The 57,671-nt window shown below is 62.1% G+C and carries 50 protein-coding genes and 1 pseudogene (1 of these 51 running past the window's edge); 35 read left to right on the top strand and 16 right to left on the bottom strand.

The annotated features are described in order from the left end of the window. The first annotated feature begins 158 nt into the window (after nt 1-158). Nucleotides 159-365 carry a cold-shock protein gene (locus OKW30_RS22420; protein ID WP_007180614.1) on the top strand — a complete coding sequence of 69 codons (207 nt, stop codon included), beginning with the start codon at nt 159-161 and terminating at the stop codon, nt 363-365. 182 nt (nt 366-547) lie between these two features. Here the strand turns inward: OKW30_RS22420 and icd are convergent, their stop codons facing one another. Then, nucleotides 548-1,804 carry an NADP-dependent isocitrate dehydrogenase gene (gene icd / locus OKW30_RS22415; RefSeq protein ID WP_429347593.1) on the bottom strand — a complete coding sequence of 419 codons (1,257 nt, stop codon included), beginning with the start codon at nt 1,802-1,804 and terminating at the stop codon, nt 548-550. Nucleotides 1,805-2,065: 261 nt separating this feature from the next. On the opposite strand from icd, the gene OKW30_RS22410 reads away from it, so the two are divergent. From OKW30_RS22410 to OKW30_RS22355, 12 genes are all read left to right on the top strand, one after another. Beyond that, nucleotides 2,066-2,635, top strand: coding sequence for a pseudouridine synthase (locus OKW30_RS22410; RefSeq protein WP_184072657.1), 570 nt, complete (start codon nt 2,066-2,068; stop codon nt 2,633-2,635). Nucleotides 2,636-3,130: 495 nt separating this feature from the next. Beyond that, nucleotides 3,131-3,316, top strand: a complete 186-nt coding sequence (locus OKW30_RS22405) for a hypothetical protein (protein ID WP_090801582.1) — start codon at nt 3,131-3,133, stop codon at nt 3,314-3,316. A 144-nt stretch (nt 3,317-3,460) separates the two neighbouring features. Then, nucleotides 3,461-3,976: a DUF192 domain-containing protein gene (locus OKW30_RS22400; protein WP_176078905.1), complete on the top strand. Its 516-nt coding sequence runs from the start codon at nt 3,461-3,463 to the stop codon at nt 3,974-3,976. 304 nt (nt 3,977-4,280) lie between these two features. Then, nucleotides 4,281-6,386, top strand: coding sequence for an elongation factor G (gene fusA / locus OKW30_RS22395; protein WP_429347592.1), 2,106 nt, complete (start codon nt 4,281-4,283; stop codon nt 6,384-6,386). 202 nt (nt 6,387-6,588) lie between these two features. Next, nucleotides 6,589-7,116, top strand: a complete 528-nt coding sequence (locus tag OKW30_RS22390; RefSeq protein WP_090801585.1) for a cupin domain-containing protein — start codon at nt 6,589-6,591, stop codon at nt 7,114-7,116. A 349-nt stretch (nt 7,117-7,465) separates the two neighbouring features. Further along, nucleotides 7,466-8,485, top strand: a complete 1,020-nt coding sequence (locus OKW30_RS22385; RefSeq protein WP_429347591.1) for a HoxN/HupN/NixA family nickel/cobalt transporter — start codon at nt 7,466-7,468, stop codon at nt 8,483-8,485. Nucleotides 8,486-8,873: 388 nt separating this feature from the next. Beyond that, nucleotides 8,874-10,547: an ABC transporter substrate-binding protein gene (locus OKW30_RS22380; protein ID WP_429347590.1), complete on the top strand. Its 1,674-nt coding sequence runs from the start codon at nt 8,874-8,876 to the stop codon at nt 10,545-10,547. A 41-nt stretch (nt 10,548-10,588) separates the two neighbouring features. Then, nucleotides 10,589-11,617, top strand: coding sequence for an ABC transporter permease (locus OKW30_RS22375; RefSeq protein ID WP_184072667.1), 1,029 nt, complete (start codon nt 10,589-10,591; stop codon nt 11,615-11,617). Continuing rightward, a complete protein-coding gene (locus tag OKW30_RS22370; RefSeq protein WP_429347589.1) occupies nt 11,614-12,510 on the top strand; it encodes an ABC transporter permease in 897 nt (298 codons plus the stop codon). Before OKW30_RS22375 ends, OKW30_RS22370 begins: the two co-directional genes overlap by 4 nt. Continuing rightward, entirely contained in the window at nt 12,507-14,696 is a 2,190-nt protein-coding gene (locus OKW30_RS22365) for an ABC transporter ATP-binding protein (RefSeq protein ID WP_429347588.1), read from the top strand. The genes OKW30_RS22370 and OKW30_RS22365 overlap by 4 nt, the downstream gene beginning before the upstream one ends. 420 nt (nt 14,697-15,116) lie before the next feature. Then, nucleotides 15,117-15,881, top strand: coding sequence for a hypothetical protein (locus OKW30_RS22360; RefSeq protein ID WP_429347587.1), 765 nt, complete (start codon nt 15,117-15,119; stop codon nt 15,879-15,881). A 328-nt stretch (nt 15,882-16,209) separates the two neighbouring features. After that, the gene (locus tag OKW30_RS22355) at nt 16,210-16,671 is read left to right on the top strand and encodes a Rap1a/Tai family immunity protein (RefSeq protein WP_184023091.1); all 462 of its coding nucleotides are present in this window, start codon (nt 16,210-16,212) and stop codon (nt 16,669-16,671) included. A 93-nt stretch (nt 16,672-16,764) separates the two neighbouring features. Here the strand turns inward: OKW30_RS22355 and OKW30_RS22350 are convergent, their stop codons facing one another. Beyond that, the gene (locus OKW30_RS22350; RefSeq protein WP_429347586.1) at nt 16,765-17,610 is read right to left on the bottom strand and encodes an aldo/keto reductase; all 846 of its coding nucleotides are present in this window, start codon (nt 17,608-17,610) and stop codon (nt 16,765-16,767) included. 195 nt (nt 17,611-17,805) lie between these two features. On the opposite strand from OKW30_RS22350, the gene OKW30_RS22345 reads away from it, so the two are divergent. Then, complete coding sequence (locus OKW30_RS22345; protein ID WP_013090333.1) at nt 17,806-18,552, top strand: GntR family transcriptional regulator; 747 nt, start codon at nt 17,806-17,808, stop codon at nt 18,550-18,552. A 66-nt stretch (nt 18,553-18,618) separates the two neighbouring features. On the opposite strand, the gene OKW30_RS22340 is transcribed toward OKW30_RS22345, so the two are convergent. Next, nucleotides 18,619-20,028 (bottom strand): CoA transferase, encoded by a 1,410-nt coding sequence (locus OKW30_RS22340; RefSeq protein WP_429347778.1) that lies wholly within the window; start codon nt 20,026-20,028, stop codon nt 18,619-18,621. Between the two features lie 126 nt (nt 20,029-20,154). Between OKW30_RS22340 and OKW30_RS22335 the strand changes: the two genes are divergently transcribed. Further along, complete coding sequence (locus OKW30_RS22335; RefSeq protein ID WP_429347585.1) at nt 20,155-21,396, top strand: citrate/2-methylcitrate synthase; 1,242 nt, start codon at nt 20,155-20,157, stop codon at nt 21,394-21,396. A 35-nt stretch (nt 21,397-21,431) separates the two neighbouring features. Here the strand turns inward: OKW30_RS22335 and OKW30_RS22330 are convergent, their stop codons facing one another. Beyond that, the gene (locus OKW30_RS22330; protein WP_429347584.1) at nt 21,432-21,737 is read right to left on the bottom strand and encodes a DUF2917 domain-containing protein; all 306 of its coding nucleotides are present in this window, start codon (nt 21,735-21,737) and stop codon (nt 21,432-21,434) included. A gap of 183 nt (nt 21,738-21,920) precedes the next feature. Here OKW30_RS22330 and OKW30_RS22325 point away from each other — a divergent pair, with 183 nt between their 5' ends. The 3 genes from OKW30_RS22325 to OKW30_RS22315 all read left to right on the top strand — a co-directional run bounded on the left by OKW30_RS22325 (nt 21,921) and on the right by OKW30_RS22315 (nt 26,524). After that, complete coding sequence (locus OKW30_RS22325) at nt 21,921-23,339, top strand: PLP-dependent aminotransferase family protein (RefSeq protein ID WP_429347583.1); 1,419 nt, start codon at nt 21,921-21,923, stop codon at nt 23,337-23,339. A 129-nt stretch (nt 23,340-23,468) separates the two neighbouring features. Continuing rightward, nucleotides 23,469-24,929, top strand: coding sequence for a multidrug transporter subunit MdtD (mdtD, locus tag OKW30_RS22320; RefSeq protein WP_184072681.1), 1,461 nt, complete (start codon nt 23,469-23,471; stop codon nt 24,927-24,929). A gap of 320 nt (nt 24,930-25,249) precedes the next feature. Continuing rightward, a complete protein-coding gene (locus tag OKW30_RS22315) occupies nt 25,250-26,524 on the top strand; it encodes an EAL domain-containing protein (protein ID WP_184023079.1) in 1,275 nt (424 codons plus the stop codon). Here the strand turns inward: OKW30_RS22315 and OKW30_RS22310 are convergent. Next, a complete protein-coding gene (locus OKW30_RS22310; protein WP_429347582.1) occupies nt 26,480-27,535 on the bottom strand; it encodes a sigma-70 family RNA polymerase sigma factor in 1,056 nt (351 codons plus the stop codon). The two genes, OKW30_RS22315 and OKW30_RS22310, sit on opposite strands and share 45 nt — an antisense overlap. Nucleotides 27,536-27,559: 24 nt before the next feature. Between OKW30_RS22310 and OKW30_RS22305 the strand changes: the two genes are divergently transcribed. From OKW30_RS22305 to OKW30_RS22295, 3 genes are all read left to right on the top strand, one after another. Then, nucleotides 27,560-27,706: a hypothetical protein gene (locus OKW30_RS22305; RefSeq protein WP_429347581.1), complete on the top strand. Its 147-nt coding sequence runs from the start codon at nt 27,560-27,562 to the stop codon at nt 27,704-27,706. A 90-nt stretch (nt 27,707-27,796) separates the two neighbouring features. After that, complete coding sequence (gene clpP / locus OKW30_RS22300; protein ID WP_018421618.1) at nt 27,797-28,444, top strand: ATP-dependent Clp endopeptidase proteolytic subunit ClpP; 648 nt, start codon at nt 27,797-27,799, stop codon at nt 28,442-28,444. Between the two features lie 164 nt (nt 28,445-28,608). After that, on the top strand, nt 28,609-30,159 hold the full coding sequence (locus tag OKW30_RS22295) for an NYN domain-containing protein (protein ID WP_429347580.1): 1,551 nt from the start codon (nt 28,609-28,611) through the stop codon (nt 30,157-30,159). A 121-nt stretch (nt 30,160-30,280) separates the two neighbouring features. Here the strand turns inward: OKW30_RS22295 and OKW30_RS22290 are convergent, their stop codons facing one another. Then, nucleotides 30,281-30,832 carry a glycine zipper family protein gene (locus OKW30_RS22290; protein ID WP_429347579.1) on the bottom strand — a complete coding sequence of 184 codons (552 nt, stop codon included), beginning with the start codon at nt 30,830-30,832 and terminating at the stop codon, nt 30,281-30,283. Between the two features lie 159 nt (nt 30,833-30,991). Between OKW30_RS22290 and OKW30_RS22285 the strand changes: the two genes are divergently transcribed. Beyond that, nucleotides 30,992-31,168 (top strand): hypothetical protein, encoded by a 177-nt coding sequence (locus tag OKW30_RS22285; RefSeq protein ID WP_429347578.1) that lies wholly within the window; start codon nt 30,992-30,994, stop codon nt 31,166-31,168. 920 nt (nt 31,169-32,088) lie between these two features. Here the strand turns inward: OKW30_RS22285 and OKW30_RS22280 are convergent. Then, nucleotides 32,089-33,396, bottom strand: a complete 1,308-nt coding sequence (locus OKW30_RS22280) for an MFS transporter (RefSeq protein ID WP_187631378.1) — start codon at nt 33,394-33,396, stop codon at nt 32,089-32,091. A gap of 308 nt (nt 33,397-33,704) precedes the next feature. Further along, entirely contained in the window at nt 33,705-34,448 is a 744-nt protein-coding gene (locus OKW30_RS22275; RefSeq protein WP_429347577.1) for a GntR family transcriptional regulator, read from the bottom strand. Between the two features lie 143 nt (nt 34,449-34,591). Between OKW30_RS22275 and OKW30_RS22270 the strand changes: the two genes are divergently transcribed. The 4 genes from OKW30_RS22270 to OKW30_RS22255 are packed head-to-tail and all read left to right on the top strand — an operon-like array spanning nt 34,592 to nt 40,801. Next, on the top strand, nt 34,592-35,896 hold the full coding sequence (locus tag OKW30_RS22270; protein WP_429347576.1) for an MFS transporter: 1,305 nt from the start codon (nt 34,592-34,594) through the stop codon (nt 35,894-35,896). After that, the gene (locus tag OKW30_RS22265) at nt 35,893-36,780 is read left to right on the top strand and encodes an amidohydrolase family protein (RefSeq protein ID WP_429347575.1); all 888 of its coding nucleotides are present in this window, start codon (nt 35,893-35,895) and stop codon (nt 36,778-36,780) included. Before OKW30_RS22270 ends, OKW30_RS22265 begins: the two co-directional genes overlap by 4 nt. Nucleotides 36,781-36,787: 7 nt before the next feature. After that, nucleotides 36,788-38,074: an ATP citrate lyase citrate-binding domain-containing protein gene (locus tag OKW30_RS22260; RefSeq protein ID WP_429347574.1), complete on the top strand. Its 1,287-nt coding sequence runs from the start codon at nt 36,788-36,790 to the stop codon at nt 38,072-38,074. Between the two features lie 27 nt (nt 38,075-38,101). Beyond that, nucleotides 38,102-40,801: a CoA-binding protein gene (locus tag OKW30_RS22255; RefSeq protein ID WP_187631383.1), complete on the top strand. Its 2,700-nt coding sequence runs from the start codon at nt 38,102-38,104 to the stop codon at nt 40,799-40,801. A 154-nt stretch (nt 40,802-40,955) separates the two neighbouring features. Here OKW30_RS22255 and OKW30_RS22250 read toward each other — a convergent pair whose 3' ends face one another. From OKW30_RS22250 to OKW30_RS22240, 3 genes are all read right to left on the bottom strand, one after another. Further along, on the bottom strand, nt 40,956-41,237 hold the full coding sequence (locus OKW30_RS22250; RefSeq protein WP_429347573.1) for a hypothetical protein: 282 nt from the start codon (nt 41,235-41,237) through the stop codon (nt 40,956-40,958). Between the two features lie 8 nt (nt 41,238-41,245). After that, the gene (locus tag OKW30_RS22245) at nt 41,246-42,193 is read right to left on the bottom strand and encodes a Tim44 domain-containing protein (protein WP_429347777.1); all 948 of its coding nucleotides are present in this window, start codon (nt 42,191-42,193) and stop codon (nt 41,246-41,248) included. Between the two features lie 82 nt (nt 42,194-42,275). Then, entirely contained in the window at nt 42,276-42,767 is a 492-nt protein-coding gene (locus OKW30_RS22240; protein WP_429346513.1) for a CBS domain-containing protein, read from the bottom strand. Between the two features lie 146 nt (nt 42,768-42,913). Between OKW30_RS22240 and nhaR the strand changes: the two genes are divergently transcribed. Further along, nucleotides 42,914-43,810: a transcriptional activator NhaR gene (gene nhaR / locus OKW30_RS22235; RefSeq protein WP_184072707.1), complete on the top strand. Its 897-nt coding sequence runs from the start codon at nt 42,914-42,916 to the stop codon at nt 43,808-43,810. 799 nt (nt 43,811-44,609) lie between these two features. On the opposite strand, the gene OKW30_RS22230 is transcribed toward nhaR, so the two are convergent. Together OKW30_RS22230 and OKW30_RS22225 are read right to left on the bottom strand one after the other, a co-directional pair. Beyond that, nucleotides 44,610-44,927, bottom strand: coding sequence for a zf-TFIIB domain-containing protein (locus tag OKW30_RS22230; RefSeq protein ID WP_429347572.1), 318 nt, complete (start codon nt 44,925-44,927; stop codon nt 44,610-44,612). A gap of 98 nt (nt 44,928-45,025) precedes the next feature. Further along, complete coding sequence (locus OKW30_RS22225; protein ID WP_429347571.1) at nt 45,026-45,856, bottom strand: TerC family protein; 831 nt, start codon at nt 45,854-45,856, stop codon at nt 45,026-45,028. A gap of 143 nt (nt 45,857-45,999) precedes the next feature. Here OKW30_RS22225 and OKW30_RS22220 point away from each other — a divergent pair, with 143 nt between their 5' ends. The 6 genes and pseudogenes from OKW30_RS22220 (at nt 46,000) to OKW30_RS22195 (ending at nt 51,319) form a co-directional block, all read left to right on the top strand. Continuing rightward, a complete protein-coding gene (locus OKW30_RS22220; RefSeq protein WP_429332186.1) occupies nt 46,000-46,884 on the top strand; it encodes a LysR family transcriptional regulator in 885 nt (294 codons plus the stop codon). A 122-nt stretch (nt 46,885-47,006) separates the two neighbouring features. After that, nucleotides 47,007-47,348, top strand: coding sequence for a hypothetical protein (locus OKW30_RS22215; RefSeq protein WP_018419930.1), 342 nt, complete (start codon nt 47,007-47,009; stop codon nt 47,346-47,348). 155 nt (nt 47,349-47,503) lie between these two features. Next, nucleotides 47,504-48,374, top strand: a pseudogene (gene htpX / locus OKW30_RS22210) (protease HtpX). 169 nt (nt 48,375-48,543) lie between these two features. Further along, nucleotides 48,544-49,620 carry an AI-2E family transporter gene (locus tag OKW30_RS22205; RefSeq protein WP_184025568.1) on the top strand — a complete coding sequence of 359 codons (1,077 nt, stop codon included), beginning with the start codon at nt 48,544-48,546 and terminating at the stop codon, nt 49,618-49,620. 86 nt (nt 49,621-49,706) lie between these two features. Then, nucleotides 49,707-49,829, top strand: a complete 123-nt coding sequence (locus OKW30_RS22200; protein WP_409258999.1) for a YkvA family protein — start codon at nt 49,707-49,709, stop codon at nt 49,827-49,829. 329 nt (nt 49,830-50,158) lie between these two features. Continuing rightward, the gene (locus OKW30_RS22195; protein ID WP_429347570.1) at nt 50,159-51,319 is read left to right on the top strand and encodes an IS30 family transposase; all 1,161 of its coding nucleotides are present in this window, start codon (nt 50,159-50,161) and stop codon (nt 51,317-51,319) included. Between the two features lie 1,313 nt (nt 51,320-52,632). Here the strand turns inward: OKW30_RS22195 and OKW30_RS22190 are convergent. From OKW30_RS22190 to OKW30_RS22180, 3 genes are read right to left on the bottom strand one after another with little or no spacing between them, the layout of a single operon-like run. Further along, on the bottom strand, nt 52,633-53,646 hold the full coding sequence (locus OKW30_RS22190; protein ID WP_429289522.1) for a tyrosine-type recombinase/integrase: 1,014 nt from the start codon (nt 53,644-53,646) through the stop codon (nt 52,633-52,635). Beyond that, nucleotides 53,639-54,613 carry a tyrosine-type recombinase/integrase gene (locus OKW30_RS22185; RefSeq protein WP_429289521.1) on the bottom strand — a complete coding sequence of 325 codons (975 nt, stop codon included), beginning with the start codon at nt 54,611-54,613 and terminating at the stop codon, nt 53,639-53,641. Before OKW30_RS22185 ends, OKW30_RS22190 begins: the two co-directional genes overlap by 8 nt. After that, nucleotides 54,610-55,563 carry a tyrosine-type recombinase/integrase gene (locus tag OKW30_RS22180; protein ID WP_429347569.1) on the bottom strand — a complete coding sequence of 318 codons (954 nt, stop codon included), beginning with the start codon at nt 55,561-55,563 and terminating at the stop codon, nt 54,610-54,612. Before OKW30_RS22180 ends, OKW30_RS22185 begins: the two co-directional genes overlap by 4 nt. Before the next feature lie 1,122 nt (nt 55,564-56,685). Between OKW30_RS22180 and OKW30_RS22175 the strand changes: the two genes are divergently transcribed. Both OKW30_RS22175 and OKW30_RS22170 read left to right on the top strand, forming a co-directional pair. Then, a complete protein-coding gene (locus OKW30_RS22175; RefSeq protein WP_262421490.1) occupies nt 56,686-57,117 on the top strand; it encodes a hypothetical protein in 432 nt (143 codons plus the stop codon). Between the two features lie 318 nt (nt 57,118-57,435). Continuing rightward, nucleotides 57,436-57,671: the 5' portion of a GreA/GreB family elongation factor gene (locus tag OKW30_RS22170; RefSeq protein WP_260336724.1), read on the top strand. The gene runs 211 nt beyond the window's last position; only the first 236 of its 447 coding nucleotides appear in the window; it begins with the start codon at nt 57,436-57,438; its stop codon lies off the right edge, out of view.

Genomic DNA, 57,671 nt, shown 5'->3' with positions numbered 1-57,671 from the left:
GAATAAAGAGCCCCAACAATCAAGCTGGCACTTTTTTCACCAAGCCATAATTTCGAAAAAATGCCGATGGTGAGCTTGTGAGGAGGGAACGACTGCCTCGCGTGGTCGTGGCTTTTCGAGGGCTCGTGGTAGTGACATGAGTTACAGGGGAAGTTGGAATGGCAACTGGTACGGTCAAATGGTTTAACGACGCAAAGGGTTTCGGATTCATCACGCCCGACGAGGGCGGCGAGGATCTGTTTGCACACTTCTCGGCCATCCAGATGAATGGCTTCAAGACGCTGAAGGAAGGCCAGAAGGTCACCTTCGAAGTCGTGCAAGGCCCGAAAGGTAAACAGGCATCGAACATTCAGGCGCCAGCCTGAAGCGTTTCGACACCCGTCCTTTTTGAAACCCGGCTCCGCGCCGGGTTTCTTTTTTGCGGCAGCTTTCTATTGCAACGGATTTTCCGGCCGGAAAGCCGCGCGAAAATTCCGGGTAAAAAAATACCCCGGCCGTTTGCTGGCGCCGGGGTTTTTATGCGAACCGCATAATCCCGGCGCGTCAATTACATATTTTCGATCATCACTTGCCCAAATGCCGAGCACGACACCTGGGTCGCGCCTTCCATCAGGCGGGCAAAATCGTAAGTAACGCGCTTTTGCAGGATCGATTTTTCCATCGAGCTGATTATCAGATCCGCCGCCTCGAACCAGCCCAGGTGGCGCAGCATCATTTCCGCTGACAGGATTTCCGAGCCGGGATTCACGTAATCCTTGCCCGCGTATTTCGGCGCCGTGCCGTGCGTCGCTTCGAACATCGCAACCGAATCCGACAGGTTCGCGCCCGGCGCGATTCCAATTCCGCCGACCTGCGCGGCGAGCGCGTCCGAGATGTAGTCGCCGTTCAGGTTCAGCGTGGCGATCACGTCGTATTCGGCCGGGCGCAGCAGGATCTGCTGCAGGAACGCGTCGGCAATCACGTCCTTCACGACGAGATCGCCGCCGGTCTTCGGATTCCTGACTTTCATCCAGGGGCCGCCGTCGATCAGTTCCGCGTTGAACTCCTTCTGCGCGAGCGCGTAGCCGTAGTCGCGAAACGCGCCTTCGGTGTACTTCATGATGTTGCCCTTGTGCACCAGCGTGACCGAGCGGCGTTCATTGTCGATCGCGTACTGGATCGCCTTGCGCACCAGACGCTCGGTACCTTCGCGCGACACCGGCTTGATGCCGATACCCGACGAATCCGGAAAGCGGATCTTCTTCACGCCCATTTCTTCGCGCAAGAACTTGATGATCTTCTTCGCCTGTTCGGATTCAGCCGGCCATTCGATGCCCGCGTAGATGTCTTCCGAGTTCTCGCGGAAGATCACCATGTTGGTCTTCTCGGGCTCGCGCACCGGCGAGGGCACGCCCTTCAAATATCGCACCGGGCGCAGGCACACATAGAGGTCCAGTTCCTGGCGCAACGCGACGTTCAGCGAGCGGATGCCGCCCCCGACTGGCGTGGTGAGCGGCCCCTTGATCGACACGATGTATTCCTTGACCGCCTGCAGCGTTTCGTCCGGCAGCCATACGTCCGGGCCGTACACCCGGGTCGCCTTCTCGCCCGCGTAGATTTCCATCCAGTGGATTTTCTTCTTGCCGCCGTACGCCTTTTCGACCGCCGCATCCACGACCTTGAGCATGACCGGCGTGATGTCCAGACCGGTGCCGTCGCCTTCGATGTACGGGATGATCGGCTCGTCGGAAACGTTGAGCGAGAAGTCGGCGTTGACGGTGATCTTATCGCCACCTGTCGGAATCTTGATGTGCTGATACGGCATGATCGGACTCCAGTGAAAGCTGTGCAAAAGCTGATGGGAGACTGCGAAAGAGACGCCCTCGCCGCGCAATGCCGAACCGCCGCGAGCGGCCTGGCCGCTATTCTAGCCCACGTCCCACGCGCGACGCGGCCGCCCCTCGCTCCGGGTTTTCCAACATAGACGGCCTCTCGAACGCGCCACGCTCCTCTATAAGATAGAAGAATCTGCGTCCCGGTTTATGCATTATCATCGCGCCGTATCGCTCTGCCGTATCGCTCTCCTATGCGCCTTCTCGCCCTCAACAAGCCGTTCGGCACCATCTGTCAATTTTCGCCACACGAGACGCGGACGTCGCTTGCCGACTGGGTCAGGCTACCCGGCGTCTATCCGGCCGGCCGGCTCGACTCCGATAGCGAAGGCCTGCTGCTGCTCACCGACGACGGCGCGCTGCAGGCGCGCATCGCCGAGCCGCGTCACAAGCTCGTCAAACGCTATTGGGCGCAAGTCGAAGGCGCGCTCGACGACGCCGCGTTGAAAAAGCTCGCGCGCGGCGTCGATCTCGGCGACTACGTGACACGCCCATGTCAGGCGAGCTATGTTGAACCGTCCAGCTCGCTGTGGGCGCGCACGCCGCCGATCCGCTATCGCGCCGCGATCCCGACCACATGGATCGAGCTGTCGATCACCGAAGGCAAGAACCGTCAGGTGCGTCGCATGACGGCGGCGGTGGGTTTTCCGACGCTGCGTCTCGTGCGCGTCGGCATCGGTGCGCTTGACATTTTTTCACTCGGACTGCAACCTGGACAGAGCACGGAGTTGCGAACGAACGCGCCATGGGATGGCGTCGCCTGAACATGGTTTGACGATTGTTCGTTCATCGCCGCAACACCGCGTGCCGAACTCACGCACGCACGAATCAGCCTGCACGTGCTCACTCCAAACCCGTTTCACGGCTGTGACAATCAAGCTAACTCGTTGTAGCAGCACGCAAAATAATGCGTGAAACGCAGGCCCGAAATGCGTGAAACAAGTGGGCTCGCCGCGAGCCTGCGCCACGCGGTTTGATCGCGTGTCATCACGATCAAAATATCCGCGCAATTCGCGTCAACCGCCGTACAACTCCACGCGTTATCCGACGCAGATGCCGCCGAAGCTATCCGGCATTCAGCCTTAAAGACATTTGCATACGCCGTTTTCGCGGCGAGTACGAAAGTCCGAACGCTAGCAGACGCGTCGAAAAATTTGTTCGATGCGGCTGTCAACCGAAAGGTGGATGGCACGTTTAACGACATGACTCTACATATGCCGGGTCATTTGGTTAATTAACTCAAGCTGAGGATTCACAAAATGAACAAACTGATCGCCGCTCTGGTCGCTGGCCTCTTCGCAACGGCAGCATTCGCACAAGCATCGGCACCGGAAGCAGCTCCGGCAGCTCCGGCAGCAGCTTCGTCGGCAAAGAAGACCACCAAGCACGCTCACAAGAAGTCGCACAAGAAGGCAGCAGCGGCCGCTTCGGCAGCTTCGGAGTAAGTTGCTTGTAAAAACGCAGTAAAGAACTAGCTTCATTGCCGTTCTTACGGCGTTGTAAGGCAGATCACCGCAAGGCGATCTGCCTTTTTGTTTTTGACGCGCTCGCGTAACATGCGCGAGTCAATTTCAGCAAGGAGTCTTGCCGTGCGATTTTCCATGCGCTCGTCGATGGCGCGTTTCGCCATTGCCGTAGCACTGCCGCTCGCGGCGCTGTCGTTCGTCGTCACCACGGCTCCCGCCCAGGCGCAGCAGATGCCGCCGGGCGCCAAGCAGCCGAGCGAGTTTCCGCGCGTCAAGCTGACCGCTGGCATGTTCGTGATCGACGCGGCCGTCGCCGCCAACGACGCGGACCGCGAACAGGGCTTGATGTATCGCACGAAGCTAGCGCCGAACGAAGGGATGCTGTTCGTGTTCAACGAGAACGCGGGCCACTGCTTCTGGATGAAGAACACGCTGATCCCGCTGTCGATCGCATTCATGCGCGCCGACGGCACGATCACCGACATCGACGAAATGCAGGCCGAGACCACCAACAACCACTGCCCGACGCACAACGGCGTGTTCGCGCTGGAAATGCCCAAGGGCTGGTTCTCGGCGAAGGGCATCAAGCCGGGCATGCAGGTCCAGGGCTTACCGCCGGTGCCGGGTATCACGCAGTAAGACCTCACCGCCGGGCCGCGTGTCCGTGCAGCCCCGTAAATGGCCCCGGAGCGGGGGCACCGTCCCGCCCGCTGTCCCGCGAAAAGCCGGCGTCTCAACCCGAGGCGCCGGCTTTTTTTCGCCCGCTCAGCCCCGCGCCACCAGCCTTCGCGCCGGCTGGCAGGATTCATGCAAAAGACCAATCGACGCGCTATCCTTGTAATCTCGATAAGGTAACGCCAGATAAAGCACCACTCAGACTCCCCGGGCGGCCCACGCGGTCGCCCGACATGCGTTTCAGGCGCGCCATTACAAGGAGATTCACGTGCCCCGCAAGACTCCCATCGAGCGCTACCGGAATATCGGCATCAGCGCTCACATCGATGCCGGCAAAACCACCACCACCGAACGGATCCTGTTCTACACCGGCGTGACCCACAAGATCGGCGAGGTTCACGACGGTGCGGCGACGATGGACTGGATGGAACAGGAGCAGGAGCGCGGCATCACGATCACGTCGGCGGCCACGACCGCGTTCTGGAAAGGCATGGCCGGCAACTATCCCGAGCATCGGATCAACATCATCGACACCCCCGGGCACGTCGACTTCACGATCGAAGTCGAGCGCTCGATGCGCGTGCTCGACGGCGCCTGCATGGTGTACGACTCGGTCGGCGGCGTGCAGCCGCAATCGGAAACCGTGTGGCGCCAGGCGAACAAGTACAAGGTGCCGCGCATCGCGTTCGTCAACAAGATGGACCGCGTCGGCGCGGACTTCTTCCGCGTGCAGCGGCAGATCGGCGATCGTCTGAAGGGGGTCGCCGTGCCGATCCAGATTCCGGTCGGCGCGGAAGAGCACTTCCAGGGCGTGGTCGACCTCGTCAAGATGAAGGCGATCTACTGGGACGACGACAGCCAGGGCATCAAGTTCGAGTACCGCGACATCCCGGCTGAACTCGCGGCCACCGCGAAGGAATGGCACGACAAGATGGTCGAGGCCGCGGCCGAGGCGAACGAGGAACTGCTCGAGAAGTACCTCGGCGGCGAACCGCTGAGCGAAGCCGAAATCAAGCACGGCATCCGCGCGCGCACGATCGCCAACGAGATCGTGCCGATGTTGTGCGGCAGCGCGTTCAAGAACAAGGGCGTGCAGGCGATGCTCGACGCGGTGATCGACTATCTGCCGTCGCCGGTCGACGTGCCCGCGATTACCGGTCACGACGAGCACGACAAGGAAATCGAGCGTCATCCCAACGACGACGATCCGTTCTCGGCGCTCGCCTTCAAGATCATGACCGACCCGTTCGTCGGTCAGTTGATCTTCTTCCGCGTGTACTCGGGCGTCGTCAACTCGGGCGACACGGTCTACAACGCGGTCAAGGAAAAGAAGGAACGCCTCGGCCGGATCCTGCAGATGCACGCGAACGAGCGCAAGGAAATCAAGGAGGTCTACGCGGGCGACATCGCCGCGGCCGTCGGCCTGAAGGAAGCGACCACCGGCGACACGCTCTGCGATCCTGATCATGTGATCATCCTTGAAAAGATGATCTTCCCGGACCCGGTGATCTCGCAGGCCGTCGAACCGAAGACCAAGGCCGACCAGGAAAAGATGGGCATCGCGCTGAACCGTCTCGCGCAGGAAGACCCGTCGTTCCGCGTGCAGACCGATGAGGAATCCGGACAGACGATCATCTCCGGCATGGGCGAGCTGCACCTCGAAATTCTGGTCGACCGGATGAAGCGCGAGTTCGGCGTGGAAGCGACCGTCGGCAAGCCGCAGGTCGCGTATCGCGAAACCGTGCGCAACAAGGTCGAGGACGTCGAAGGCAAGTTCGTCAAGCAGTCGGGCGGCCGCGGTCAGTATGGCCACGCGGTGATTACGCTGGAGCCGTCCGAGCAGGGCAAGGGCTACGAATTCGTAGACGCGATCAAGGGCGGCGTGATTCCGCGCGAATTCATCCCCGCGGTCGACAAGGGCATCGTGGAAACGCTGAAAGCCGGCGTGCTCGCGGGCTATCCGGTCGTCGATGTGAAGGTCACGCTGACTTTCGGTTCGTACCACGACGTCGACTCGAACGAAAACGCGTTCCGCATGGCCGGCTCGATAGCGTTCAAGGAAGCGATGCGCAAGGCGAAGCCCATCCTGCTCGAACCGATGATGGCCGTGGAGGTGGAAACGCCCGAGGACTTCATGGGCAACGTGATGGGCGACCTGTCGAGCCGACGCGGCATGGTGCAGGGCATGGAAGACATCGCGGGCGGCGGCGGCAAGCTGGTGCGCGCGGAGGTGCCGCTCGCCGAGATGTTCGGCTATTCGACGTCGCTGCGCTCGGCCACTCAGGGCCGCGCGACCTACACGATGGAGTTCAAGCATTACGCCGAGACGCCGAGCAATGTCGCCGAGGCCGTGATCAACGCGAAGAAGCAATGACGCTGACGCGGCGGCGTTGAGCGCGACAAGCCGAAGCCCGCTCCCTGTGAGCGGGCTTTTTTTATGGCGCCGTTTGCATCGTCGAGCCACGCACCCGTTTTTTGAACGTGCCAGAATGTTGATCAGCCATGCGGCACGCCCCTGAATCGTAAGACCGAAGCGAACGACTCGAACGCGGCACGCCAGCCGAGGAGGAGACACGATGAGCCACGATCACGAACATCCGCATTACCGGGCCGAGCACGACGCCGCCGAAGCCAGCCAGCAGATCGACTGGCGCGAACACGGCGTGAAGGTCATCCGCGGCGATCAGCTCGACACCAACACCGCGCAAACGCCGGGCATGAACCGCGCGGCCGCGATCAACGCGGCGCGCGTCGGCGCGCAGAAAATCTGGGCCGGCACCGTGACGATCCATCCGAATGCGAAGACCGGCGCACATCATCATGGCGCGCTCGAAAGCGTGATCTATGTTGTGCGCGGCCAGGCGCGCATGCGCTGGGGCGAGCATCTGGAATTCACCGCCGAGGCCGGTCCCGGCGACTTCATCTTCGTGCCGCCCTATGTGCCGCATCAGGAGATCAACGCGAGCACCGACGAGCCGCTCGAATGCGTGCTCGTGCGCAGCGACAATGAAGCGGTCGTCGTCAATTTGAACATCGACGCGGTGGAGCAGCCGGAAACCGTCTACTGGGTCGATCCGATCCACAAGCATCCGCACGATCACTAGGGTCTGTTTACATATGGAACGCACGTGCGAATGCCCGCTATCGGCCGTCCCCCAAGGGGACTTCCTTCGGGGCGCAGGGCAAGGAGTAAGGAGCGCTGCGTGGCCGCGCCACGTGAGCGACGCACGACGCCGCCATGCGGCCGATAGCGGGCATTCCCCTGGAATGAAATTCAGAACTGGGGTTGCCGCGAGAAGGGCCGCTCGCTGCGTCATGCTCCTTGCGAATACGTCGAGTATTCGCGGCGTCGCAATCCTTGCGAGCGGCCCTTCTCGCGGCAACGCACGTGCGTTCCATATGTAAACAGACCCTAGCCGCTCATCAACCCATCCATTCATCCGCTCGTGCCACATGACGCCTAACGCCTCGCTGCGCCCTCGCCTCGTCGCGCTCTACGCGGTGCTGCTCGCCGCCAACCTCGGCGCATGGCTGTGGGCGCTAATCGCGTTTCGCCACTACCCGCTGCTGCTCGGCACCGCGCTGCTCGCGTATGGCTTCGGTCTGCGTCATGCGGTCGACGCCGACCACATCGCGGCGATCGACGCCGTTACGCGCAAGCTGATGCAAACCGGCATGCGACCGGTCGGGATCGGGCTCGCGTTTTCGCTCGGCCATTCGACGATCGTGATCGCAGCGACGATCGGCATCGCCTGGACCACGCATTCGCTGAATGGGCGCTTCGAGAGCTTCAAGGAAGTAGGTGGCACGCTCGGGACACTGGTTTCCGCGTCGTTCCTGCTGGTGCTCGCGGCGGTCAATCTCGTGGTCCTGCGCGACGTGTGGCGCCGCTACCGGCACACGCGACGTGGCGACGCTGCGACCACAGCGTCAGCCGATGCGCTCGCCCCAGCCGGGCTGCTGTCGCGCGCATTGCGGCCGCTGTTTCGGCTGGTCACGAAAAGCTGGCACATGTATCCGGTCGGCGTGCTGTTCGGGCTCGGCTTCGACACCGCGACCGAGGTCGGCCTGCTCGCGATCGCTGCGTCGCAGGCCAGCACTGGCCTGCCGCTCTATTCGATCCTCGTGTTCCCGGCGCTCTTCACGGCCGGCATGACGCTTGTCGATTCGACCGACAACGTGCTGATGGTGCACGCATACGGCTGGGCGATGGACGACCCGAAGCGCAAGCTTTACTACAACGCGAGCATCACGTTCGTGTCGGCGATGGTCGCGATCGTGATTGGCGGCGTCGAGGCGCTGGGGCTGCTGTCGGATCGCTTCGGCTGGAGCGGCGGAGTGTCGGATGCGATCGTCGGAATCAACGATCATTTCGGCGCGCTCGGCTATGCGATCGTCGCGGCCTTCATGGCGTGCTGGATCGGCTCGGTGCTGTTTCATCGCTGGAGACGGCCGGATACGGCGGCACGATAAGTGACCTGGCCTACCGGGAAACCGATCTACACCGTAGGTTTCTTTGAGAGTTCCACCTTGTTGAGTTCGAAACCGCATTTCGCGCCGTGTTGCTCCGCCAATCCGTCCACAATCGCGGCCGCCCCTCGCGAGCACGCGTCCGGTAACCGTTGTGACGACGACACACCGCGCGTCATTTATCGGCCGATCGACTAGCGCGGCGCGCCCCCGGTGCGCCAGAGCCGCGAGCAATCGCTTACACTGAGACCGCTCTGCACAGCGTTGCCCTTTCGCGATAGCGGCCCCGCCACATCCCATCGCCCATCGGAAGGCGCGCTGCCCCTCGCGCCGTCGCGCGGCTCGCGCGACGCCTCCGAACCAGCAACAGAACGGGTTGGACACGCCATCGATGAAAACGCCAGCGGACCGATTTCTCGCACCTGACGCATTGGACGCAGCCCGCCTCACAGCCGACGCCTACGGCAACCACGCTCTCGACGAGTTTGTCGCCGGCCGCATCACGCGCCGCGAGCTGCTACGACATGCGAGCGTGATCGGTCTGTCGCTCGCGGGTGGCGGCCTGCTCGGCGCGCCGCGAGCGCGGGCGCAAGGTGCACCGCCCACGTCGAACCAGACGATCCGCGTCGCGCATCTGACGCCGGCGGGCGCCGTCGATCCGCTGACGGTGACTGACGCCGCGAGTCTCGCGCTGCTGAACCAGACCGGCGAATTCCTGATCGACGACGACGGCGAGAAGCTGATGCTGAAGCCCGCGCTCGCGCTGTCGTGGAAGCCGAACGACAAGGGCGACGTGTGGACCTTCAAACTGCGCCAGAACGTGAAATTCCACGACGGCCAGAGCTTCGGCGCGAAAGATGTAGTCGCGACCTTCGACCGTCTCGCCGATCCCGCGAGCGGCTCGGCCGCGCTATCGGTACTAAAGGGCGTGCTGTCGAAAGGCGGCGCGAAGGTCGTCGATGAACACACGGTGGAGTTTCATCTCGACGCGCCGACCGGCAATTTCCCTTACTACGTTTCCTCGGATAATTACAACGCGGTGATCCTGCCCGCGAACTTCGCGGGCAACTACGAAAAGAGTTTCATCGGCACGGGTCCGTTCAAATTCGAAAAGTATCAGCCGAAGGTTGGCGCGTCGTTCGTGCGCAATCCCGACTACTGGGGCGAGAAAGCGTTACCGCAACGCGTACAGTTTTCGTTCTACGCCGACGAGCAGGCTCAACTGCTCGCGTTGCAAGGCCATCAGGCCGACGTGATGGGCACGTTCACCGTGCAGGGCGGCGCGGCCATCCTGAACAATCCGGACTACAAGGCGGTCGGCGTCAAGTCGAGCGCGCACCGCCAGATTCACATGCGCAACGACAGCCCGCTCTTCAAGGACAAGCGCGTGCGTCAGGCACTCGCGTTGTCGCTCGATCGCGACGTGATCGTGCGTGGTCTCTTCAAGGGTCGCGCACAACTCGGCAACGACAGCCCGTTCGCGCCGGTGTTTCCATCGTCGGATGCGGGCGTGCCGCAACGCAAGATCGACGTCGCGAAGGCGAAGCAGCTGCTCGCGCAGGCCGGCGTGCCGAACGGTTTCGACGTCACGCTGACCACCGAAAAATACATGGAGATCCCCGACCTCGCAGTCGTCGTGCAGAACGCCGCGAAGGCGATCGGCGTGCGCATCAATCTGAAGGTCGAGAGCCAATCGCTCTACTACGGCGCGGGCACGCCGGGCAAATCCGACTGGCTCGACTCGCCGCTCGGCATCACCGATTACGGCCATCGCGGCGTGCCGAACGTGTTCCTCAACGCGACGCTGACGAGCAACGGCACATGGAACGCCGCGCACTTCAAGAATCCGCAATACGATCAACTGGTCGCGCAGTTCGTCGCGGCGATCGATCTCGCCACGCAAAAGAAAATCTCCGGGCAGATCCAGACGCTATTGCTCGACGAAACGCCGCTGATCATCCCGTTCTTCTACGATCAGCTGATCGCGATGCGCAAGGGCGTGAACGGCGTGCGCTTCACTGCGCTCGCGCAACTGTATTTCGATCGCGCGACGCTCAGCGCGTAAGCAGCGCGCGGTCTGTCTCGCTTTTCGCAGGAGAACTCACGATGTCGGCTCCGGCGCCCTCTCCCGCCTCGAATACATCGCGTCCGCCGCGCGCGACGAACGGCAACGCGGGCCGCGTCGCGCGTTTTCTCGCGACGCGCGCGGGTCTTTCGCTGATCACGCTGTGGCTGCTGTCGGTGATCGTGTTCGCGGGCGGCCAGCTGCTGCCCGGCGATATCGGCCGCGCGGTGCTCGGGCCGCTCGCCGATGCGCGCGCGGTCGCCGCGCTCGATCATCAGCTCGGCGCCGACCGGCCGCTGCTCACGCAATACATCGACTGGATCACGCATTTCGTGCGCGGCAACATGGGGCTGTCGTACGCGTATCGCGAACCGGTCAGGCCGTTCATCGCCGATGCGCTCGGGCATTCGGCGAAGCTCGGTCTGCTCGCGTTCATCGTCGTCGTGCCGCTCGGCATCGCGGGCGGCGTGTGGTCGGCGATGCATGCGGGGCGCTGGCTCGATCGCACGATCAGCATCGCCGGTTTGTCGGCGACCGTGGTGCCGGAGTTCGTGTCGTCGATCGTGCTGATTCTCGTGTTCGGCGTGTGGCTGCGCTGGCTGCCGATCGAGGCCTCAGCTCCGCCCGATGCGAGCGTGCTCGAACAGCTGCGGCATCTGGTGCTGCCGGTGCTGCCGCTCGTCCTCGTGTTCTTCGGCTACATCGCGCGAATGGCACGCGCGGGCACCGTCGAAGCGCTCGACGCCGACTACACGCGCACCGCCATCCTCAAGGGCCTGCCGCGCCACGTCGTGATCTGGCGGCACGTGCTGCGCAATGCACTGCTGCCGACGATCACCGTCGCCGCCACCCAACTCGGCTACATGATCGGCGGACTCGTGGTGGTCGAGACGCTGTTCCACTACCAGGGCATCGGCTCGCTGATCTACAACGCCGCCAAGGCGAAGGATTTTCCAATGCTCGAAGCGGGCGTACTGACGATCGGCGTCGTCTATACGCTCGCGAATCTGGTCGCCGATGCGCTGCACGTGCTGCTCAATCCGCGACTGCGGGTGAGGACCGCCGAATGAATACGACCGTGCCGCCGGCTTCATCGACGCCAACAGGCTCGCCCGCGCCAGGCGCACCGGGCTCCGAGCCGCGTTTCCCGCGCCTTCTCCTGCTCCTCGGTTCGCCGACCTTCATCGTGGGCGCGCTGATCGTCGCGTGGTGGATCGTCTGCGCGATCGCCGGGCCGTGGTTCGTGCATCTCGATCCGTACGCGTCCGATCCGCTCAATTCGCTGACGCCGCCCGATCGCACGCACTGGTTCGGCACCGATCAGCTCGGCCGCGACGTATTCTCGCGCGTGATCGTCGGCGCGCGCGACATCCTGACGATCGCGCCGCTCGCGACACTGCTCGGCACCGCGGCGGGCACCGCGCTCGGCCTGGTGGTCGGCTACTTCGACGGCTGGGTCGACGACGTGATCGGCCGCATGATCGACGCGGTGCTCGCGCTGCCGCTCGTGATCGTCGCGCTGCTCGCGCTCGCCGCGGTCGGTGCGTCGAACTTCACGGTGATTCTCGTGATCGGCACCACCTTCACACCGATAACAGCCCGCACCGTGCGCGCCGCCGTGTTCGCAGAGCGGCATCTCGACTATGTGGCCGCCGCGCAGCTGCGCGGCGAACGCGCGCCGTACATCATGTTCGCGGAGATCCTGCCGAACGTGCTGCCGCCGATCGTCGTCGAAGCAACGGTGCGGCTCGGCTATGCGATTTTCGCGGTCGCGACGCTGTCGTTTCTCGGCTTCGGCATCCAGCCGCCGTCGGCCGACTGGGGGCTCGCGCTGTCAGAGTCGTACACGTTGATGGCGGGCGGCGCGTGGTGGACCGTCGTGTTCGCGGCGGGCGCGATCGCGTCACTGGTGGTCGGCGTCAATCTGATCGCCGACGGCGTGCAGGGAGTGCTTGACCAATGAACGGCCCACCGCCCTCCTCGTTCGCCGCGTTCGACGTGTCGAAAAGCGATCGCACCGATGCGCTGACCGTGGTCGGCCTGACGGTCACCTACCGGATCCGCGGACGCGATCGCGAAGTGCTGCAGGACGTATCGTTTCGCGTGCGACGCGGCGAGGCGTATGGGCTCGTCGGCGAATCCGGTTGCGGCAAGTCGACCGTGGCAATGGCGACGCTGCGCTATCTGCCGCGCAATGGCAAGGTGAAGGCCGGCAAGATCGTAATCGCCGGAGAGGACGTGCAGAAGCTGGGTGCCGACGCGCTGCGCAGCATGCGTGCGACGACCGTCTCGATGGTCTACCAGGACCCGGGGCGCGCACTGAATCCATCGCTGACGATCGCCCGTCAGGTTTCCGAAGCATTCGAGGCGGCCGGCGTCGCGCGCGACGAGGCGCTGCAACGCACGCTCGAGATACTCAAACGCGTCCGCATCGCGGCGCCCGAGCGCGTGATGAACAGCTATCCGCATCAATTGTCGGGCGGCATGCAGCAGCGCGTCGTGATCGCGATGGCGCTCGCGTCGAACCCCGCGCTGCTGATTCTCGACGAACCGACTACCGGCCTCGATGCGACCGTCGAAGCGGAAGTGCTCGACCTCGTCGCACGGTTGCGCGAGGAACTCGGCACCGCGGTGCTGTTCATCAGCCACAACCTCGCGGTGATCGGCCGCATGTGCGAACGCGTCGGCGTGCTGTACGCGGGCAAGCTGGTCGAGGAAGGCGCGACCCAGGACGTGTTCGCGCGGCCGCGTCATCCGTACACGGTCGGATTGCTGCGCTGCCTGCCGACGGCCGGACGCAGCAAGGACAGCGAGCGGCTCGATACGATCGCGGGCGGCCTGCCTCTGCCGGGCTCGGTCACGCAGGGCTGCATCTATGCGGAGCGCTGCCGTCTCGCCGACGAGCGCTGCCGCCGCGACGCGCCGCCGCCCTATCGCCTCGGCGCCCGGCATGGCGATCAGATGGCGCGCTGCCACTATCACGAGCGTGCGATCGAACTGCCGCGTGCGACATCGAGCGCGGCGCCGGTGGCGGCCGCATCATCCAACGCGGCGCCGCGCGCGCCCACTGCGCCGGTCTTGCGCGCCCGGAACCTGTCGAAAACATTCCACGTATCGGGCGTCCCGCTGCGCGCGGTCGACGACGTGTCGCTCGAACTCGCGAGCGGCGAGACGCTCGGCCTCGTCGGCGAATCGGGCAGCGGCAAGACAACGCTCGCGCGGCTGCTGCTCGGCCTGCTCGCACCCGATGCCGGCAGCGCGCTCGAACTCGACGGCGCCCCGCTCGCCGCGCGCGTCACGCGACGCAGCGACGAGCAGCTGAAATCGCTGCAGATCGTGTTCCAGAATCCGGACTCGGCGCTCAATCGCGCGCATTCCGTCAAGCGGCTGATCGGCCGTGCGCTCGCGCGCTTCACCGCGCTGCGCGGGCCCGAGATCGACGCACGGCTCGCCACGCTGACGGACGCCGTGCGGCTGCCCGAGCGCTATCTGGACGCACGTTCACGCCAGCTTTCGGGTGGGCTCAAGCAGCGCGTCGCGATTGCGCGCGCGTTCGCCGGCGAACCACGCGTCGTCGTGTGCGATGAGCCGACTTCATCGCTCGACGTGTCGGTGCAGGCCGCGATTCTGAACCTGCTCGCCGATCTGCAGCGCGAGCGCGGCGTCAGCTACGTATTCATCTCGCACGATCTGCACGTGGTCCGCTATGTGTCGGATCGCATCGCGGTGCTCTACCTCGGCCGGCTGCTCGAAATCGGCCCGGCGGCGGCCGTGTTCGATGGACCGCAGCATCCCTATACCGAGGCGCTGCTGTCCGCCGTGCCGACGCTGCCGGGCGACGGCGCGTGCGGCGAGGTGCATCAACGTACGCGTATCCGTCTCACCGGCGAGTTGCCGGGGCCCGGCGCGATGCCGTCGGGCTGCGTGTTTCACACGCGCTGTCCGCGCAAGCTCGGCGCGATCTGCGAGCAGCAGGACCCGCCGTTTCTCGACGCGGACGGCGCCGCCGACCCGTCTTCCGCGCACCGGATTCGCTGCCATATTCCGGTCGCCACACTTCGCGAGCTGCAAAGCGAGCCGCGCGACGACAACGCGAGCGACCCGACGAATGGCGGCAACTCCGACGATGCGTCGGAAAACGCCAGCTAGCGTCGACTCGAACCTCATCGACGCACACCGCCGCTCTTAACGAATCCCGCGTCGGAACACGCTTTTGCGTCCGCGCGTTTCATCGTCGCAACGTTTTGAGGCGTTTTTCCGGCGTGCGCATCGCACATCCCGATATCGCCCGTGTCGCTTCAAGGCTTTGCGACGCGTGGCATGGATATCGCTAAATTAGCGGCCAAAGATTCGAAGCCAAACCGGGCGAGCAACGCCGCGCATATCCGCACGACGAGCGTCACCACGCGATGGCGCGACCTCGCGCGATCAGCACGGCAGCGACGCACGGACAACTTCGACACAACGGACCGGGGGTTCGACAAGCCCCGCGTGCAGACAGGTCGGCCGGCGCTGGGGCAGCTCGCGAAGGCGGCAGCGAGGTACCGTCCTTCGCTCTGGAGACGCGCGATGAAGACCGGAAAATCAGATCAGTACTACTGTGCAATGATGCGCGGCGCGGTGGTCCTCGCGGTGGTCGAGGTGTTGGCGGGCGGGACCGCGTACGGGGCGTCGACGGACGTGATCCCTCGCTCGATTGTGCTGGCCGACGCGTTGCGGGCGCAACCCGGCGATTCAACGCCGCTGCTGCTCGCGCAGAACGACGGCGCGGCAACCGGCGCCGAGGCTGGCACGGCCACAGCCGCCGACGACGCCGCCTCGGTGTTCGCGCCGGCCGGCTGCGGCGGGCTCGGCGGTCCGGGCTGCGGGCGGCTCGGCGGCGGCAGCGGTAATGGCGGCGCGGCGGGTTCGAGCAATGGCGGTGCTGGCGCAAGCGGCAACAGCGGCGCCGGGGCGGCGGGTTCAGGGAGCGGAAGTGGGAGTGGCGGTGCGGGCACGGGCGGTAAGGGAAATAGCGGTGGTGGTGGCGGTGGTGGCGGAGGTGGCGGAGGTGGCGGAGGCGGCGGAGGCGGCGGAAGCAGCGGCGGCAGCGGGAGCGGCGGCTGCGGTTGCGGAGGCTCCAGCGGTGGCCCAGGTGGTGGCTTTGGCGGTGGCCCAGGTGGTGGCTTTGGCGGTGGCCCTGGCGGTGGTTTCGGCGGTGCGAATGGTGGTGGCTTCGGTGGTGGCTTCGGTGGCGGGTTCGGCGGAGGCTTTGGCGGAGGCTTCGGCGGCGGTCACGGAGGCAAGGGTGGCGGCAGCGGCGGCAGTGGCAACGGTGGCGGGAACGGGCACTAGGCGTCGCCCGTTGCCCCGGGTAGGGAGCCCCCGCGCCCTACCCGCCGACGACATGTCCCGGCATACTGTCCGCTATCCGCTGGCAACGGCGGTGATGTCCCGATCCCCCGGTCGGGCGTCACCGCCGGAGGCCGGTCGGAGCGGCCCGCCCGCCTTCGGCGCGCGCTGACGGAATGGCTCGGAGAGCGCGCGCGCCGCGCCTCGCGCCATCGCGCGAACCGCACCGCGAGCGGCGGGAACACAACCTCCATTGCGTGCGAGTGTTATGGAACCAATCCGAGACGACCGCCTCATATCAAATTCATCGTTCGATATGAGGGCCCACAACATGCATAGAAGCGTCCCCCCCTCCGCGACCCGCACGGCAGCCGCCGTGCTGACCGCTGCCGCCCTGGGCCTCGCATCGCTCGCCAATGCGCAAACACCCGCGCAGCCAATGGCGCAAACCTTGTCGCAAGCGGCACCACCGGTCGACCCGAGCTTCTCGGCCTACTCGCTCGTCCAGAGCTGCAAACAGCGCCACGACAACGTCGCGCAAGGGCAATGCGTCGGCGCGATCCGCGGCATCATCCACGGTTATCAATACGGCGTGCTGTTCCTCTCGCAACGAGCGACCCTCCCCGCCAACGAAACGCAGCGCGTGTCGCTATGCCTGCGCGACGTGGCGGTGTCGTCGATCGTCGACGACTTCCTCGCCGATGCCGCCCAGGTGCCGGACGACGCGCTGCAGCACACCCCCGCCGAAGTCGCCGTGCTCGGCTCCGTGCATCAGCACCATCCCTGCACCTGAGCGCCGCGTCAGCGCGAGCGGCGTCATCGACGCCCACAGCGCTTCGAGCCTCGCGCGCCGCCGTTGCGCAACGGACGGCGGCCGCGCCGGCGCTTACAACATCTCCAGCGCACGCTTGCCGCGCGGCGGCTTGAAGTGCGCGTCGAGCGCGGCGAGTTCGCCGGCTTCCAGCACCAGTTGCGACGCGCGATGGTTGTCGCGCACATGCTCGACGCGCGCCGCCTTCGGAATCGCGCACACATTGGGCTTGCGCAGCACCCACGCGAGCGCCACCTGAAACACCGAGACGCCGCGCGCGTCGGCGATATCGTCGAGCGGCGAGCGTTTCGGCAGCCGCGCATGATCGACCGGGCTGTACGCCATCGCCGGCATGCCGCGCGCGGCGAGCCACGGCAACAGATCGAACTCCGGCCCGCGCCGCGCCACGTTGTACAGAATCTGGTTGGTCGCGCACGCGTCGCCGCCTGGCGTCGCGACGAGTTCGTCCATATCGTCGGTATCGAAGTTGCTGACGCCCCAGTGACGGATCTTGCCCGCGCGCCGCAGCGCCTCGAAGCCGTCGACGGTGTCCGCGAGCGGCACCGAGCCACGCCAGTGCAGCAGATACAGATCGAGCCGGTCCGTTTTCAGACGCTTCAGGCTCTGCTCGCACGCGGCGATCACGCCGCGCCGGCTGGCGTTGTGCGGATACACCTTGCTGACCAGAAACACCTTGTCGCGCAAACCCGCGAGCGCTTCGCCGAGCAGCGACTCGGTCGCGCCGTCGCCGTACATTTCGGCGGTATCGATCAGCGTCATGCCGAGTTCGATGCCGCAGCGCAGCGCATCGATTTCCGCCGCGCGTCGTGCCCGCTGCTCGCCCATTTCCCACGTGCCCTGCCCCAGTGCCGGCATGCGCTCGCCGCCCGGCAGGCTCACGCTTGCGATCTCGCTCGTCATGCTGACTCCTCGAAAGTGGCTCGATCCAGATGCGATGCGCTGGCCCGCCGCCTCATCACGCAACGCATGCTACGAAAAACCTGGCGATGAGTTTAGCGGTTCCGCGGCCTCGCAACGGCGCGCCTGGCAAAAGCCCGCTATAACGGGACGCGCCGATGTTTTAAAATTGCCGCTTGCCCATCTTGCGTGAGCCCCATGACCTCTGCCTCGGAAGACCGCTGGCGCGACCTGCGCCCGGACCCGGAAAACGACACGCCGCTCTATCTGCAACTTGCCCGCAAGCTCGGCAGCGCGATCCACGAAAACCGCTGGAACGCCGGCGAGGCGCTGCCTTCGGAGCGCGTGCTGTCGGAGGCGCTCGGCGTGTCGCGCATCACGTCGCGCAAGGCGATCGCGCTGCTCGTGGAGCAGGGTTTGATCCGCCGCACCCAAGGCGCGGGCAGCTTCATCACGCCGCGCTACGAAGATCCGTTGTCGCGTCTGTCGAGCTTCAGCGAAATGCTGCGGCGGCGCGGCTTCACGCCGAGTTCGAAGTGGCTGTCGCGCGAAATCTCGCCGGCCAATCGCGATGAGGTGATCCAACTGGGTCTGTCGCCGGCCGCAGCGGTCACGCGGCTGCGGCGGCTGCGGCTCGCCGACGGCATCGTGATGGCGGTCGAGAATTCGACGTTCCCGGCCGCGGTGATTCCCGATCCACAGGCAATCGGCGACTCGCTGTACACGTATCTGGAGAATCGCGGACTGACGATCGTGCGCGCGTTGCAGCACTTCCGCGCGGTGAACGCGAGCGACGAGATCGCGCAGCAGATGAGCATCGCGCCGAACGAGGCGTTGCTGTTGATCACGCGCGTGGGTTATACGGCGGATCAACGCGCGATCGAACTGACGGACACGTACTGCCGCAACGATTACTACGACTTCGTGGCGGAGTTGCGAAAGTAAGCTGCGACACGGTGGGCGGTTAGGTACGCCGCGTTCCCAACCTGAACGCGCCGCCCGCTCCAACCGTCACGTCCACCGGGCTTCGTGCGCGCCGATGCGCGCCGGCGGCAGCGCATAAAACGCAGGCGTCTGCTCCAGTTCCTCCGCCGGCAGCACGCCAAGCACACGCCCGAACTCCGATTGCACGCTCGCGACGCAATCGCGCACATCGTCGAGCGACACCTCGGGCGCCTGCTGCCCATCGGCCAGCAGCCCGAACGACTGCAGCCAACGCCCCGTCTGCGCAAGAGACACCTTCACATGCCAGCTGCCGCCCTCGCGAGCGCACCGCGCGAGCGCGACCATCGCGCCGAACGCCGCCAGATAGCCGGTCGCGTGATCGAGCGCCTGACACGGCAGATGCCGCGGCTCGGCCGAACCCGCCGCCGCGCGCTCGGTCCACGCGATGCCGCTCGCCGACTGCACCAGACTATCGAAGCCGCGTCGCTGCGCCCACGGCCCTGTGTGCCCGTACGCGCACACCGAGACATAGACGATGCCGGGCCGCAGCCGCGCCAGCTCGTCCGGCCCGAAGCCGCGCGCCTTGAGCGCGCCCGGACGATAGGCCTGCAGGAACACGTCGGCATCGCGCGCGAGTCCGCGCAACGTGTCGCAGCCTGCCGCCTCGCGCAGATCGACGATTGCCGAACGCTTGCCGCGGCCGTTGTCGATCACGAGCGGCGCGATGTTCGGCAGATGCGGCCCGTTGATCGTCAACACGTCCGCGCCATGATGCGCGAGCGCGCGGCCGGCCACCGGTCCCGCGATGATCCTCGACAGATCCAGCACCCGCACACCCGCGAGCGGGCGGTCGATACCGGAGTCAACGTCAGCGGCGGCGTGGCGCGGCGGCTCGGCCGGGGCGTCGCCGATGCGCTCGATCTCGAACAGCGGCAAGCGCGCGATCGCTTTGGCCTGCTCGAGCGCGGCCCATTCGTCGGGCGTGCGAATCAAGGCGGCGCACAGGCCCGCGTCGGCGAGCGTTTGATCGAGCGTCGCGCCCTCCCAGCCGCGAATCGCGGCCGCCACCGAGGGCCGCCCATTGTCACAACCGAGCACCTCGAGCACGCCCTTCAGGTGATGCGCGAAATTCGTATGCAGCTGAATCCAGCGGCCGTCGCCCGTTTCATAGAAGCCGGTGACCGGATCGCGCAGCGCGGGCGGCGGCCCATCGTCGATCCGCAAATAGCGTTCGCTGCGAAACGCCGCCAGCGCGCGACGCATCTGCACCGACACCTGCTGCAGGCGAGCGCTGCGCAAGCGCCAGTATTCGGCGGCGGCGAGGCCCGTCGCGGCGATGGTCGACGCCGCGAGGCTGCCGACACGGTAGACCGACGGCAAGCCGGGATCCGCGCCGGCGAGCGACACGGCGTGCAGCGCGACCGGATCGCCGCCGGCGAGGGTCCAGATGTGCTTGAGGGCGAGTTCGGGCGTCATGGGATCGGGCGCGCTGGCCGCGCGGACAGGAAGCAGGTACACCGAGTCTAAATTTGCGCCTTGCCGCAATCAATCTTGATTATGATAATCAACATATATTGATTTCTTCGGTTTATACGCACTTTTATGCCAGCCCCGATTTACCTGAGCGCCGCCGAAGCGGCCGCAACGCTCGGCGTCAGCGTGCCGACGCTCTACGCGTATGTGAGCCGAGGCATGCTCGGCTCGTCGCCGGATGCGCAAGGCAGGCATCGGCTCTACGATGCCGCCGAGGTGCGCCGCCTCGCGCGTCGCAAGGCGGACGGCAAACGCGCCGGCAAGGTCGCGCAGAAGGTGCTCGACTGGGGCGTACCGGTGCTCGAATCGTCGATCACGCTGGTCGCGGACGGTCGGCTGCTGTATCGCGGGCACGATGCGATCGAGCTCGCGCGCAGTGCGTCACTCGAAGACGTCGCGGCGCTGTTGTGGGAATGCAGCGCGCGGCGCATCGCCGATGCGCCCGTCGTGCCGCTCGCCCCCGCGCAATGGGCCGCGTGGCTCAAGCTGTGGAGTGACAGCACGCCGCTCGATCGCGCGCTGGTGCTGCTGCCGGCCGCCGCCGCGCAGATGCCGCGCGTGTGGGCGCTCGGCCGCGATGCGCAGCTCGACACCGCGTGCGCCGTGATGCGGCTGCTGGCCGCCGCGATGCTACCGGCGGCGCCGTCGAACGAACCGCTGCATCGGCAGATCGCGACGGCCTGGCGGGTGCGCAGCCGTCAGCAAAGCGGACTGCTGCGCGCGGCCCTGGTCGCCTGCGCGGATCACGAGCTGAACGCGTCGACGTTCACGGTCCGTTGTATCACGTCGACGGGCACGCACCTGTTCGGTGCGGTCGCGGGCGGGCTCGCGGCGCTTTCCGGGCCGCGTCACGGCGGCGAAACCGTGCGCATCGCCGCGCTGCTCGATGAGGCGTCGCGCTCGCCCGAGCTGGACCGCTATCTGGCGAACCGTCTCGCGCGCTACGAGCACGGCGCGCAAGGGCCGGTGCTGTCGGGCTTCGGTCATCCGCTCTATCCGGACGGTGATCCGCGCGCGCGGCTATTGCTGACGATGCTCGCCGACTGCACGCCAGCCCGCTCGCCGCTCAACGAGGTGCTGCAGGTCGCGCGAGCGGTGCGCGACACGACCGGCGCGGAGCCGACGGTGGATTTCGCGCTTGCCGCGATCGAGCGCGTGCTCGGCTTGCCGAGCGGGGCCGCGTTCACGCTGTTCGCGCTCGGGCGGGTGGTCGGCTGGATCGCGCACGCGATGGAGCAGGCGCGCGATGGCCGGTTGATCCGGCCGCGGGCGCGGTATATCGGGGAGTATGAGGCGGGAGGTGCTGCTTAGGGGCCAGGAAGAGGCGGCTCGCCGTTCGCCCTGCATCAGACCACTCCCGGCCGACGCGCCAGCCAAGTCGGCATCGGCCAGCCGAATAGCAGCGTCGGCAACCTGCGTTCCGAGCCGCTCGCCAGCGCAAAACGCGCCCCGGCCCGCCCGGCGCTGATCCATGCCACCGATCCACGCGCCAACTCGATCGACTGCCCCGCCGCCAGCCAGTGATCCTCATGCTCGCCCTCGACGGTCAGCCAGACGTTGCCGCTGATCACCTTGAAAATCGTCGGACGCGCAACCCGCCAGGCCGTGACGGGCTCGCCATGTTCCAGCTCGAAAACTCGCACTTCTCGCATCGCCGTTCTCCTCGATGAACTTTCTGTTGTACCGATTATTGACGTGCGATGATCGGAGACCCATGCACAGTTCCGAACACTTTCATCGGAACTGTTCAGTCAAAAAACCGAACAGTTGGCGTGGCTCGCGCGGCGCAGGTTTAAAACTTTCGCGTTCGCAGGCCGGCGACAGAAGGCAAGCGTATGAAACTCGAAATCCAGCTCGATCGGGACAACGGCGTGCCGCTGACCGAGCAGATCGTCGCGGGCGTCTCGGCGTGGATCCGCTCGCGCAATGCGCATCCTGGCTCAAAGCTGCCGTCGATCCGCCAGTTCGCCGCCGACTTCGCCGTAAGCCGCTTTCCGGTGATCGAGGCATACGACCGGTTGGTGTCGCTCGGCTATGTCGACTCGCGCCACGGCTCCGGCTTTTACGTCGCCGATCGCCAACCGACAGACATGCGCTGCCAGGGCACTTCGGACCCGCGCCGCGCCGATGTCGAGTCGGACCATCTGCTCGAGCAATTCAACTTTCCGGGCGAGACGCTGAAGCTCAGCACCGGTTTCATCCCCGAAAGCTGGCGCGACATCGATGGCATTGCGCAGGCGATCCGCCACGTGTCGCGAACCGATCCGGCTAGCATGGTCGAGTACGCGACGCCGCTCGGCAACCCGGTCTTGCGCGAACAGTTGCGCGGCCGCATTGGCCAGTTGGGCATCCAGGCAGACGCATCGCAGATTCTGATCACCAATGGCGCGAGCCAGGCGTTCGATCTGCTGGTGCGCTACATGCTCAAGCCAGGCGACACGATCTTTGTCGAGGACCCCGGTTACTACAACCTGTACGGCCTGTTGCGCCTGCACGGCATGAAGCTGATCGGCATTCCACGCACGGGCAATGGTCCCGACCTCGACACGATGCAGGCGCAACTGAAGCTGCACCGGCCCAGATTGCTGCTCATCAACACCGTGTTCCACAATCCGACCGGCACCACGGTCGCACCGCAGGTCGCATTCCGTTTGCTGCAAATGGCGCGAGAGCATGGCTTCCAGATCATCGAGGACGATATCTACGCGGATTTTCAGACCGAGCTCACCGACCGCCTGGCCACCCTCGACCAACTCGAACAGGTGATCTACATCGGCGGATTGTCGAAAACGCTGTCGTCTTCGCTACGGGTCGGCTGCGTGGTTGCGAGTCACGCGATCATCAAGGACCTGGTCGACATCAAGATGCTGACGAGCATCGGCTGTTCGCGCTTTGCCGAAGCGGTGGCGGTGTCGATGCTGGAGCGCGGCGCATATCGCAAATATCTGGAGCGACTGCGCCGCCAGATGCGTGGCGCGCTCGGCTCGACCGTCCAGACACTCGAAGATGCCGGCTGGGAGATCTTCGAAGAACCAGCGGGTGGCAAGTTCGTGTGGGCACGCGTGCCGCATGTCGCGGACGCCGAGCGGCTCGTTGAATGCGGCGTGCCCCTCGGAGTGACGGTGCTGCCTGGACAGTACTTCAGGCCGAACCGGGAGGTGAGCCCGTGGATCAGAATTCATGTGGCGTTTGGCAACGAGCCACGGGCGCAGGCGTTTTTTCATGCGGCGGCGCAGTTGCCGCCTGATGCGTGAACACGGCGCGGAGCGCGGCCGTGACGCAGCGCCGACACCCGCGCAACGCTGCGCCGCCCGCTGCGCCGGGACCCGCTTTTCCCTAGAATAGCGAGTCCCAGCCCGACCGAGCGCGCCCAGCCACCTCATATGTCCACGACGCCGCCTCCGCCCGCCCTCGCTCCCGATATCCCCTCGGGTCCTTCGCCCCGCTCGCTGACCGTGATGCTGTGGCTGGTCGCCACCGGCTTCTTCATGCAGACGCTCGATTCGACGATCGTCAACACCGCGCTGCCCGCGATGGCGACAAGCCTCGGCGAGTTGCCGCTGCGCATGCAATCGGTGGTGATCGCCTACTCGCTGACGATGGCGGTGATGATCCCCGTGTCCGGCTGGCTCGCCGACAGACTCGGCACGCGGCGCGTGTTCTTCAGTGCGATCCTCGTGTTCGCGGTGGGCTCGTTGCTGTGCGCAAACGCGCATACGCTGAACCAACTGGTGCTCTTTCGCGTTCTTCAAGGCGTGGGCGGCGCGATGCTTCTGCCGGTTGGGCGGCTCGCGGTGCTGCGAACCTTTCCGGCTGAGCGCTATCTGCCGGCGTTGTCGTTCGTGGCGATTCCGGGGCTGATCGGACCGTTGATCGGACCGACGCTCGGTGGCTGGCTCGTCAAGATCGCGTCGTGGCACTGGATCTTTCTGATCAACGTGCCGGTGGGCATCGTGGGCTGCATCGCGACGTTTATCTTCATGCCGGATAGCCGCAACGAACACACGGGCAAATTCGACCTTGGCGGCTACCTGTTGCTGGTGGTGGGCATGGTGGCGATTTCGTTCGCGCTCGATGGCCGCACCGAGTTCGGCATTCAACATGCGACGGTGCTGGTGCTGCTGATTCTGAGCATGGCGTGCTTCGTTGCATATGGGCTGCACGCGGTGCGCGAGCCCGCGCCGATCTTCCCGCTCGATCTGTTCAAGATCCACACGTTTAGCGTTGGGCTGCTCGGTAATCTGTTCGCGCGGATCGGCAGCGGCTCGATGCCCTACCTGATTCCTCTGCTGTTGCAGGTGAGCCTCGGGTATAGCGCATTCGAAGCTGGGCTGATGATGCTGCCCGTGGCGGCCACGGGCATGGCGACGAAGCGCCTCGTGACGAAGCTGATTCTGAAGTACAGCTACCGGCGCGTGCTGATGGCGAACACGATTCTGGTCGGCCTGATGATGGCGAGTTTCGCGCTCACGAGCACGCATCAGCCGCTGTGGCTGCGGCTCGTGCAACTGGCGATCTTCGGCGGCGTGAACTCGATGCAGTTCACCGCGATGAATACGTTGACGTTGAAGGACCTCGGCACCGGCGGCGCCAGCAGCGGCAATAGCCTGTTTTCGCTCGTGCAGATGCTTTCGATGAGTCTCGGCGTGACGGTGGCCGGTGCGTTGCTGACAACCTTTACCGGCATCATGCAACGCGTGACCGGCGCCAATTCGCTGCCCGCGTTTCATGCGACGTTCCTCTGTGTCGGCATCATCACCGCATGCTCGTCATGGATCTTTGCGCAGTTGTCGCCGGAGATTCGCACGCCCGCGAAAAAGACCGATCCTTCGGAACGTACTTGAAAGCCGCACGAGCCAGGACGACGCATCCTCGTGCATTCGCGAACGGATTTCCGGGCATTGCTCCGCGCGCGCCGCACGCAGCACCCTTGCACAGCGTCGCCGACCCGCAACAGGGCGCGTCCCGCACCAGCGAAGTGCGCGTTATCGCCTTCGTACCGCGGCGGGCGCACAATGATTTCCTCGGAGCATTGCTGGTGGACGCTCGAGCTGTGTTCGAACACGCGCATAGTTCTTGCTCGTCTATCCTGTAAACTCTTGGTCTGCGCGCGCGAACTCCTGCCCGGCCCAGCAAGCGCCGCCATTTCCACACGACTGACACGATGAGCATGATCGAACTCGATCCTCCCGGCTTCCAGCCACCACGCCCGATGGCCGGCGACGAAGGCTCCCGCCGTACCGTTCTCTATGGCGGCTACACCGTTTTCAGCGTGTTTCAGCCGGTCTTTTCGGTATCGCACCGGCGCGCGATCGGGTATCACGCGTCGCTGCGCGTGCACGACGAGCATGAGCGGCAAGTGCCCTCGCACGAAGTCTTTACGCAGGCCGCGCGACGCGGCGATCTGCTGGAACTCGGACGGCTGGCCGAATCGCTGCACCTCGGCAACTTCAACGCATTCGACAGCCACGACGAATGGCTCTTCCTCAGCCTGCATCCGGCCGCACTGATGGACACCAGCTACGGCGACGCGCTGCTTGCCAGCCTGAAGGCGCTGGGCCTGCCGCCGCAGCGCGTGGTGCTCGAAGTATCCGAACAGGCTGGCGGCGAAACCACGCGCTTCGCCGAAATCGTCGATTCGCTGCGCAAGTCCGGTTTCCTGATCGCGCTCGACGGCTTTGGCGCCAAGCATTCGAACATCGACCGGGTGTGGAATCTGCGGCCGGACATCGTCACGCTCGACCGCTGCATCCTCGCGCAAGCGAGTGAACACTCGCATATCGAGCGCGTGTTGCCGGGCCTCGTCTCTCTGTTGCACGAGTCTGGGCAACTGGTGCTGATGGGCGGTCTGAGCACCGAACGTGATGCGCTGATCGCGCTCGAATGCAATGTCGACTTCGTCCAGGGCGCATTTTTCGCGGGTCCGAGCGTCGAACCCGTCAAGCCGCAAGTTGCCGCTGGCCTGATGGATTCGCTCTCCGCTTCGCTGCGCGAACGCGTTGCCGCTCGAGAGAAAGCGCAATCCGCGCGGCTCGCGCCGTATGTCACGGCGCTCGAGGCAGCCGCCGCGCAGTTGGTTGCCGGGGAATCGATCACGCAGGCGACCGCACCTCTGCTCGCGCTCGGAGAAACGGCGCGCTGCTTTGTTTTGGACGGTTCGGGCCGGCAGATCGGCGACAACGTGCTGCCGCCGGGCCGCACGTCGCAACGCGCAAAGCGCTTCAGCCCGCTGCTGCATTCCGAAGGCGCGAGTTGGGAGCGCCGCCCGTACTTCATTCAGGCGATGCGTCAACCGGGGCGGGTTCATCTGACGCCGCCGTATCTGTCGATCAACGAAGCGCATCTGTGCGTGACCGCCTCGATTGCCGCGCACACATCGCATGGTACGCAGGTGCTATGCGTCGACATCAACTGGGAAGTCGCGGCTCACCGTAACTGACGCCCCCGTATGGTCCTTGATGCGGGCAAGCAGTTCCGTGACCGCATCACGGCCCAGCATCCGGTTGGCCGCCTGCAGATGCGCGGCGCCGGTCAGGATGCGCAGCGAGACGATTTTCGCCGAAAGGTCCGTTTTGCCATCCGTCACCACGTCGATTAACCCGACGATGTCGCCGTCGTAGAACAGTGCGATGCACACCGCACCCGCCATCGACACCACCTCGGCATGGCTCGCCTGTTGCGCGAGCGATGTGACTACAGCCATCCACTTCGGACCTGAACCCGGTTCGCGGTCGCATTGCGCTTCGGTTTCAGGCGTTGGCCCTTGTGCTCGAAGGGCCGGGTTGGCTGTGGGGAACGGAGGGGGCGGAGCGTACAAAGGTACGTCGCTGATCAGTTGCGGCGCATCGCTGAAAAGCTGTAGCAAGCCCGCCCGGTCTTGCGCTTCGAGCGCCGCGCGCAAACGCTCGACGATTCGCCCATGCACCGCCGGATCGGGCCGCTCCAACGGCGCCCCCGCACGTCTCAGACGCTCCTTGGCGCGATGAACCATTTGCCGGCAAGCGGCCGGTGTGCGCTCGAGAATCGAGGCGATTTCCGCATAACCACACTCGAACGCTTCATGCAGGACGAGCGCCGCGCGTTCGTCTGGCTTCAGATGTTCGAGAAGCAGCATCACGCCGTACGACATATCTGCCGCTCGCAACGCCAACTCCTCCGCCGATGGTGCGACCTCGTCGAGCCACGGCTCCGGCAACCAGCCGCTAGCCTGTGACGCACGCTCGCGCCGTGCATGACGCAGACGGTCGATCGCCGTGCGCGTGGTGAGCGTGGTGAGCCACGCGACCGGCGTTTGCACCGCCTGCGTATCGGCCAGGTGCCATTTGAGCCAGACATCCTGCACCACGTCTTCGGCCTCCGCGCGACTGCCGAGCATCCGATATGCGAGTGCCAGCAGACGGGCGCGCGCGGCCTCGAAACTGGATGCCTTGTCGATTCCCTGTTCCGTCATGCGTAGACCTCCCGATGGTGCGTGGTGAAAAAGCGGCTGCATACCGGTGGCATGGCTCAGGCGCGCGTCATGCTCGGTATTCCTGAGCTTGACGCATGGGCAACCGGTGATGTGACAGCGCGGCACAAAAAAATTCTCTGTCACAACGCCAGCGGCTGCTTCGTCAAATGAGCAACAACCGGCGCATGTCACGCGGCCTCTGATCCGCGGCGGCCTGCGCATCCCGGAATGCCCGCGCCATCCATCCTGAACGAGGAATCCATGCCTTCCAGTTATCCGTCTGTCTCCGGCCTCGGCCTTGTGCCCACGGTGATCGAACAGTCCGGCCGGGGCGAACGTGCCTATGACATCTACTCCCGCCTGCTGCGCGAGCGCATCGTCTTTCTTGTCGGGCCCGTGAACGAGCAGTCAGCCAGTCTGATCGTCGCGCAATTGCTGTTTCTCGAATCGGAGAACCCCGACAAGGATATTTCTTTTTACATCAACTCGCCCGGCGGCTCCGTGTATGACGGCCTCGCGATTTACGACACCATGCAGTTCATCAAGCCGGAGGTCTCGACCTTGTGCACGGGTTTTGCCGCGAGCATGGGCACCTTTCTGCTCACCGCGGGTCAACGCGGCAAACGGTATGCGCTACCCAATGCGCGCATCATGATTCACCAGCCGTCGGGCGGCGGTCAGGGCACCGCGGCGGACATCGAAATCCAGGCCAAGGAGGTGCTGTATGTACGAGCGCGTCTGAATGCGATGATGGCCGAGCGGACCGGACGCAGCATCGAAGAAATCGCGCGCGATACCGACCGCGACAACTTCATGTCGGCGCTCGAAGCGAGGGAATATGGATTGATCGATGACGTGCTGGAAGCTCGCGCGACATGGAACAACGCAGGCCGTCGCGACACCCTGTAACGGAACTGACGTCGAGCCGCCCGCTGGACCACCGGTTGGACCGCTGGCTGCAAATTCCCACCTACCGATCGGTGCGAGCGCACCACAAAAGCTGCTCACCTTCGCTGGAATCGCTATCATGTCGCGATTCGTCGACTTCGACGACCGCTTCAATGGAGATACACATGGCGTCATCCAACGAAAACGTCAGCATGGCGCTGTTCTGCGACTTCGAGAATGTCGCGCTTGGCGTGCGCGACGCGAAGTACGACAAGTTCGACATCAAGCTGGTGCTCGAGCGCCTGCTGCTGAAGGGCAGCATCGTCGTCAAGAAAGCGTATTGCGACTGGGATCGTTACAAGAGCTTCAAAGGCGCGATGCACGAGGCCAATTTCGAGTTGATCGAAATTCCGCACGTGCGCCAATCGGGCAAGAATTCCGCCGACATCCGGCTCGTCGTCGATGCGCTCGATCTCTGTTATACGAAATCGCACGTCAATACGTTCGTCATCATCAGTGGTGATTCGGATTTCTCGCCGCTCGTGTCGAAGCTGCGCGAGAACGCCAAACAGGTGATCGGCGTCGGTGTGCAACAGTCCACCTCGGATCTGCTGATTGCGAATTGCGACGAGTTCTTTTTTTACGACGATCTCGTACGCGAAAGTCAGCGCACAGTCGTGAGGCGTGAATCGTCGCGCCAGCAGCAAAGCGCGCAGCAGGCAGCCAAACGTGCGCCTGACGAAGAGAAAGCCCCGCCCAAGGAGGATCTGGAGAAGCGCCGCAGCAAGGCCGTTGAAATTGCGGTGCAGACCTTCGACGCGCTCGCTTCCGAACGTGGCGACAGCGGCAAGATCTGGGCGTCCGTGCTGAAGAACGCGATCAAACGGCGCAAGCCGGATTTCAACGAGACGTATTACGGGTTTCGTGCTTTCGGCAATCTGCTTGAAGAAGCGCAGGCGCGCGGGCTGCTCGAATTCGGCCGCGATGAAAAGTCAGGCGCGTACGTCTATCGAAGCTCAGCCGTGAACGTCGCGAGTGAAGCGGCAAGTGAAACCATCGGCGAAACCGCGGCGGAGCCTGCCGAAACGGGGTCGGCTGAAGCGGTATCGGCTGAACAGGCGGCCGAACATTCGTATGAAGCGCAGGCTGCGCAAGCGGCCGCGTCCGAGTCGGGCGGCAAGCACAAGTCGCGGCGCAAGGAGCGCAACAACCGCAAGCTGGGGCGGGGTCAGCAGGAGGCCGCGCACGGCAAGCGCGGTCACCACGAAATGGCTGATGAAGAGCATGCGGCTACCGATCCGGCGCTCACCGAACACGCGGAACCCGCCGAAGAGGTCGAGCGGCAGGAACCGCGTGAACACGCGCCGCTCCCACATGAGTTCGTCACTGAACCGATAGCTGAAGAGTCCAAAGCTCGCGCTGTAACAGCGAAAGCGGATACAGCCGCTGAACAAGTCGTTTTCGGCCAAGGAACCGACCATTCCACCGACAGCGACCAATCGGCGCAGCGTCAGAGCGCCAAAAAGCGCGCATCGCGCAAAACGGCCGCGAAGAAAGTGAATAAAAGCACGCCAGGCACGATCGAGGAAGTACCTGAGATCGCAGCCCCGGCCGCGCCCCCTGCTCCAGCAATCAACTCGGAAGAAGGGTCTGAGGCCGCCAGGAAGGCAGCCCGTAAAACGGCGTCCCGGAGCCGTCGCCCGCGCAAAGCGGCATCGACCGACAGCGCGGAATAAGGAGCGGCACGGATTCGACGATCGTCACTAAAAGCTACCGCCCAACCGTCCTTCGGACTTGAAATGCAGTACCGGCCGACAATGCAAGACAAGCAAGCCGGCCGGCCTCAGCTATCACCGCTCAGTAAGCCGGATAAGGCGCATACATGACGGGCGGAGACGGCGCGTAATAAGGACGGGGCGCGATGTACACCGGTTGCGTCGAATAGTAAGGCTGCGGCTGAACAATCGTCTCGCCCTTCGAGGTCATGCACTGGGCGTAGGCGGTGTCGTAGCGCGCCTGCATGCCGGTCGCCGAATACTGGGCGCCATTCGCGCCGTTCGCGCCCCCGATCAGCAGACCGCTGCCGGCGCCGATCGCCGCGCCCGCGCCGGCGTTGCCCGCCGCGGCGCCGAACAGCGCGCCGATCGCCGCGCCGCCGAGCGTGCCGAGCGCCGCGCTGTTCACGCTGTTCGTGGTGGCCGCCTGCGCAGCGCCGGACGGATTCGTCGATTGATTTGCGTAGTCGCGGCACGCGTAGTCGTTCTGCTGGAACTGGCTGAGCGGCTCGCCGCTGCGCGGCATCGCGGCTATGCTCGGGCCGCTCGGTGGCGCCACTGCGCAACCGCCTAACGCGAGCGCGATAACGGCGGCGGGAATCGCCAGGCCGATCGTTTTATTGCTGGAAATCATGGCGGTGCACTTCGGAGGATTGGAATTCAAACGTTAGGCTAATCGCGAAATTCCGTGGTTACGGCTCAGTTACAGAAAGTTTTTTGCCCGGCTGGCTGGCCTCGACCTTGCGGCGAGTCGCCGCGGCGATTGGTACGTTATATCAAGTAATGCGTGTAGATGAGCTGGCAATCAATTGACACGACGCCGGCCGCGCCGAACGTCGTACTCCAGCAACCGAGCACGACGACCTTCCCGAGCGCCGCGAACGCGCAGAACTTCCAGTACATGAACCATCCGCCGCCAGTGCCCGCCCCCGGCCAGTTCGGCGAAGTCGACGGGCGGGGATCGGGGTGATCGGCATCGGCAGATATCCAGGAATTCTGGCCCCGACGATTAGCCGCAGGGCAATTTCATTTAGCGCCGCGCCCCGCCAAACCGCAGTTACCAACTGTGACAAACTTCTTTCAGAAGCGCGTAAGAAGGGCATCCCTCGGTGGTAAGCAATACAATCCCTCCCCTTCCAATCGCCTCCAGAAAGAAAAAGCCCTCGCGATGGAGGGCTTTCGTCTCTGGCTACCATCTTCAATCGCGGCCGCAAGGATCACGACATCAGACGGCGATCTGCAACCGGCATGTGTCGCGACAATAAAGTTTGGAACGTTCCGCAATAAAGTTTGGAAAGCAAAAGTATCATGTTGTCGCAGACGGGCGGCAAATGTCGGACTACTATACCAAATTTCGTATCGGAATCGCTCCATTCATACCCAGTTGCATACGACCCCCGCGTTATTAGGGCGTTTAGACTGCGTTGAAATCGTCATGAAAGGACATTTCTTGACTTTATTGTTCGTCGACGCCGGCAGCAGTGGTTGGGTAACTGCGCTCATCTCGAGCGCAAGAAAGCGTTGGCGCGATCAAAAGGTTTTCGATCTATCGTTCGCCGCTCTAGCACCCTTGAACTGCGAACCTTGTCAAGTTCTGCGCCTCATCGTCGCTAGTCGACCCCGAAGAGACATTCAGCTAGCTCGTAAGCGGTCGTTCACCTCGTACAAACGATGGGGTTACAGGCGTACAACCCGTCATATATCCGAAGAAGCACAAAGGGCGACGCGCGCTCGATTTGAGCCTTGCTACGGAACTGCCTCCAGCCAGCCCGGATGGCTTTAACCGTTCGCGATGTTGAACCGCACTCAGCCTGCAACCAGTCGAAAAGTGCGGCTCGAATAAGTGCACGTTGCATCTGTGCAAAGAGCCCAGGCGTGTCAGCGCTCTCATCAAAGCCGAACCGTTGACGATGCAAGCGCCGCCTTGCGATGCCCACCGACTGTCCACGCAATCGCGGTCCCGATTGCGAGAGCTAACAGGCATGCAGTCGGAACAAGCATGGGTGCGACATGGCTATTACTAACTTTGCCGACGTACGGCATCAGGTTCTGTGCGAAGAACCCTCCGAGATTGCCGATGCAGTTGATGGCGGCGACACTTGCCGCGGCTCGAGCGCCGGAAAAGAAGCGCGGGGGAAGCGACCAGAAACAAGGGTACAGCAGAGGAATACAGGCGCCACCCACACACAGGGCGATGAAGCGCAACGAGACCGTCGGCAATACGAGGCTGGAGGCAAAACATACAACGCCGATGCCTGCGACCACGACCATTGCTTTTAACACCACCTGTTCACGTTTGAGCTTCCCGGGAAGCCAAAGCAGAAGAAGTGTCGCGAGTGCCCACGGAATCATGTTGAGCAGGCCGTTCACGCTCGACGAAACGCCCCAGCTCTTGACCAGCGTAGGCAACCAGTACGTAACACCGTACAGCGACGTCGACATCAGCATGTAGGTCGCTGCGAACATGAGAACCTTCGGGTCAAGCAATGCCGCCCATGGCCGGGACGCCTTTGCTTCCGGGGACGCATCGCGCACAAGCGCTGCGACCACAATGTCCTTCTCGTCCTGGGAAAGGAAGTTCGCTTCCTTGACGGAGCTCGGTAGATATTTAAGCGCTACGAAGGCAATCAGTATTGCCGGAAGACCGGTGGCAAGGAAGACCCATTGCCAACCCGCCAGTCCCAGTGTTCCGCCCAAGGAAAGGAGCAGCCCTCCGACCAGCGCGCCAAGCATGTTTGCCAGCGAACTGCCGAGGGTAAAAAGGCCAAGCACACGTGTCCGGTAGCTTTGAGGAAACCACTGCGTCAGGTAGTAAATGACGCCTGGATAAAAGCCGGCTTCAGCAACGCCCAGCGCAAACCGAAACGAGTAAAAAGCTGGCAGGGACCTGGTGAACGCCATTAGCACTGTAACGACGCCCCACGTAATCATGATGCGAGCGAGCCACGTCCGGGCCCCAAAACGATGAAGCGCCAGTGTGCTGGGCACCTCAAACAGGAGGTAGCCAATGAAAAACAGCGACGCTCCAAGGCCATACGCGGCTTCCGTCATGCCGAGTGCCTGAACCATTTCCAGTTTCGCGAAGCCCACGTTCTGCCGGTCGATGAATGCGATGAGAAACATGACAATCAGCAGCGGCATCAGCCGCCATGCCATTTTCTTCATTACCTGCTGCTCACGTGTTACGGACGTAGACATGTTCGCTCCAAGTTCCATGCCCGCTGCCGCTCGACTGGCGTTTCGAAAACGGTCAGTCAGACGAAAACAAGCAGATTGATATAGTCATATATATGTTTGTATGTTTGAGGTCGGGCTGCAATGAGGTATAACCCGGACGAGCGCACGCAAGCGAGTTGCGGCCGCAGCTGGCCACCAGTGATGTATTCGGCGAACGAGGTGTAGAGCCCTGAAAGTCGCGGGCAAAATGCGACTTGCCGGGTGACAGAGAGTCAGTTCGCGTTGTCGGTCCCTATGACGGCACCGAACGCGGCGAGGGAGTCGCGTTGTCAGCGAATATCGACCTGATACTGGAACGCTGCAGCAGCACCACGCGTGGTGCGCCATTCAATAGGCGTCCCGGCGAAATCGGATGCCACACGGTGCACAAGGATTACCGGGCTGCCAACGTCGATATGCAAGAGCGCTGCATCAGCGTCCGTCGCCTGTTCGACGTTCAGAATCTCGGTTGCGGATGCGACGATTTGGCGGCAAAGCCGCTCGTAGAGCGGATAAAGCAAATCTTCGAAGCCACCAAGGGGCAGAGTCGCCAGCGCTTCGAAACGGCTTCGTGGAAGCCATATTTCTTCCGACAAAACCGGTTGTCGGTCAATCAGTCGTACCCGCGAGAGATGAACAGCCTTCTCCGTCGCCTTCATCCGCAAGGTTGAGCGAATCGTCTCGTTTGGCTTGACGACCTCGCGGCTGAGCACCTTCGCCGTCGGTCGGACCGGCTTCCCGTCAGCTGACTTGAATCGGAAGAAGCGGAACAACGACGAATCAAAGCGCGGGCGCCGGACAAAGGTCCCCTTTCCCTGGGTGCGGGTGAGCACCCCGTCGGCCACCAGCAAATCAATGGCTTTCCGAAGTGTGCCGGTCGACACGTTATAAAACAGGCTGAGCTCCGCCTCTGTGTCGATTGCCTTTTCTGGCGCCCACTCGCCCTCCGCGATGCGGCGCACCAGGTCATCGCGTAGCTGCTGGTACCGGGGCAATCGACCGTCTGGCTTGGGCGAGAACGACTGCATATCCATGATTCATATAGTTGTTCACAGGAATAGTCACTGTACAACATCTGCAGGAACAAGGGTAAATCCCCAATGACTTCTTCGTCGAGGCGCCTAAACTAAACATATAGTCATATACATGAATATATGAATTTACCTTGGAGACGGCGATGTTCACCTGGTACAAGCAAGGCACACCTCTCGAACGAAACACCTTCTGGGGATGTTTCGCGGGTTGGGGCCTCGATGCCCTCGATGTGCAGATGTTTACCCTGGCAATCCCCGCAATCATCGCAGCGTACGGCATCGACCACACGCAGGCGGGCGCAATCAGCGGCGTGACACTGGTGTCATCGGCGATGGGCGGCTGGTTGGCGGGCGCCTTGTCCGACAGGATTGGTCGGGTGCGGACGCTGCAGATTACGATTCTCTGGTTTGCCAGCTTCACGTTCCTCTGCGCCTTCGCCCAGAGTTTTCCTCAACTACTGGTCCTGAAGGCCCTGCAAGGGTTCGGGTTCGGCGGAGAGTGGGCTGCAGGCGCCGTGTTGATGGCTGAGACCATCCGGACGGAACACCGCGGCAAGGCCATGGGCGCGGTACAGAGCGCCTGGGCTGTCGGCTGGGCCGGCGCAGTGCTGTTGTATGCCGCAGCTTTTTCGTGGTTGCCGTCAGACACGGCGTGGCGTGTCATGTTCGGTGTTGGCCTGCTGCCCGCGCTTCTCGTCCTCTACGTCCGCCGCAATCTCCGCGAACCTGTGCGCGTTGAGCCGTCTCGCGCTGAACCCGCTGTTTCTGTGTGGGGGCAAATCGCGCAAGTATTCCAGCCGGGCGTCATCAAGACCACCGTCATCGGGGCGATTCTGGGCACAGGCGCACACGGCGGATACTACGCCATCATGACCTGGCTGCCGACTTTCCTCTCCAAGGAAAGACATCTGTCGGTCCTCAACACCGGTGGGTATCTTGCGGTTGTTATCGTGGCTTTCTGGTGCGGCTGTATGGCGAGCGCTTACCTGCTCGACCGTATCGGACGCCGGCGCAACATCGCATTCTTTGCATTTTCTTGCATCGTCACCGTGCTCGCCTACGTGATGCTTCCATTGAGCAACGCGCAGATGCTTGTTCTGGGCTTCCCGCTAGGCTTTTTCGCCGCCGGCATCCCGGCCAGCCTGGGCGCACTTTTCAACGAACTCTATCCTGCGGACATGCGCGGGACAGGCGTCGGCTTTTGCTACAACTTCGGTCGCATCGCCTCGGCGGGTTTCCCTGTGCTGGTCGGGTACATGAGTCATTCGATGTCGCTGGGAGCAGCGATTGGCATCGATGCCGCGATTGCGTATGGGCTGGCGATGGTTGCCGTGTTGCTGCTTCCCGAAACGCGCGGCAAGCGGTTGCGGCCGTCCGGCGTCGAACAGGCTTCGCGACCGGTCGCCGACGCCGAATTAGCGCTTGACCATCCCCGGAGCCAGCGATGACTCAGGCACCATCCATCGCGCGGCCACGGCTGCCGCGCGTTGACACGCACGCGCACGTGTTTGCCCGGACTCTGCCGCTGGCGGACGGACGGCGCTACGCACCCGACTATGACGCAACGCTGGACGCCTACCTGAAGCTTCTGGACGAGAACGATATTGGCAATGCCGTCCTTGTGCAGCCCAGCTTTCTCGGCACCGATAACAGCCATCTTTTAAAGGCGCTGACCAGCGACATTAGCCGGCTGCGAGGTGTAGCAGTCGTGTCCCCCGAAATTTCAGAAGACGACCTGCAGCGGCTGAACTGCCAGGGTGTGACGGGCGTGCGTCTGAACCTTGTCGGGCAGACGCTCCCCAAGCTGGGCTCGGCGCCATATGTAACGCTTTGGCGGCAGTTATCAAAACTAGGCTGGCATGTTGAGTTGCACAGGGAGGCCTCGGACCTGGCGCCGCTCGTCAACACTTTGCTGGATGAGGGCTTGCCAGTCGTCGTTGACCATTTTGGCCGCCCTGACCCGGACAGCGGCACACGCGACCCGGGGTTTCACGACCTGTTGGAGTTTGGCCCATCCGGCCGGGTGTGGGTCAAGATTTCTGGCGTCTATCGGTGCTCGGAGCCGGACTCGAGTTTCATGCGCGATGCCACGGACCAACTCATAGACGCATTTGGCGCCGAACGTCTGATGTGGGGCAGCGACTGGCCACACACGCAGTTTGAACATGCGACGAACTACAGCCGGACGCTCACCGCGTTGCTGGACTTACATCTTGCGCCCGCGATTGTCGAGGCAATCCTGTGCTCAACCCCGCACTCGTTTTACGGGTTCGACAAAGACCCCGTGAGGGATATTGTCCGGACGACACCGACTTCCCAACTCACTTCCTGAGGTCATCATGCAAGTCACCGGTATGTTGCACGGCGCCAGATTGCTGCAGTTCGTGGGCTTTCCGACACCCGAAATTCTGGGTCCGGACGCCAGCGAAGAGCAGATTCGAGCGATGCTGAAAAAACACGGGATGATTTTCATCAAGCCGGTTTTCAAGGGCGGTGTTGGCAAGAAGGGCAAGGCCGGTCTGATTGGCCGCGCGACTGACCTGACGACCGCCTTGAAGGAGAAGGAGCGTCTTTACTTCGTCGAACATCACGTTGCCAATACTGTGTCGAAAGCCAACGGTGTGACCTTTGAGGCGGGTGTGCCGGCCGAGTACGAGGTCTATTTCTCGATTACCGACTCGACACACTTCCGCGCACCGACGATGACGCTCACACATCACGGTGGCGTCGACATCGAGGAACTGGACAAGTCGCAAGTTGTGCAGATTCCGTTTGACCCGCTCACCGGGCTCAAGGCGTTCGTCGTGGCGAACGCGCTTTCGACGCTGGGCGCACCCAAACAGATTATCTCGCCGCTTGTGCAGCACCTCCCCAAGTTGTGGGAGCTCTACCACGGGTTCGGAATGACGACCCTCGAACTCAATCCAATCCGGATGCGTGAGGATAGCAAGGGACGGCTGACACCCGTCGCCTGTGACTTCAAATGCGGCTTCGACCGTGATGACCCGCGCTGGCAGCGCCTTGACCTGCCCGCGCATCTCTTCGCAGTCGACTATTCAGACTTCGAACAGGAAATCAACCAGCTTCGCACATATCAAGGGCAGAGCGACGTCTACGTCATTAACGCGAAGGGCAGCATTCTCGCTCCGACGTTCGGTGGCGGCGCGAACTCCCTTGTCACGCAAATGCTCGGAGACGACGCCATCATCTCGTCAGACTTCGGCGGCAACCCACCCTACGAAAAGATGAAGGAAGTCGCCCGCATCTGCTTCAAGCACTGGATTGAGCAGAGCAATGTGCTGTTCATCATTGGTGGAAAGTCGAACAACACGGATATTTTCGAAACATTTCGCGCAATGGCCGACGCGTTACGCGAGCACTTCAGTCAGCACGGCCCGACGCCGCTCTATGTGGTGGTCGGCCGTGGCGGTCCGAATCTGGTTCGCGGAATGGGAGCATTGCGCGACACGCTCGATTCACTGGGATTGCCGTACACCTTCTTCGGGTTTGACTCGGACATGAGCGAGGTCGTCCTGCATGCGAAGCAGGTTGACCAATGGATGAAAGCAGGCGGCCGTGAGCAGATTGCCGCGAAGCTGGGAATTGCGGTCAAACGGGCTGCCTGAGCATCTCATCGACTGAGGAGAATCATTATGTACAAGCAGGGCATTGGCGATTTTAAATACTTCGTAGGAATTAGTTCGTTATCCCAAGTTGCAACAAAGGACGACCGCGTTTGCGTGCTCAATATTCTGGGCGGCGAGTCGAGCGATGTCACGCCCGTCGGTCATGCCTATTCCGGTGGCAATGTGGTGTTTGGCACGGCTCCGGGAAAGCGCGGCCAGGTACTGGAAACGGCACTTGGAAGCGTGCCGGTCTACAACAACGTTCTCGAAGGACTGAACGATGGCCACAGGTTCAACTGCGGCGTCATCTACCTCCCTCCTTCCGCTGCACGAGATGGCGTGGCCGAGCTTATCCGCGTCAACCCGGAACTGAAGAAGATTTTCATCGTCACCGAAAAGCTGGCCGTCAGTGACTCCCGCGAAATCCGCGCGATGGGTCAGTCCAACGGCATCGACATTTTTGGCGGCAACAGCCTCGGCGTAGCTGACACCTGGAACCAGGTGCGTATCGGCGGAGCGCTGGGCGGCGACAATCCTGAAGAGGCATTGCGACGCGGCTCAATTGCATTGTTCTCGAACTCGGGCAACTTCACAACGACCATTGCAACCTACCTGCGGATGGCCGGATGGGGTACGACAACAGCCATTTCAAGTGGCAAAGACGTCTACATTCAATTCGCGGCGCCCGAGTTCGCTGCGGCGCTGGCAAACGACGCGCGAAGCAAGGCCGCCGTTCTTTATGTTGAACCGGGCGGCTACTACGAGCTCGACGCCAACTTTACGAAGCCGGTGGTTGCGTGCGTCGTGGGTCGCTGGAAGTCAAAGCTGACCCGTGCTGTCGGACACGCGGGTGCTATGTCCGGAGGCGCGGACGACGCCGCATCGAAAGAACAATGGTTTCTCGATAAATTCGGGGTGTCAAGTGTGTTCACACCGGACAATCCGGCCGTGTCGGCAAAGGGTGCGCTTGTCACGAACATCGCGCACATACCCGCAGCACTCACGGCTGTGATGCGTGAAAACGCCTGCAGGCCAGATTTCGAGCCGGAAGGTAACCTCGCATTAAAACCGTGGTTTAGCAGTCACCGCGGATTGAGCCTGCCGCAGGCGCTCGATTTGCCTGTCGTGCAGGCCACGGCCCCATACGATGCCCAGATTGCCGCGCTCGACAAACAGGTTGGAGCTGTACCACCGCGACAGTCGATGAAGGATGCTTCTGGCGCGTCGCAGATGGACCCGAAGTCGCAGGTGACCAGTCTGTACGGCGTTTCGATGCTTGATGCGGCGCAGTACCCCCTTGAGACAAACGTAAGCCTCGCGCTGCTCCACGAACCCGGCGGGATGAACGACCGCGCGCTAATCAACGTCGCTGTGAGTGCGTTCCTGAACCTGTATGGACATCCTGCACTCGCGGCGGCGCAGGCTGCACGGGATGCCGGTAATGCACCGAACACTGTTCTTGCCGCCGCTGCGAGCATTATCGGGCCGCGCGGGCAAGTCGGGCCCCGCCAGGCGGTCCGCGCTCTAATCGACGCGTTCGCTGCGGTGAGGCTCGAGAACGCGACGGACGAAAATTTCGACTTTTCTCGCGCCCAAGTCAGCGACTTAAGCCTGTTCGTCGGCAGCGAACCTGATTTGCGGGCTCGCGCAATCCTGGACGGACTCAACGCCCGCGACGTCAAGTCGACGTTCGTGCGATATATCGAAAGCCTGCCTGGCGAACCGACTACTGACGCCGTACTGGCGGCCATTTGCGCGACGCTCGCATGGGGACCGCTAATGCGCAAACGCATTTCGCGCCTTTCGGCCGAGAGCCTTCCCTGGTGGATACAGCTGTTCGGTTCTTTAATCGGAGCGTCGGTGCCGTCGGATCAGCACTGCCCGGACAGCTTCTGCGGCGTCGAAACGAAAGCAATCCTGGAGCAGCGGTCGCTTGGTGAAACCGCCTTCAGCGCGTTGTTTGGATTGTCGCCAGGCACGAGCGACTTGTTTTCCTTCCAATTGCTGGTCGGTCTGCTGCTGTCAAATGGACCAGGAACGATTTCCGCGCAGGGTGCAAAAGGTGCGGTCTCTGCTGACGGTCCCGAAGACCCCGAACGCGTCCAGCTCAACAAGGCGTTAATCGGCTTCCTGACGCACAGCGGTTATACACACGGCGGAAATGGATTCGAGGGAATTGCATTTTTGCTCGACCAGTTCAGGGATAGTGGACTGACTGACCCGGGCGACCCGGCTCACGGGCTCGATCTGAAAGCACTGGCGATGACGTACGTCGAAAGTTACGCCAAATACAAATCGAGCAAGAAAACGAGCGGCAGCCTCGACATTCAGAAGATTCCCGGCGTGAATCATCCGGTGTTTAAGGACAAGCCGGTCAACCACGATCCACGTGAAGTGTTCGTTCGGCAGTTGTTCGCCGAGCGCGGCGAATATAACATCTTCCACGACTTCTATCGGACGTTGGTGCAAAGTCTGTTCGACGCCGGGGTTTCGCGAAACGTCTACTGCGTCAACGTCGACGCGGTGATTGCCGCGTTGCTGCTCAAGATGCTCTGGCAGCCATATCGTGACGGAACCTATTCCCGCAACGCCTTGGAGACGGCCGCCTTCACTATATTTCTATACCCCCGCATGCTCGGTTGCGCGGCTGAAATCGACGACCATATGAACCGCGGAAGGAACATGGATACGCGGACACCCGCGTCGGAGTGCCGTTTCGTCGCGTAGGGGGATGACCCGGCAGCGCTAGACGTCCTTCTACGCTGCCGGGCTTACGCTCACATCTGTCTGATGTCCCTAAGTTGCGGCGGTCAAACCGGTTCACTGCCTCTGATGTGTGCGGTACCCGGACCAAGGACATGCGCAAATCCGAACGGGAGGTTTAACGCGAACAGTCAGCAATTTCATCATTGACGTCTTCTGCCTGGCGGAAAGGAAGCTGCGTCAAGACCATCGTCTCGGCTCGTCGATTGTTGACGATCCAGGTCTTGTTAGCGAATGACCGAATCTGGCCGACCATCGCCTCATGCGCCCAGCGTTTGCCACTCCGCAAGTGGCGCTCGACTTTCTCACGCACGGTTGCTGGCGAAAGGTTGGTCTCAGGTAGTTCCGCGGCGCGCACCACCCTCACGAGTAACCGGCAGCAGACCGCTGCCGGTTTCAACCACGCTCTCATCCGTCAATTTGCTGAATGCCGGCCAGTCTCCACGCCTGGTTGCCACGTGCGTCGCTGACCATGTTCCAGACTTCCTGGAACGGCTGGGCAGTCGGCGCATCGTCTTCCCGCATTTGACCGTAAAAGCGAACGCTAACCAGCGTTTCATCCGCATTGCGTTCTGTGCCAAGCACTTCTGCGTCAAGTTGCGTGACTTCCGTATGACTCACCTGGCGACCCCGAGCTTCGAGGTCCCGCTTGATTTGCGCGAACATCTCCGGTGTCGTCAATTCGAACAGGTCACCCTGCTCGTTCCGGTCCCATGCGCCTTGAAGGCGCATGAACAAGGTCTTTGCCGATACAAGAAACGCCGCCTGATCTTGCTCGAGTGGTCGTCCCGTTGTCCTCTCCGTGTCCGCTGCTCCCGTCGAACCCATCGCCGCGTTCGGCCAGCCCCGCGCTTGCGGGATCTGATTCAGAAACCGTGAGCCGTTCGTTTGCTGGCGGTTCACGGGACCGTGTCCATAGGCAAGATCCGGACGACGCCGGTTGGCGATAAAGCGGAATAGCATCACGCCGGCGAAAATCACCGCCCCGATCAGCAACGCATTCGACAGCATCTGCGCCAGCCCTTCGCCCAGGCCAAACGACGACAGTAATGCTGCAATCCCAAGGCCCGCAGCGAGACCAGCCAGCGGGCCCATCCAGCGGTTACCCGCTGCCGCAGCTGGCGCCTGCGCGGCCTGTTGTGCCGGCTGTGCCTGTTGGCTTTGCTGCGCTGGTCCAGACGGCGACGCCGTCTGCGACTGCCGCCCGATGCTTTGACTCCCGCCTACGCGCTTCGCCTCGGCGTCGGTCGACGCCACGGCGCCCAGCGCCAGCAGCCCCGCCAGACCGAGCGCGGCCGTCCCGCGCGTGACTGCACCGGCAGCACGTCGTAATTTGTTGATGATTTGCGTGTACATAAAAACCTCTTTCGATGAGTCGCGAAACTGCCCGCAACGCGCTCCATTTGCGCGCACGAATACATTACGAACAGTAATATTTTTAGCTACGCAAGCTCGCCGCCGGTTGTGCCTTCGATCCATCAAAAGCGGCGTGAAAACCGTTGCCGTGGATGTAGTGCACCAGTTGCCGGATGGTGTGTTCCTGCTCGGAAATCAGGTTCTTGATCAGGTCGCCGATCGACACCATTCCTGTCACCTGCCCTGCGCTGATCACAGGCAGATGGCGAATCCGATGTTCTGTCATGATCGCCATGCACTCGTCCGTCGTCTGCTTCGGGCTGACATAACGCACCGCCGTCGACATGATGTCGCGCACAGGCGTATTCGTTGACGAGCGTTCCATCAGAACGATCTTCCGGGCGTAATCGCGCTCCGTCACGATGCCGGCTATGCGCCCGTCGTGCACGGCGATGAGCGCTCCAACCTCCCTGTGAGCCATGATCGATATCGCGTTGCAAACCGAAGCGGATGCCTCGATCGACCACACTGTCCGGGAAGCTTTCGCACGCAGCAATTCTGCAACCGATGCCATATGTCACCTCTGTCAGCTTCATGAAACGCCCGCCGACGCTTCGGGGCGAGGTCTCAATCTAACAGAACCCATGCCAACATAAAATTCGTATTTTCATTGTTGATACTTCGAGAAAAACATATCTTTCCGTAATCGGTGGAGGGTTCGTGAATTTCAAGCATCTCTATTACTTTTGGGTCGCGGCTCGCGCGGGCGGCATCGTGCGCGCGGGCGAGCAGTTGCACATCACGCCGCAAACGCTCAGTGGCCAGATCAAGCTTCTCGAAGAGGCGCTGGATAAGAAGCTGTTCAGGAAAACCGGCCGCACGCTCGAACTGACCGATGCGGGGCGCCTCGCGCTCGACTACGCCGACGAGATATTTTCGTTAGGTTCGGAACTCGAAAGCGCTGTGCGGCGCGAAAGCGAATCCGGTGCGCAAACGCGGTTTCGCGTCGGGATCGCGGATTCGGTCCCCAAGGCGATTGCGTACCGGCTGCTGGAACCCGCGCTGAGCGCGTCGGCGTCGCTGCGCATGATCTGCCACGAAGGCAAACTGCACGCGCTGCTCGCGCAACTGGCCGTGCACCGCCTCGATCTGATCATCGCGGACGCCCCCATTCCCGTCGACGTCAACATCAAGGCGTTCAATCACCGCCTCGGACGTTCGACGCTAAGCTGCTTCGCAACCCAGGCGCTGATTCAAAGCAGCAAAAAACGCTTCCCGATGTCGCTCGACAAGCTGCCTGTGCTACTGCCCGGCACGGAATCCGCCGTGCGGCGCAAGCTGGATCACTGGCTCGCCTCGCACGCCATTTCGCCGCGCATCGTCGGCGAGTTCGACGACGGAGCGATGACCATGGCATTCGGCCGCGAAGGCCGCGGCCTGCTGTTCGCGCCAACCGTGCTCGAAAGCCAGTTGCAGACAGAGCACAACCTGACGATAGTCGGGCAGATCAATTCGATCGTCGAGGAATTTTTTGCAATCTCTATCGAGCGCCACATCAGCCACCCGGCTGTCGCGATGATCATGGACGCGGCGCGTAGCGAACTGTTCAACGTTTAGCGGGGCCGTTTCTGTGTAGGATGACCTCGCGATGCCGGCAACACCCTGGTTTGAGCGCGCTTGCGGCCCCTTACGTAGCGGGAACGCGGCGATCACCTCGAAGGTCTCGATGCGAACGCACGCGTGTTCAATTCGATGATGACAATAGCTACTATCGCTATTCCATTAGAGCGATGAACAGATTGCTAATGTCCGCGAGAAGCACGCATGCGTTTTATATCGAGTCGACGTCCATACGCGATCTATCCAAAGTTTGCGGCCGACGGCTCGCCTGATCAAACGGCCGGGCAGATGAAGTCTATGGCCGTTTCCGATGTGAAGGGTACGCCTCTCGCGATTGATACCCCGCATCTTGCGATGCTTCGTTACGTTGTCAGAGTCGCTCTTTATTCAGACTCCTAGACGCGCCCGGTGACACGGGCGGTTCCCTCATGTTGAAGCGGGAACAGCTCCTGCAAGCAACTTCGTGTCGCAGTCACCACCTTCTATCCGCTGGCGGCTAGCCAGCCTCATCTGTTGCGCGTTGCACCGGAATTTCTTTTCGGGAGCACGCCCCATCTCAAGAATCGGTTACGTGAGTAACCCGGGCACCCCACGGGCATGTTCACTTCAAACCGCCCATACGTCGTGTCCCGCGCTTTCCATGCTGATATTGTCGGAACGCCTTTGCGGATCACTGACTTCAGTTGCGCCCCCTCGGGTATCACCCCGTCCTTCAGATAGCGCCACAACGCAATTGCGAGACGGCGCCGGTTGTGGAATTCCCGCCAGAACAGTTCGAGCTCAGGACGCATGCAGGTCAGTCAAAGTCGAACATATCGAACAGTGACTTCTTCTTGCGGCGCGGATCGTAGTGCTTGCGCTGATCGCCGTGGTAAGAATCGTTGCGCCGTCCCCGCTGCTGGTCATGGTGGCCGTCGCGGTCGCCGTAGCGCTCGTCGCGCTCGGCCTGATTGCTTCTGTTGTCCGGTTCGGGCGTGTCCTGCATCTGGGTCAGCAGTTTGTCCAACTCGCCGCGATCGAGCCATACGCCACGGCATGTCGGGCAATAGTCGATCTCGATGTTCTGACGCTCGGTCATCAGCAGATCGGGGGTCTTGCAAACGGGGCACTTCATTGCGTTGCTCCTTTCGTAACGTTCAACCTTTGTGCTGCCGGTCGGGGCGGCGTTCAACCGCCCCGATACTTCTGTCAGTCCGCTTCAGTCCGCTTCGTTCAGTTCGAGAAAGCCGAACCGCTGGTCTGCGTCTTTTCAGACCTTGCTTCGGAGCCGGCTTCACGCTCCGCTTCCAAAACTGCCGCCTCGTGCTCGCGCTTGTCCTTTCTGCGCCGCGCCATCATGTTCATGCCTTCGACGAAGCCTGCGAACGCCATGGCCGTATAGATGTAGCCCTTCGGCACGTGCGAACCAAAACCTTCGGCAATCAGCGTCATCGCGATCACCAGCAGGAAGCTCAGCGCAAGCGTGACGATGGTCGGATTGCGCTCGATGAACTTCGACAGCGGGCGAGCCGCGAACAACATCGCCGTGACAGCAGCGATCACTGCAATGAACATGATGGGCAGGTGATCCGTCATGCCGACCGCGGTGATGATGCTGTCGACGGAAAACACGAGGTCGAGCAGCAGGATCTGGCCGATGGCAGCCGTCACCGTCAGGCCGCCGACGCCCATCGCAGGATTCGTGTGCGCCTCGGTGTCACGGCTCACGTGATGGTGCATTTCACGCGTGGCCTTCCACACAAGGAACAGACCGCCCGCGAGCAGGATCAGGTCGCGCCACGAAAACGCGTGATCGAACACGGAAAACACAGGCTCGGTGAGACGCGCGATCCACGCGACGGTGCCCAGCAGGCCGAGCCGCATCAGCAGCGCCAGCATGATGCCGACACGCTGCGTGCGCGCGCGTTGCGCTTCGGGGAGCTTGTTGCTCAGAATCGAAATGAAGATCAGGTTGTCGATGCCAAGCACGATCTCCATCACGACGAGCGTCACGAGTGCAGCCCATGCAGCGGGATCGGCGGCCAGGGTCAGTAAGGATTCCATTTGCGAGCGTCGTTGTCCGGTTGAGACGAAAACGGCTGATTACTGGGTCACAGCCTGTGGAAAGCATGATCGCCTGGCGCCGCATTCGAAAAAACCAGTGATAAGCTGACGGTTGGTTCGGTTTTTTCGAAGTGAGGCCACACATGCTCAACTACCGGCACTTGCACTATTTCTGGGTCGTCGTGAAGGAAGGCGGGTTTGCGCGCGCCGCCGAACGGCTCGACATGGCGGTGCAAACCATCAGCGCGCAAGTGCGCGAACTGGAAAAATCGCTCGGACATCAACTGCTGAAGCCCGCCGGACGCGGCGTCGCTATGACGGAAGCGGGACAGGCGGCGTATGCGCGAGCGGAGGAAATCTTCCAGATCGGGCGCGCGTTGCACGACGAAGTGCGCGAAGCGGCCAGCGGGACCGTCGCGCGCTTCGCGGTCGGCTTGACGGATGGCATTTCGAAGCTGGCCGTCCATGCCATTCTTGCGGGCGTGCTGGACACGCCTTCGCTACGGCTGCTCTGCCACGAAGGCGAGGCGGAAGACCTGCTGGCGGAACTGGCGCATCACCATCTGGATCTCGTGCTGTCCAGCCAGCCCGCGCCGCACAACTCGAATCTGCGTCTATCCAGCGAGCGCCTGATCGCTTCGCCGATCGACTGGTACGGGCCGGCCGCCGTGGTGCGAAAAACGCATGTCGATCATTTTCCGCAATGCCTCGCGTCGCTGCCGGTGCTGCTGCCGACGGGGCACTCGTCGCTGCGTTCGCGCCTCGACCGCTGGTTCGAAGCGGAAGGCATCAGGCCACGCGTCGCGGGCGAGTTCGAGGACAGCGCGTTGATGGCGCTGTTCGCGTCGCGCGGCATGGGCGTGTTTCCGCTCGCGGCGTTCGGCGCCGAGCGCAACGATCCCATGCATCGCGGCTTGCGCTGGCTCGGCCGCTCGCCGGAAGTGAAGGAGGAAATACACGCAATCGTGTCGCGGCGCGGGCGGCATCATCCTTTGACGCAAAAGGTGTTGAGTGCGGCGCATGCGTGAGCGCGTTCGTGATCACGAAAAAGAAGGTTCGGTTTTTCCGAAGCTGCATTTCCGTTATTTCTGCTTTTTCCTCGACGCCTCCTCACCGTACTCTTGAGCCGTACCCACGAAGGAGGTGTCTCATGCAAGTCCTGTTCAAGTCCCGCGACCGTGAAGCCGTCCGTCTGCGCAGCTTCGCGCGCCAACGCATCCGGTTCGTGTTTCGCCGCATGGACTGGCTGATTTCGAAGGCGACCGTCAGCATGTCGGACATCAACGGCCCGCGCGGCGGACTCGACAAACGCTGCCAGGTGCAGGTGCAGACGCCCGATGCGACGCCTGTCGTCGTGACGTCGATCGCAAGAGACTGGCGCGGCGCACTCGATCTCGCGCTGGCCCGCGCGGCGCGTTCGATCATCCGCAGGCAGCAGGCGCGCATCGCGACTCGGGGTCCCCGTGATTTTGATGCCGTTTACGGGCGATGAACAAGGTACGCGCGAATTCCTATGAAGCCAGATAGCAAACGTCTTGTGCTGAAATAGAAACATTACATAAACCTTTCGGTTATCCGGTGTCAAAGGAGAGTTGAGGGTTTAATGTCACCGCAGTCATTCAGCCAGTTTCCACAGGAGACTTGTGAATGAAAAGAATTTTGCTGTTCCTCGCCACCAACCTCGCGGTGGTGTTGGTGCTTTCGATAGTAATGAATGTGTTGGGCGTCGGCCGCTTCTTGACCGGGAGCGGGCTCGACTTCAATGCGCTGTTCGTGTTCTCGCTGGTGATCGGCTTCGCCGGTTCCATCATTTCGCTGCTTATCTCCAAACCGATGGCGAAATGGGCAACCGGGGCGCGTGTCATCGATTCGCCGCGCGATTCGACTGAGCAATGGCTGATCGACACTGTACGGGAGCTCGCGCAGCGTGCTCGCATTCGTATGCCGGAAGTCGCAATTTTTGAAGGCGCGCCGAACGCGTTCGCCACAGGCGCTTTCAAGAATTCAGCCCTGGTGGCTGTCTCCACCGGATTGCTGCAATCGATGAACAAGGAGGAAGTGGAGGCTGTCCTTGCCCATGAGATTTCGCACGTGAGCAACGGCGACATGGTCACCTTGACGCTCATTCAGGGCGTGGTGAATACCTTCGTGATTTTCTTGGCCCGTGTGGTCGGGTACTTCGTGGACAAGACCTTGTTTCGTACCGAACGCGGTGTCGGTCCCGGCTTCTACATTACCGTTATTGTTTGCGAGATTATTTTCGGCATTCTCGCTTCGGTGATCGTCGCGTACTTCTCGCGCCGGCGCGAGTTCCGCGCTGATGCGGGCTCTGCGCAACTGCTGGCTTCTCCGCGACCGATGATCAATGCGCTGGCCCGCCTGGGTGGGACTTGCACCCGGCGAACTTCCGCAATCCTTCAAGGCATCCGGCATCACCGACAAGCCGGGGTGGCTCGGGCTCTTCTCCACGCACCCACCGATCGACAGGCGTATTGCTGTGCTGCAAAGCAGCCGGTAGTCAGTAAAGCAGGGCTGCGCGCGGCATTCCAACATGCGACGTCGACGTTTAGACAGGGGGTGCTCAGGCGCGGGCCGGTATGGGGCTTCCTGTAACGACCACGTGCCACGGCGGGGCGGAAGCACCGGCGCGCCCGCAAATTCTCAGCGTATCTAAAGGGAAGGCGTTCATGGACGAGAGCTATCAGATGTCCCTGGTCAAGCGCATCATCCTTGCATTTCTTCTTGGCGGGCTCGTAGTGCTGAGCTACGTAGTGCTGCACCTGTTCCTGGTGCCAGTGGCCTGGGCCACCATCTTTGCCTACGTGACCTGGCCCGCTTATCGCCGCTTGCGCTCGCTTATGCGCGGGAACGCCACCGGCAGCGCGATGCTGATGACGATCATTCTCTCGGTGGCGTTCATTCTGCCGTCAATCTGGCTGATCGTGCTGCTGCGTGACGAACTGACCGCGGCCTACCAGACCGTCGCCAGCTACCTCGCCAATGGGCCGCACAAACTGCCGGAATTGATTGCGCGCGTCCCGTGGCTCGGGCTGTGGCTGCAGGATCTACTGAATCAAGTATCGGCCGATCCGATGGCTTTGCGCGCGCAAATCGCTGAGTGGGGCCGGCAGTGGACCGGGGAGGTCGGCCAGTTAGTCGGCGGCGTGGGTCGCAATGCGACGAAATTGGGTTTTGCCTTGCTGACACTGTTTTTTATGTACCGGGACGGCGAAAGCGCGTTGGATCAAGTGCGCCGCATACTACGGCGTTTTCTGGGCGATCGCCTGGACGCCTATCTCGCTTCTATCGGCGGAACGACCAAGGCGGTCGTCTACGGGCTCGTGTTGACGGCACTGGCGCAGGGCGCGCTTGCCGGCTTGGGTTACTGGGTGGCCGGGATGCAGGCGCCGGTGTTGCTGGCTGCGTTTACGGTGCTGATCGCGTTGATACCCTTTGGCACGCCGTTCGTATGGGGATCGATCGGTGTATGGCTCCTCGTCACAGGAAAAACGATAGCCGGGGTCGGTCTTTTACTCTGGGGCGCACTGGTCGTTAGCTGGGTGGACAACCTGATTCGTCCGCTCGTGATCAGCAGCGCTACCCGGATACCGTTTCTTCTGGTCGTGTTCGGTGTGCTGGGCGGGCTTGCGGCCTTCGGCCTGGTAGGACTGTTTGTAGGTCCCGTCATCCTGGCGGTCCTGATGGCAGTGTGGCGTGGGTGGCTGGAGGAACAGGCAACCGTGGGCACGGGAACACAAGGCTAGCCCAACGCACTGCTGAAGTGATCAACTGCTTGCTGCAATCACTCACGGCTTGGGCAACGCGGCTAAAGCGAGATTTAGTCACGCTTATGTTCGCCAGTCGCGATCCGGCCACGCCGTTGCTTGCGAAATTTCTCGCATTGGCAACGGTGGCATATGCGTTCAGCCCTGTCGACCTTATTCCCGACTTCATACCCGTCCTCGGCATCTGACAGATCTGGTCGTCGTGCCGCCTGGAGTCTGGCTGTGCTTGCGTCTCATCCCGAAGGCTGTCTATCCAAGACAATCGCGGAAAGGCCGAAGGCTGGCTAACTGACAACCGGTAAAGCCAAGAAGCATAGTCGGTCTCGCGACAATTTTGGCTATCTGGGCACTCGGCGCCTGGTTGCTGTGGCGTTGGCTTGCTCGCTGAACTGGTCGCACGCCTCGCACGTTGTGCGACAGCTGACGTAGCAATCGGTTGAATGTCCGGTCAAGCCAGGCGGATTCAACCGGTGGATGCAACACACTGAAGACTGCGCAAGCAGTGGGAGTGTTGCAGATGAAACAGCGACGCCGGATTTACTACAGCGAGAAGCAGAAAGCGCTGATGTGGGAACGTTGGCGGAAGGGAGAGTCTCTCCAGAAGATCGCCCAGCTTTTTGAGCGGAACCACTCGTCTGTACAGGGGATTCTGGCTGAGACAGGTGGAATCCAGCCACCACAAAGGCATCGATCGGGATTGGCATTGACGCTGGAGGAGCGCGAAGAGATCTCACGGGCACTTGCGGCCGACGATTCGATCCAGTCAATCGCCATGCGACTTTCGCGAGCTCCCTCCACCATCTGTCGTGAGATCAAACGTAACAGCGGCCCGGACGGCTATCGGGCAAGCCACGCCGATCAGCTCGCGTGGGATCGCGCGCAGCGACCCAAAGCCTGTAAACTGGTTGAGCACCGGATGTTGGCGCACATCGTGGCAGCCAAGCTACAACTGCAGTGGTCACCGCAGCAGATCGCCGGATGGCTCAGACGCGCGTACCCAGACAACGAGGACTACCACGTGTCCCACGAGACAATCTATCGTTCTCTCTTCATACAGGCCCGTGGGGCCCTGAAGAAGGAGTTGCTGGAGCACCTGCGGCGCACCCGGGCCATGCGCCGTTCGCGCCATCACACGCTAAAGACGGAGGATCACGGCAGGATTCGTGACACCGTATCGATCAGCGAACGCCCGGCTAGCGTTGAAGACCGCGCGGTACCGGGCCACTGGGAAGGTGATCTGCTGTGCGGTAGCGGCAGCAGCCAGATTGCGACGCTCGTCGAGCGCCAGACACGCTATGTCATGCTGGTGAAGATAGCCAGCAAGGACAGCGAAACGGTCATCAATGCGCTCATCAAACATGCCAGCAAGTTACCGCAGGAACTCTACAAGTCGCTCACCTGGGATCGGGGGACGGAGATGGCCGGGCACAAGCGCTTCACCGTCGCCACCGACATTGCCGTCTACTTCTGCGACCCGCAACATCCCTGGCAGCGTGGGTCGAATGAGAACACGAATGGACTATTGAGGCAGTACTTCCCGAAAGGTACCGATCTGTCAGTGTATTCGCAGGCCAAACTCAACGCTGTGGCAAGACGACTGAACGAGCGTCCAAGAAAGACACTGGACTACGAGACGCCCGCCGAACGATTCCAGCAAACTATTGCATCCACCGGTTGAATCCGCCCGAGTGCAACGGCCGGTCGAATGTCGCCACCACAAGTCAAACGAGTGTCCCTTGATGGCCGGAAAGAGCCCGCACGCGGTGATGGGTCAATATCGGCTGGCAGGGCCCCGGATATGGCAGCCAGGGGACTTGCAATGATGATGGTCCTGCTATCACTATTGCGTGTACTGGGCTACAGATGCTTTTTGAGCTTCGGATAAGGACGGACGCCGTGAGTATTCTCTGCCGAGTCCAGATTGCCGTAACGATTTCCGGGGTTGTCACCGGATGCGTGTCGCAGCCAATTGGGCCGGCGGTAGCTGTGAAGCCGGGGCGCGACAAGCCATTCACCGTCTTTCTGCGGGACGATGCGCAGTGCAAACAGTATGCGAGAGAGCAGCTGGCGCGCGGCGTGGACACTCGCGCTCAGAGCGATGCCAACGTCTCACGGGCACAACTGAATGTGCAGCAAAGATACTATCTCGCGTACCTGGAATGCATGCGCGCGAAGGGAAATGAGGTGTCGGACGGTGCAGCGCCAACTACGCAGTCTGAATAGGCGATCTTCAATGTGTTGTACTTTCCCAGGTGCATCGGTTACGAGCCCATGCAATTTTCTGGGAAGACTTCCTTCAGCTTTTTAACAAGCGGCCTTATTGCAAGGGAATTTCTTGACAAATCAATGCATTGCGACATATTTCAAGCCGCGCGATGCGAAGTGACACCTTTAATTCGGACTGAGGCGAATTGACGTTTTTATTTCGTTCGGACTGGAAATAAAATCCTCAACTCGCGCTGTCAGATCCATTGCAGCGGCTTGATTTGCATAAGGCGACTTGGTGGCCGAAATACAGCCATTGAGAGAAGAAGAGAATCTTTCTAGCCATGTCCCTGCGACCGTGTAACCTGGACCCAGTCAGGCCGGGCTGTCGAACGGACGATGCCGGCGACGGCGACCGGCTCAAGTCGACCCAGGGCGTGTGAAAACGCAGATTGAACGCGACGCTCGAGAAAGTCGGGCCGCCAGATTGCGCTGTATTGGCTTGACGGTGACTCGGTAAGGGTAAAACGACACCCGAAAACCGAGTACTTTTGCGTATTCACACGCCCTCGACCCACTGCTGCCGGTGACGCGGTCGCGCATCCACGGGCAGCTAACAGAGTGGTCCGGTCGTCTACGTCGGAGTTCCGAGGACACCAGTTCGGCCTTATGCGAAGCTTTCCATAAGGCCGATTATGCCAAGTCGTTGATTATGGAAAGTAGCTGGCCGGCGCCCCCCAGAGAGCCGATGGGCAGCGGCCAGTTCGAATTCCAGCCTTTGCATAATTACAGTGCCTTCAGGAAGTTGATCAGCGAGTCCGGTGCCCGATAGCGCTGAATTCCGGTCTGCGGTTCGTGAAGCCTGGCCAGAGCACGTTCCTTCATGTTGAGATCGGCTTCGACATAGTGGTGCGTCGTGATGGGGCTCTCATGTCCGAGCCATAGTGCAATGACGCTGATGTCGACACCTGCCTGAAGTAAATGCATGGCGGTGGCGTGACGGACGGTATGAGGCGATACATGTCGCTTTGCAAGGCTGGGGCAGGTTCCGGCTGCGTTCCCGGTAGCCAGTGTTAGCCTCAATGCAACATTGGCTCTCGTCATTGCATGGCCATTCCGGTTCGGAAACAGCGGCGATGTGGGTTGGAATTCAGGATTTACCTTCAGCCATGCCCGTATCGTCTTCGCAGTTGACCGCCACAACGGGACGCTGCGCTGCTTTCGTCCTTTGCCACGCAAATGGACGCAGGCAGAACCCTCGTCCAGGACCACGTCGCCAACTTTTACCCCGATGATCTCCGAGACACGCGCTCCGGTGTTGTACATCAGCAGGAACAGCGCATGATCGCGTTGGCTTAGCCAGGAATCATCCGGCTTACCGATCACAGCCAGCATCTCTTCGCGCGACAGATAGCTAAGCGTTGGGCGCTCGAAGCGCTTGACTGGAACGCCCAAGGCGCATTCGATCACGTGCAATGACGCTACATCGCGATGCGCTGCGAACTTCAGGAACGAGCGAAGCGCCGCAAGTCGCGCATTGCGACTGCGCACGCAATTGTGCCGCTGGCGTTCCAGATGATCGAGGAAGCCCATGATCAGTTCCGGCGTCATATCCGCCAGTGTCATCGTGGCTGGCGACTTGACCAGGCGCGCCTCGGCGAACTCAAGGAAGAGGACGAAGCTGTCGCGATAGGCGGCTATGGTATGTGCACTAAGCGCTCGCTGCTGGGTGAGGTATTCGGCGAACCACGCTTGCACGAGCGCTGCAAACGAAGGCGGTGCCTTGGATCGCCTATTCATTGCCGTCTCCCGCGACATCGGCGAAACGCTCGAACCTGGCGCCGGCGACGGCCATCAGTTCCGGAACTGCCGTCAGATACCAGTACGTGTAGAAGATTTCCGCATGGCCCAGATAGGTTGATAGCGCCAGCATCATCTGCTCGATGTCGGTGCCCTCGGCATGCCAGAGCATCATGCGACGCACCGCAAAGGTATGTCGCAGATCATGAAGCCGGGGCGCTGCGTGGGCACCACGATTCACCCAGCCGAGGCTGTCACGCAGCGCGTTGAAGACACGTTGAGCCTGTCGTTCACCAAGAGGTTGTCCCAACCGCTGACCACGGCTGCTGACCAGGAACGACATGCTGGGGTTCGTGGCAACCTGCCGTTCGCGCTGCCGCCGGTACCGCGCTAACGCGGCAACCGTGCTCGTATGAATGGGCAACTGTCGTGACTTGGCGAACTTGGTCTGCCGCACAGTCAGCATCCCGCGCTTCAGATCGACATCGGCATCGCGTAGGTGGATGGCCTCCGAGATTCGCAACCCTGTTGAGGCCATCAGGCCAAACAGGGTCTCATACGTCGCTGGGCGCAGACTCCCCTTTGGCCCGAGCCGACGGGCCGCAGCCAGCAATGCAATGACTTCCTCTTCATGGAAGATGTGCGGGGCGACGCGTGCCCGCTCAGGGCCGAAGACCGGTTCCTCCGGAATCTCAGTGTCAGGCTCGAACTGCCTCAGGTAGCGGGCGAAGTGGCGAACAATCGCTAAACGTGCAGCCCAGGTAGCAGGGGTGTCATGGTGCCATTTATCCTGTCGCGCCCAATCCGCCATGAGCTCTGTCGTCAGCGCTCCACGATGATTCAGGCTCGCGACATAACGGGCGAAGCTGGCTAATAGCGTGCTCCGCGAGCGCAACTCGAAACCCAAACGGTGCCGTTCGGCAAGGTAGTTGTCGATCCTCTTCTGCAAGCTGACCCGTGCGCTCATGATTGGCTCCCGGGCCACGGCAGGGCAACAGCCGCCAGCTTCGGCGTGTCGAGCTTGGCGTAGATCAGGGTGGTATTGAGCGAACGGTGGCGCAGCAGGTCGGCTACTTCCTTGAGCGAACTGCCGTTCTCAACCAGGCGGCATGCCAGGGTATGTCGAAGCGCGTGAGCACTGTGGTGTGGCAAGCCGATGCGACAGCAGGCCCGTTTGATCACCTTCTGGATCGCCCTGGGCGTAATCGGCTGGTCTCGCTCCGCCACCTGCCGGACGAAGATCGCCGGATGGCCGCTCATCGGACGCTCATGTTGCAGATAGTCAGCGAGTGCCTGCCCGGTTTCCATCGGCAGCGGTAGTACGTCCTGCCGCAGCGACTTTGTGCCCCTCAACGTCGCTGTGCCTGCGCGCCAGTCGATGTCGCTGATCATGAGTTGCGCGATTTCGGCAGAACGCAGCCCCATGTCCAGCGCCAGACGGACAATCGCATAGCTACGCTTCGGCCAGCGGCGAGCGCCTGCAACCGCGCCCAGGAGGTACTCAACTTCCTCTGGCGCGAGCGCGCGTGGCAGCGATGCGAGCTTCCAATGGACGGGATTCAGGATGACGGCGCTGAGCTTGCAGACCTGGTCGCCGCACGTCGCCCGGTAACGCAAATAACTGCGTAAGGTACAAGCCAGTTGAGAAGCATAGGAGGCCGAGCCTCCGGCCCCTGACTGTGACGAAAGGAACCGACGAATATCGTCAGGGCGCAGCTTTCTCGGATCGACTGCGCGCCGCTCGAAATTCTGTCGCAAGAACAAACCGACTATGCAGAGTTGATTACTCCGTGTTGTGGCTGCCAGTCCCCGCGCATCGTGCAGATACGCATCGTAGCGGCGCAATTCGTCAGTAATGTGAGCCGGAAGTGGTCTACAAGACCGGGCCCTGGCTTCGTGCAAACTGGTTGGCTTCATAACGGTCCCCTGAAGTGGAACCGTTACTCCAGATCAACGCTGAAATTATGTCGAGTTCCCGGCTGAACCGCCTGCTGCCGGCCCCTTGTTTGCCGGGCCTCGTCGGCAATCGGCTCGGCTACTTTCCATAATCAACGACTTTGCATAATCGGCCGTTGCCGACATTAGGGCGAGCCGGGTTCTGCGTCAGCAATCTGGAAAAGCTAACGGTTGTGACATCCAGCTGGACGCGCTTCCTGCATCAGCAAACTCACACTCTCACAGACGGCTCCGCCGTCTTACCCGGCGTTTCAAGGGGCGCGCGTTGCCTGTGACCGTATTGCGATTTACGGCAGCCGGTATTGGGGCGCGGCAAGAAAGGGACTTTACGTGCGTTAAGACCGCGCCTAGAGCGGATCGAGCAGCGACTCGGTTCGTAGCATCCGATTCGTGGCCCGAAAGCGATGGTCAACATCACGTTTGTCCTGTCAAATCGCCCGCGAATGCGCCGTCTGTCATGATAGTGGAGCGATCGACCACGCTATAGCGCTGCTGTTTACGTGCGCGGCGAATGCCTCGAAGTTATACCGACAAGATTGGCACGATCTGCAGGCCGTGCTTGCCGATTTGTCTTTGCATCTCAATGCCGCACGACGATGACGCCAACGAACCTTGCAAAATGCTAACAGGTACGCTCTCTTGCAAAATGCTAACAGGTACGCTCTAATAGGGAGGCCTGCTGCATTCTTGATTACCCCCTGGTCACTGACTCGAGGTCATAGTCATGCTTTTCATCCCGAGTTCTCGCCTCGCCTTTTTCGGCATTCCTGCATTAGCTGGGGCGCGTACTGGCGGGCATCGAAAATCCGAGGCCTTGAAGCCCACACGGAACCGCGCTAGCCGCGCGGATAAATCAGCACTTCCTTCTGCCCGGCTCTCCGCATAAACCAAAAGTCAGTAAAGCGAGAGCCGGGCTCACCATCTTTCTGTTGACCACCGACGGTACTCCATCACGACTTGCGTGATGGGCGTCCGCCCGCGTGCCGAACAAACTCGAGATCCGTTGCGCTGCCTGTTCGCAGGTCTTTAGCCGCGCGACCGAACAGCGGCGGAATCGGATCGTCTTCGAAGGATCGAGAAGCCATGAGAACGCAAACAAAACGTCTGAATGAGACGCCGACGGTCAGGCAGGAACGCTCCGTCACAATCAGTGGCCAGAATTTGGCCTCGCAGTGGAACGTTTCGCAAAGCAGGCGCATCGGCTCTGTGAGCTATCAGGCTGAACATCAGGGCTACCGTTTGACGGCGCGAGCAGAACCCGTGGAGAGTGCGTTGCACGCGGCCCATCTTGTGATCGAAGGGCCGGGCTGCCCGACACAGCGCTGCTTCCATGCGCTGGATTATTTCTACGACCCAGCGCAGGCCTTGCAGTACGCGATCCGATGGGGACGGATATGGGTCGACCACCGGCTTACGAAAGTCGCCCCACAGCGCGTCGTATCGGCAAGCCCGGCAAGCAGCGCCGAACTGCTTTTGAAAGAGGAGCGTACTAACCGGGCAGGTGATCATGAATGAATCGTCAGGCGAAAAAACACTCCGTTTTATTGCTCGGAAGGCAGGAAGTCCAACGGCGGCGCTTGTCTACTGGCTTGACGTGACGGAACCGTCTAGTGAGGCGAGCTTCACCGAGATAACCCGGCGCTTCGCTCCCCTGATGCAGGTCGTCTTTCCTGACGATCGACCCGGTGCGTTCGTCAACCGGAGCGCGTTGCTCGATATACAACATTTGGGAACCATCGATCGGCTCATTTTCCTGGACGGTTCGTGGCTCGACGTATGGAATGACCGCGATTGCGCGGATATCTGTAACCTGTTTTCCAGCCGGAGGCACACATGTTGTCTGCCAAAAACATTTCGATCACGGCCATAACCGGCCGCATGGAAGGCCAGCCGGTCGTGTCCGAATCCGACATGGAACGACTCCGGGAATGTGCGCACCTGCCGAGGGTGTCACCGACGCAGCGCGCCCTCCTGGACGCCATGGAAGCGACAGCCTTGTTTGTCGATTCCGCCGAGATACCACCGGACGTCGTCACGATGAATACAACGGTCGAATGTACGACCACCGA

This window comes from Paraburkholderia sp. Clong3, assembly GCF_050436485.1.
Taxonomy (GTDB): domain Bacteria; phylum Pseudomonadota; class Gammaproteobacteria; order Burkholderiales; family Burkholderiaceae; genus Paraburkholderia; species Paraburkholderia tuberum.
This window is presented reverse-complemented; position numbering and strand designations above follow the sequence as displayed.

Coding starts and splice junctions, on each gene's coding strand:
- OKW30_RS22230 (WP_429347572.1), bottom strand. CDS start 44,927: ATGAAGTGCCCCGTTTGCAAGACCCCCGATCTGCTGATGACCGAGCGT.
- OKW30_RS22275 (WP_429347577.1), bottom strand. CDS start 34,448: ATGGATATGCAGTCGTTCTCGCCCAAGCCAGACGGTCGATTGCCCCGG.
- OKW30_RS22220 (WP_429332186.1), top strand. CDS start 46,000: ATGCTCAACTACCGGCACTTGCACTATTTCTGGGTCGTCGTGAAGGAA.
- OKW30_RS22195 (WP_429347570.1), top strand. CDS start 50,159: ATGAAACAGCGACGCCGGATTTACTACAGCGAGAAGCAGAAAGCGCTG.
- OKW30_RS22190 (WP_429289522.1), bottom strand. CDS start 53,646: ATGAATAGGCGATCCAAGGCACCGCCTTCGTTTGCAGCGCTCGTGCAA.
- clpP (WP_018421618.1), top strand. CDS start 27,797: ATGCCTTCCAGTTATCCGTCTGTCTCCGGCCTCGGCCTTGTGCCCACG.
- OKW30_RS22270 (WP_429347576.1), top strand. CDS start 34,592: ATGTTCACCTGGTACAAGCAAGGCACACCTCTCGAACGAAACACCTTC.
- OKW30_RS22390 (WP_090801585.1), top strand. CDS start 6,589: ATGAGCCACGATCACGAACATCCGCATTACCGGGCCGAGCACGACGCC.
- OKW30_RS22355 (WP_184023091.1), top strand. CDS start 16,210: ATGCATAGAAGCGTCCCCCCCTCCGCGACCCGCACGGCAGCCGCCGTG.
- OKW30_RS22200 (WP_409258999.1), top strand. CDS start 49,707: ATGTTCGCCAGTCGCGATCCGGCCACGCCGTTGCTTGCGAAATTTCTC.
- OKW30_RS22245 (WP_429347777.1), bottom strand. CDS start 42,193: ATGTACACGCAAATCATCAACAAATTACGACGTGCTGCCGGTGCAGTC.
- OKW30_RS22335 (WP_429347585.1), top strand. CDS start 20,155: ATGCCAGCCCCGATTTACCTGAGCGCCGCCGAAGCGGCCGCAACGCTC.
- OKW30_RS22255 (WP_187631383.1), top strand. CDS start 38,102: ATGTACAAGCAGGGCATTGGCGATTTTAAATACTTCGTAGGAATTAGT.
- OKW30_RS22385 (WP_429347591.1), top strand. CDS start 7,466: ATGACGCCTAACGCCTCGCTGCGCCCTCGCCTCGTCGCGCTCTACGCG.
- OKW30_RS22340 (WP_429347778.1), bottom strand. CDS start 20,028: ATGACGCCCGAACTCGCCCTCAAGCACATCTGGACCCTCGCCGGCGGC.
- OKW30_RS22290 (WP_429347579.1), bottom strand. CDS start 30,832: ATGATTTCCAGCAATAAAACGATCGGCCTGGCGATTCCCGCCGCCGTT.
- OKW30_RS22365 (WP_429347588.1), top strand. CDS start 12,507: ATGAACGGCCCACCGCCCTCCTCGTTCGCCGCGTTCGACGTGTCGAAA.
- OKW30_RS22410 (WP_184072657.1), top strand. CDS start 2,066: ATGCGCCTTCTCGCCCTCAACAAGCCGTTCGGCACCATCTGTCAATTT.
- OKW30_RS22310 (WP_429347582.1), bottom strand. CDS start 27,535: ATGACGGAACAGGGAATCGACAAGGCATCCAGTTTCGAGGCCGCGCGC.
- OKW30_RS22215 (WP_018419930.1), top strand. CDS start 47,007: ATGCAAGTCCTGTTCAAGTCCCGCGACCGTGAAGCCGTCCGTCTGCGC.
- OKW30_RS22295 (WP_429347580.1), top strand. CDS start 28,609: ATGGCGTCATCCAACGAAAACGTCAGCATGGCGCTGTTCTGCGACTTC.
- OKW30_RS22405 (WP_090801582.1), top strand. CDS start 3,131: ATGAACAAACTGATCGCCGCTCTGGTCGCTGGCCTCTTCGCAACGGCA.
- OKW30_RS22360 (WP_429347587.1), top strand. CDS start 15,117: ATGAAGACCGGAAAATCAGATCAGTACTACTGTGCAATGATGCGCGGC.
- OKW30_RS22350 (WP_429347586.1), bottom strand. CDS start 17,610: ATGACGAGCGAGATCGCAAGCGTGAGCCTGCCGGGCGGCGAGCGCATG.
- OKW30_RS22315 (WP_184023079.1), top strand. CDS start 25,250: ATGAGCATGATCGAACTCGATCCTCCCGGCTTCCAGCCACCACGCCCG.
- icd (WP_429347593.1), bottom strand. CDS start 1,804: ATGCCGTATCAGCACATCAAGATTCCGACAGGTGGCGATAAGATCACC.
- OKW30_RS22225 (WP_429347571.1), bottom strand. CDS start 45,856: ATGGAATCCTTACTGACCCTGGCCGCCGATCCCGCTGCATGGGCTGCA.
- OKW30_RS22180 (WP_429347569.1), bottom strand. CDS start 55,563: ATGAAGCCAACCAGTTTGCACGAAGCCAGGGCCCGGTCTTGTAGACCA.
- OKW30_RS22285 (WP_429347578.1), top strand. CDS start 30,992: ATGAGCTGGCAATCAATTGACACGACGCCGGCCGCGCCGAACGTCGTA.
- OKW30_RS22265 (WP_429347575.1), top strand. CDS start 35,893: ATGACTCAGGCACCATCCATCGCGCGGCCACGGCTGCCGCGCGTTGAC.
- OKW30_RS22380 (WP_429347590.1), top strand. CDS start 8,874: ATGAAAACGCCAGCGGACCGATTTCTCGCACCTGACGCATTGGACGCA.
- OKW30_RS22325 (WP_429347583.1), top strand. CDS start 21,921: ATGAAACTCGAAATCCAGCTCGATCGGGACAACGGCGTGCCGCTGACC.
- OKW30_RS22375 (WP_184072667.1), top strand. CDS start 10,589: ATGTCGGCTCCGGCGCCCTCTCCCGCCTCGAATACATCGCGTCCGCCG.
- OKW30_RS22420 (WP_007180614.1), top strand. CDS start 159: ATGGCAACTGGTACGGTCAAATGGTTTAACGACGCAAAGGGTTTCGGA.
- OKW30_RS22280 (WP_187631378.1), bottom strand. CDS start 33,396: ATGTCTACGTCCGTAACACGTGAGCAGCAGGTAATGAAGAAAATGGCA.
- OKW30_RS22205 (WP_184025568.1), top strand. CDS start 48,544: ATGGACGAGAGCTATCAGATGTCCCTGGTCAAGCGCATCATCCTTGCA.
- OKW30_RS22260 (WP_429347574.1), top strand. CDS start 36,788: ATGCAAGTCACCGGTATGTTGCACGGCGCCAGATTGCTGCAGTTCGTG.
- OKW30_RS22370 (WP_429347589.1), top strand. CDS start 11,614: ATGAATACGACCGTGCCGCCGGCTTCATCGACGCCAACAGGCTCGCCC.
- OKW30_RS22330 (WP_429347584.1), bottom strand. CDS start 21,737: ATGCGAGAAGTGCGAGTTTTCGAGCTGGAACATGGCGAGCCCGTCACG.
- OKW30_RS22345 (WP_013090333.1), top strand. CDS start 17,806: ATGACCTCTGCCTCGGAAGACCGCTGGCGCGACCTGCGCCCGGACCCG.
- OKW30_RS22175 (WP_262421490.1), top strand. CDS start 56,686: ATGAGAACGCAAACAAAACGTCTGAATGAGACGCCGACGGTCAGGCAG.
- OKW30_RS22185 (WP_429289521.1), bottom strand. CDS start 54,613: ATGAGCGCACGGGTCAGCTTGCAGAAGAGGATCGACAACTACCTTGCC.
- mdtD (WP_184072681.1), top strand. CDS start 23,469: ATGTCCACGACGCCGCCTCCGCCCGCCCTCGCTCCCGATATCCCCTCG.
- OKW30_RS22240 (WP_429346513.1), bottom strand. CDS start 42,767: ATGGCATCGGTTGCAGAATTGCTGCGTGCGAAAGCTTCCCGGACAGTG.